53 protein-coding genes and 1 tRNA gene (2 of these 54 cut by a window edge) are annotated in these 57,671 nt (G+C 34.1%); 37 read left to right on the forward strand and 17 right to left on the reverse strand.

The window, feature by feature from the left end; genetic code table 11:
- The 3 genes in view from AC1Q7L_RS14680 to AC1Q7L_RS14690 are tightly spaced (at most 11 nt apart) and all read left to right on the forward strand, a layout consistent with a single transcriptional unit that may run on beyond the window.
- Positions 1 to 455 carry the 3' portion of a DUF1648 domain-containing protein gene (locus AC1Q7L_RS14680; protein ID WP_492306943.1) on the forward strand. It extends 16 nt beyond the left edge of the window, so the window shows 455 of its 471 coding nt (coding positions 17-471); its start codon lies off the left edge, out of view; its stop codon occupies positions 453 to 455.
- Positions 452 to 790, forward strand: coding sequence for a cupin domain-containing protein (locus AC1Q7L_RS14685; protein ID WP_492306942.1), 339 nt, complete (start codon positions 452 to 454; stop codon positions 788 to 790). The genes AC1Q7L_RS14680 and AC1Q7L_RS14685 overlap by 4 nt, the downstream gene beginning before the upstream one ends.
- 11 nt (positions 791 to 801) lie before the next feature.
- Entirely contained in the window at positions 802 to 2,040 is a 1,239-nt protein-coding gene (locus tag AC1Q7L_RS14690; RefSeq protein WP_492306941.1) for a 3-deoxy-D-manno-octulosonic acid transferase, read from the forward strand.
- Here AC1Q7L_RS14690 and AC1Q7L_RS14695 read toward each other — a convergent pair.
- The 3 genes from AC1Q7L_RS14695 to AC1Q7L_RS14705 are packed head-to-tail and all read right to left on the reverse strand — an operon-like array spanning position 2,032 to position 4,442.
- Positions 2,032 to 2,658 carry a deoxyuridine 5'-triphosphate nucleotidohydrolase gene (locus AC1Q7L_RS14695; protein ID WP_492306940.1) on the reverse strand — a complete coding sequence of 209 codons (627 nt, stop codon included), beginning with the start codon at positions 2,656 to 2,658 and terminating at the stop codon, positions 2,032 to 2,034. The genes AC1Q7L_RS14690 and AC1Q7L_RS14695 overlap by 9 nt on opposite strands.
- Positions 2,658 to 3,416, reverse strand: coding sequence for a glycosyltransferase family 2 protein (locus tag AC1Q7L_RS14700; protein WP_492306939.1), 759 nt, complete (start codon positions 3,414 to 3,416; stop codon positions 2,658 to 2,660). The genes AC1Q7L_RS14695 and AC1Q7L_RS14700 overlap by 1 nt, the downstream gene beginning before the upstream one ends.
- A 48-nt stretch (positions 3,417 to 3,464) precedes the next feature.
- A complete protein-coding gene (locus AC1Q7L_RS14705; protein WP_492329387.1) occupies positions 3,465 to 4,442 on the reverse strand; it encodes an acyltransferase family protein in 978 nt (325 codons plus the stop codon).
- 196 nt (positions 4,443 to 4,638) lie between these two features.
- On the opposite strand from AC1Q7L_RS14705, the gene AC1Q7L_RS14710 reads away from it, so the two are divergent.
- The 11 genes from AC1Q7L_RS14710 (at position 4,639) to AC1Q7L_RS14760 (ending at position 15,408) form a co-directional block, all read left to right on the forward strand.
- Positions 4,639 to 5,112: a lipocalin-like domain-containing protein gene (locus AC1Q7L_RS14710; protein WP_410693669.1), complete on the forward strand. Its 474-nt coding sequence runs from the start codon at positions 4,639 to 4,641 to the stop codon at positions 5,110 to 5,112.
- A gap of 187 nt (positions 5,113 to 5,299) precedes the next feature.
- The gene (locus tag AC1Q7L_RS14715; RefSeq protein WP_492306937.1) at positions 5,300 to 8,314 is read left to right on the forward strand and encodes a leucine--tRNA ligase; all 3,015 of its coding nucleotides are present in this window, start codon (positions 5,300 to 5,302) and stop codon (positions 8,312 to 8,314) included.
- Positions 8,315 to 8,554: 240 nt separating this feature from the next.
- Positions 8,555 to 9,418 carry a MotA/TolQ/ExbB proton channel family protein gene (locus AC1Q7L_RS14720; RefSeq protein WP_410693667.1) on the forward strand — a complete coding sequence of 288 codons (864 nt, stop codon included), beginning with the start codon at positions 8,555 to 8,557 and terminating at the stop codon, positions 9,416 to 9,418.
- 68 nt (positions 9,419 to 9,486) lie between these two features.
- Positions 9,487 to 10,089, forward strand: coding sequence for an ExbD/TolR family protein (locus AC1Q7L_RS14725; RefSeq protein WP_123980963.1), 603 nt, complete (start codon positions 9,487 to 9,489; stop codon positions 10,087 to 10,089).
- 12 nt (positions 10,090 to 10,101) lie between these two features.
- Positions 10,102 to 10,674, forward strand: a complete 573-nt coding sequence (locus tag AC1Q7L_RS14730; RefSeq protein WP_066754793.1) for an ExbD/TolR family protein — start codon at positions 10,102 to 10,104, stop codon at positions 10,672 to 10,674.
- Between the two features lie 23 nt (positions 10,675 to 10,697).
- Complete coding sequence (locus AC1Q7L_RS14735; RefSeq protein ID WP_066754795.1) at positions 10,698 to 11,540, forward strand: energy transducer TonB; 843 nt, start codon at positions 10,698 to 10,700, stop codon at positions 11,538 to 11,540.
- A gap of 72 nt (positions 11,541 to 11,612) precedes the next feature.
- Positions 11,613 to 11,810, forward strand: a complete 198-nt coding sequence (locus tag AC1Q7L_RS14740; RefSeq protein WP_185097261.1) for a C4-dicarboxylate ABC transporter — start codon at positions 11,613 to 11,615, stop codon at positions 11,808 to 11,810.
- Complete coding sequence (locus AC1Q7L_RS14745) at positions 11,800 to 12,672, forward strand: PstS family phosphate ABC transporter substrate-binding protein (protein WP_492306936.1); 873 nt, start codon at positions 11,800 to 11,802, stop codon at positions 12,670 to 12,672. The genes AC1Q7L_RS14740 and AC1Q7L_RS14745 overlap by 11 nt, the downstream gene beginning before the upstream one ends.
- 91 nt (positions 12,673 to 12,763) lie before the next feature.
- The gene (locus AC1Q7L_RS14750) at positions 12,764 to 14,416 is read left to right on the forward strand and encodes a tetratricopeptide repeat protein (RefSeq protein WP_492306935.1); all 1,653 of its coding nucleotides are present in this window, start codon (positions 12,764 to 12,766) and stop codon (positions 14,414 to 14,416) included.
- A 161-nt stretch (positions 14,417 to 14,577) separates the two neighbouring features.
- A complete protein-coding gene (bshB1, locus tag AC1Q7L_RS14755) occupies positions 14,578 to 15,297 on the forward strand; it encodes a bacillithiol biosynthesis deacetylase BshB1 (protein ID WP_492306934.1) in 720 nt (239 codons plus the stop codon).
- A gap of 35 nt (positions 15,298 to 15,332) precedes the next feature.
- Positions 15,333 to 15,408: transfer RNA gene (locus AC1Q7L_RS14760), tRNA-His, on the forward strand.
- Positions 15,409 to 15,548: 140 nt separating this feature from the next.
- Here the strand turns inward: AC1Q7L_RS14760 and AC1Q7L_RS14765 are convergent.
- Positions 15,549 to 15,884 carry a DUF3276 family protein gene (locus tag AC1Q7L_RS14765; protein ID WP_034679055.1) on the reverse strand — a complete coding sequence of 112 codons (336 nt, stop codon included), beginning with the start codon at positions 15,882 to 15,884 and terminating at the stop codon, positions 15,549 to 15,551.
- A gap of 99 nt (positions 15,885 to 15,983) precedes the next feature.
- On the reverse strand, positions 15,984 to 17,645 hold the full coding sequence (locus AC1Q7L_RS14770) for an ABC transporter ATP-binding protein (protein ID WP_492306933.1): 1,662 nt from the start codon (positions 17,643 to 17,645) through the stop codon (positions 15,984 to 15,986).
- A 90-nt stretch (positions 17,646 to 17,735) separates the two neighbouring features.
- On the opposite strand from AC1Q7L_RS14770, the gene AC1Q7L_RS14775 reads away from it, so the two are divergent.
- The 5 genes from AC1Q7L_RS14775 (at position 17,736) to AC1Q7L_RS14795 (ending at position 20,995) form a co-directional block, all read left to right on the forward strand.
- Positions 17,736 to 18,641, forward strand: a complete 906-nt coding sequence (locus AC1Q7L_RS14775; protein ID WP_072412614.1) for a transcription antitermination protein NusB — start codon at positions 17,736 to 17,738, stop codon at positions 18,639 to 18,641.
- A gap of 1 nt (position 18,642) precedes the next feature.
- A complete protein-coding gene (locus AC1Q7L_RS14780) occupies positions 18,643 to 19,176 on the forward strand; it encodes a DUF1573 domain-containing protein (protein ID WP_492306932.1) in 534 nt (177 codons plus the stop codon).
- Positions 19,177 to 19,180: 4 nt separating this feature from the next.
- Positions 19,181 to 19,558 carry a preprotein translocase subunit YajC gene (gene yajC, locus AC1Q7L_RS14785; RefSeq protein ID WP_410693660.1) on the forward strand — a complete coding sequence of 126 codons (378 nt, stop codon included), beginning with the start codon at positions 19,181 to 19,183 and terminating at the stop codon, positions 19,556 to 19,558.
- A gap of 240 nt (positions 19,559 to 19,798) precedes the next feature.
- On the forward strand, positions 19,799 to 20,533 hold the full coding sequence (locus AC1Q7L_RS14790; RefSeq protein WP_492306931.1) for an SDR family NAD(P)-dependent oxidoreductase: 735 nt from the start codon (positions 19,799 to 19,801) through the stop codon (positions 20,531 to 20,533).
- A 9-nt stretch (positions 20,534 to 20,542) separates the two neighbouring features.
- Positions 20,543 to 20,995, forward strand: a complete 453-nt coding sequence (locus AC1Q7L_RS14795) for a hypothetical protein (protein WP_492306930.1) — start codon at positions 20,543 to 20,545, stop codon at positions 20,993 to 20,995.
- 85 nt (positions 20,996 to 21,080) lie between these two features.
- Here the strand turns inward: AC1Q7L_RS14795 and ligD are convergent, their stop codons facing one another.
- The 6 genes from ligD to AC1Q7L_RS14825 all read right to left on the reverse strand — a co-directional run bounded on the left by ligD (position 21,081) and on the right by AC1Q7L_RS14825 (position 27,382).
- Positions 21,081 to 22,937, reverse strand: coding sequence for a DNA ligase D (gene ligD / locus AC1Q7L_RS14800; RefSeq protein ID WP_492306929.1), 1,857 nt, complete (start codon positions 22,935 to 22,937; stop codon positions 21,081 to 21,083).
- Positions 22,938 to 23,014: 77 nt separating this feature from the next.
- Positions 23,015 to 23,617 carry a DNA polymerase ligase N-terminal domain-containing protein gene (locus AC1Q7L_RS14805; RefSeq protein WP_410693656.1) on the reverse strand — a complete coding sequence of 201 codons (603 nt, stop codon included), beginning with the start codon at positions 23,615 to 23,617 and terminating at the stop codon, positions 23,015 to 23,017.
- Positions 23,617 to 24,402, reverse strand: coding sequence for a non-homologous end joining protein Ku (ku, locus tag AC1Q7L_RS14810; protein WP_492306928.1), 786 nt, complete (start codon positions 24,400 to 24,402; stop codon positions 23,617 to 23,619). Before ku ends, AC1Q7L_RS14805 begins: the two co-directional genes overlap by 1 nt.
- A gap of 60 nt (positions 24,403 to 24,462) precedes the next feature.
- On the reverse strand, positions 24,463 to 25,005 hold the full coding sequence (locus AC1Q7L_RS14815; protein ID WP_492306927.1) for a hypothetical protein: 543 nt from the start codon (positions 25,003 to 25,005) through the stop codon (positions 24,463 to 24,465).
- A gap of 46 nt (positions 25,006 to 25,051) precedes the next feature.
- Positions 25,052 to 26,806: an aspartate--tRNA ligase gene (gene aspS / locus AC1Q7L_RS14820; RefSeq protein WP_492306926.1), complete on the reverse strand. Its 1,755-nt coding sequence runs from the start codon at positions 26,804 to 26,806 to the stop codon at positions 25,052 to 25,054.
- A 138-nt stretch (positions 26,807 to 26,944) separates the two neighbouring features.
- Positions 26,945 to 27,382, reverse strand: coding sequence for an ankyrin repeat domain-containing protein (locus AC1Q7L_RS14825; protein ID WP_066754822.1), 438 nt, complete (start codon positions 27,380 to 27,382; stop codon positions 26,945 to 26,947).
- Positions 27,383 to 27,676: 294 nt separating this feature from the next.
- On the opposite strand from AC1Q7L_RS14825, the gene AC1Q7L_RS14830 reads away from it, so the two are divergent.
- The 6 genes from AC1Q7L_RS14830 to AC1Q7L_RS14855 all read left to right on the forward strand — a co-directional run bounded on the left by AC1Q7L_RS14830 (position 27,677) and on the right by AC1Q7L_RS14855 (position 31,851).
- A complete protein-coding gene (locus tag AC1Q7L_RS14830) occupies positions 27,677 to 28,267 on the forward strand; it encodes a sigma-70 family RNA polymerase sigma factor (protein ID WP_410693652.1) in 591 nt (196 codons plus the stop codon).
- Complete coding sequence (locus AC1Q7L_RS14835; RefSeq protein WP_492306925.1) at positions 28,264 to 28,530, forward strand: hypothetical protein; 267 nt, start codon at positions 28,264 to 28,266, stop codon at positions 28,528 to 28,530. Before AC1Q7L_RS14830 ends, AC1Q7L_RS14835 begins: the two co-directional genes overlap by 4 nt.
- Before the next feature lie 54 nt (positions 28,531 to 28,584).
- The gene (locus AC1Q7L_RS14840) at positions 28,585 to 29,028 is read left to right on the forward strand and encodes a YHS domain-containing (seleno)protein (RefSeq protein ID WP_492306924.1); all 444 of its coding nucleotides are present in this window, start codon (positions 28,585 to 28,587) and stop codon (positions 29,026 to 29,028) included.
- A 5-nt stretch (positions 29,029 to 29,033) separates the two neighbouring features.
- Positions 29,034 to 30,080, forward strand: coding sequence for an ATP-grasp domain-containing protein (locus tag AC1Q7L_RS14845; protein ID WP_492306923.1), 1,047 nt, complete (start codon positions 29,034 to 29,036; stop codon positions 30,078 to 30,080).
- Between the two features lie 76 nt (positions 30,081 to 30,156).
- Positions 30,157 to 31,551, forward strand: a complete 1,395-nt coding sequence (locus AC1Q7L_RS14850; RefSeq protein WP_492306922.1) for an MATE family efflux transporter — start codon at positions 30,157 to 30,159, stop codon at positions 31,549 to 31,551.
- 183 nt (positions 31,552 to 31,734) lie between these two features.
- Positions 31,735 to 31,851, forward strand: a complete 117-nt coding sequence (locus AC1Q7L_RS14855; RefSeq protein ID WP_410693647.1) for a 30S ribosomal protein THX — start codon at positions 31,735 to 31,737, stop codon at positions 31,849 to 31,851.
- Positions 31,852 to 31,925: 74 nt separating this feature from the next.
- Here AC1Q7L_RS14855 and AC1Q7L_RS14860 read toward each other — a convergent pair whose 3' ends face one another.
- Both AC1Q7L_RS14860 and AC1Q7L_RS14865 read right to left on the reverse strand, forming a co-directional pair.
- Entirely contained in the window at positions 31,926 to 32,585 is a 660-nt protein-coding gene (locus AC1Q7L_RS14860) for a DUF937 domain-containing protein (protein WP_410693646.1), read from the reverse strand.
- Between the two features lie 152 nt (positions 32,586 to 32,737).
- Positions 32,738 to 33,247, reverse strand: coding sequence for a DUF2480 family protein (locus tag AC1Q7L_RS14865; RefSeq protein WP_492306921.1), 510 nt, complete (start codon positions 33,245 to 33,247; stop codon positions 32,738 to 32,740).
- A gap of 159 nt (positions 33,248 to 33,406) precedes the next feature.
- Here AC1Q7L_RS14865 and lpxB point away from each other — a divergent pair, with 159 nt between their 5' ends.
- From lpxB to AC1Q7L_RS14925, 12 genes are all read left to right on the forward strand, one after another.
- On the forward strand, positions 33,407 to 34,510 hold the full coding sequence (lpxB, locus tag AC1Q7L_RS14870) for a lipid-A-disaccharide synthase (RefSeq protein WP_492307020.1): 1,104 nt from the start codon (positions 33,407 to 33,409) through the stop codon (positions 34,508 to 34,510).
- Positions 34,511 to 34,657: 147 nt separating this feature from the next.
- Positions 34,658 to 36,427 carry a ComEC/Rec2 family competence protein gene (locus AC1Q7L_RS14875; protein WP_492306920.1) on the forward strand — a complete coding sequence of 590 codons (1,770 nt, stop codon included), beginning with the start codon at positions 34,658 to 34,660 and terminating at the stop codon, positions 36,425 to 36,427.
- 144 nt (positions 36,428 to 36,571) lie between these two features.
- A complete protein-coding gene (locus tag AC1Q7L_RS14880) occupies positions 36,572 to 37,234 on the forward strand; it encodes a succinate dehydrogenase cytochrome b subunit (RefSeq protein ID WP_410693643.1) in 663 nt (220 codons plus the stop codon).
- A gap of 15 nt (positions 37,235 to 37,249) precedes the next feature.
- Entirely contained in the window at positions 37,250 to 39,262 is a 2,013-nt protein-coding gene (locus tag AC1Q7L_RS14885; protein ID WP_410693642.1) for a fumarate reductase/succinate dehydrogenase flavoprotein subunit, read from the forward strand.
- 24 nt (positions 39,263 to 39,286) lie between these two features.
- A complete protein-coding gene (locus AC1Q7L_RS14890) occupies positions 39,287 to 40,054 on the forward strand; it encodes a succinate dehydrogenase/fumarate reductase iron-sulfur subunit (RefSeq protein ID WP_066754845.1) in 768 nt (255 codons plus the stop codon).
- Between the two features lie 136 nt (positions 40,055 to 40,190).
- Entirely contained in the window at positions 40,191 to 41,729 is a 1,539-nt protein-coding gene (locus AC1Q7L_RS14895) for a TlpA family protein disulfide reductase (RefSeq protein ID WP_492306919.1), read from the forward strand.
- A 118-nt stretch (positions 41,730 to 41,847) separates the two neighbouring features.
- Complete coding sequence (gene rlmD, locus AC1Q7L_RS14900) at positions 41,848 to 43,254, forward strand: 23S rRNA (uracil(1939)-C(5))-methyltransferase RlmD (protein ID WP_410693640.1); 1,407 nt, start codon at positions 41,848 to 41,850, stop codon at positions 43,252 to 43,254.
- A gap of 73 nt (positions 43,255 to 43,327) precedes the next feature.
- A complete protein-coding gene (locus tag AC1Q7L_RS14905; RefSeq protein WP_410693639.1) occupies positions 43,328 to 43,765 on the forward strand; it encodes a DUF6452 family protein in 438 nt (145 codons plus the stop codon).
- On the forward strand, positions 43,731 to 44,390 hold the full coding sequence (locus AC1Q7L_RS14910; protein WP_492306918.1) for a DUF6048 family protein: 660 nt from the start codon (positions 43,731 to 43,733) through the stop codon (positions 44,388 to 44,390). The genes AC1Q7L_RS14905 and AC1Q7L_RS14910 overlap by 35 nt, the downstream gene beginning before the upstream one ends.
- A 351-nt stretch (positions 44,391 to 44,741) precedes the next feature.
- Positions 44,742 to 47,702 (forward strand): reprolysin-like metallopeptidase, encoded by a 2,961-nt coding sequence (locus AC1Q7L_RS14915; RefSeq protein ID WP_492306917.1) that lies wholly within the window; start codon positions 44,742 to 44,744, stop codon positions 47,700 to 47,702.
- Between the two features lie 177 nt (positions 47,703 to 47,879).
- Positions 47,880 to 50,861 (forward strand): reprolysin-like metallopeptidase, encoded by a 2,982-nt coding sequence (locus AC1Q7L_RS14920; protein ID WP_492306916.1) that lies wholly within the window; start codon positions 47,880 to 47,882, stop codon positions 50,859 to 50,861.
- Positions 50,862 to 51,259: 398 nt separating this feature from the next.
- Positions 51,260 to 54,823, forward strand: a complete 3,564-nt coding sequence (locus AC1Q7L_RS14925) for a GEVED domain-containing protein (protein ID WP_492306915.1) — start codon at positions 51,260 to 51,262, stop codon at positions 54,821 to 54,823.
- A gap of 108 nt (positions 54,824 to 54,931) precedes the next feature.
- On the opposite strand, the gene coaE is transcribed toward AC1Q7L_RS14925, so the two are convergent.
- From coaE to ruvB, 4 genes are all read right to left on the reverse strand, one after another.
- Positions 54,932 to 55,558, reverse strand: a complete 627-nt coding sequence (gene coaE, locus AC1Q7L_RS14930; RefSeq protein WP_492306914.1) for a dephospho-CoA kinase — start codon at positions 55,556 to 55,558, stop codon at positions 54,932 to 54,934.
- A 9-nt stretch (positions 55,559 to 55,567) separates the two neighbouring features.
- A complete protein-coding gene (locus AC1Q7L_RS14935) occupies positions 55,568 to 56,434 on the reverse strand; it encodes an MBL fold metallo-hydrolase (protein WP_492306913.1) in 867 nt (288 codons plus the stop codon).
- Positions 56,435 to 56,469: 35 nt separating this feature from the next.
- Positions 56,470 to 57,078 carry an FMN-binding negative transcriptional regulator gene (locus AC1Q7L_RS14940; protein WP_492306912.1) on the reverse strand — a complete coding sequence of 203 codons (609 nt, stop codon included), beginning with the start codon at positions 57,076 to 57,078 and terminating at the stop codon, positions 56,470 to 56,472.
- 287 nt (positions 57,079 to 57,365) lie between these two features.
- On the reverse strand, positions 57,366 to 57,671 hold the end of the coding sequence (gene ruvB / locus AC1Q7L_RS14945) for a Holliday junction branch migration DNA helicase RuvB (RefSeq protein ID WP_072412642.1). Its footprint extends 717 nt past the window's final position; the window shows 306 of its 1,023 coding nt (coding positions 718-1,023); its start codon lies off the right edge, out of view; its stop codon occupies positions 57,366 to 57,368.

Consider the following 57,671-nt stretch of genomic DNA (forward strand, 5'->3'; position numbering starts at 1 on the left):
TTTTTACAAGTTTTGATATTCTCAATTTTGTATTGATTGCTTTTTTGTGGTGGTTTACGGTAAAGAATTATAAAACGCTGCCAAAGAAAATTCCTGTTCATTTTGATGTTGAAGGGAAGGCTGATAATTTTGGAAATAAGGCTTTTACTTTTTTTACACCTGTTTTAGCTTTGATGTTTTACGTTTTGTTTATTTTTATATCTAAACATCCTGAAACTGCAAATTTTCCTGTAGAAATCACAGACACAAATAAAAATGTACAGTTTTTCATCATGAATTTTTTTCTGAGATGGCTGCTTATGTTGATCGTATTGATTTTTTTAAACAGTCAGGATTACACATTCAGATATTCGTCCGATGAAAAAGCTAAACCGAAAGTTCCGATGGCTACAGCTATTTTTTCTGTTATTGGAAGTTTAATTGCTGTTTTCATTTTTACATCGATATTCAAATGATACAATCAAAAGATAATTCCGAACATTATATTTGGGGAAACAACTGTGATAGTTGGGTGTTGAGAAACTCTCAAAACCTATCTGTTAAGCAAGAAAAAATGCCGGCGAATACTTCCGAGAAACTCCACTTTCATGAGAATGCCGAGCAATTTTTTTACATATTAAAAGGGGAAGCTGTATTCTATGTTAATAATGAAAAATTTTCGGTGAAATCGGGAGAAAGTATCTCCATTTTACCAAAATCAAAACATTATATTTCAAATGAATTTCAGGAAGATCTGGAATTTTTGGTGATTTCTAATCCAACAGCAAATAACGATAGAATTGAAATTTAAAAATAATTATGATGGCTTTTCTATATAACTTATTCATCAATCTTCTCATTTTCGGAATGAAGGTTTTCTCGTTGTTTAATGATAAAACTAAAAAAGGCGTTGAAGGAAGAAAACAATCGTTACATATCATCAAATCCAAGCTGTCACAATCAGATAAGGTAATCTGGATGCATGCTGCAAGCTTAGGCGAATATGAGCAGGGTTTGCCGGTTTTAGAAAAGCTGAAAGAACAGTTTCCGACACATAAAATTCTCGTGACTTTTTTCTCTCCATCAGGGTATGAAAATGTTATTAAAAAGAAACATATTGCTGATGTAATTTGCTATTTACCTTTCGATAAAAAATCTATGGTAAAAGAATTTGTTTCTCAATTTCAGGCTGAACTATTTTTTACGGTGAAATATGATTATTGGTATAATCTTTTGGCTGAATTAAAAGCTCAAGGTGCAAAAACTTATGTTATTTCTGCTTTATTCTATGAAAATCAATCTTTCTTTACATCGTATGGAAAGTGGTTTGTAAAGCAATTACAAAACAATATCGACTGGTTTTTTCATCAGACAGAAATGTCTTTCGCTCTTGCTAAAAGCGTGGGCTTAATTAACTCTTCAATTGCCGGAGATACAAGATTTGATCGCGTAAAACAATTGCGAGAAAGAGATAATCATGTAAAATTTATCAATGAATTTATTGATAACAAAAAAGCAATAGTTTTTGGGAGTTCTTGGAGGGTTGAAGAAATAATTTTATCTCAAATTTTTAGAGCGAATCCATATTGGAAATTTATTATTGCACCTCATGATCTGAAAAGGGTAGAATCTTTAAAAGATGGGTTTCCCGATGCCCTTTTATATAGCGAAATAAAAAATCCGGATGTTCCTGTTGCTGATTATCAGGTTTTAATTATAGATAGCATCGGTTTATTGTCAAAACTCTATTCTTACGCTGATATTGCGGTTGTAGGGGGAGGTTTTCATGATGCTGGGTTACATAATATTTTAGAAGCAGCAACTTTCGGTGTTCCTGTGATTTTTGGAAATCATTACAGAAAAAATCCTGAAGCAGATGATTTGATCAAAGCTAATGGTGGGAAATCTTTTGAAGAAGAAAATGTAGCGGCAGATTTCGTCTTATTTCTTATGAACAGTGATAATGAGGAAGTATTAAATGAAATGTCTGCAAATGCAAAAAAATTCGTTGATGAAAAACCTAATTCAACAGAAATTATTCTAAAGAAAATTCTATCTTAAAAATCCCTGACTTTTTATTTCTTTCATGATCTGATCCAAATTGTCGGGAATATTCTCACATTTCAGCCAATTAAGGTCTAAGCTATTATTGATACAAAGTTTTTGGAGATACGTATTACTGTTTATTTTTTTATGTAGATCAGCTAGAAGTTCATCGAATTCCATCCAGTAATCTTCATCTAATTTTTTTACTAAAATTAATGCTCTGAAAATTTTATTGATGATGTAAAGATATAGTTTGTAAACATTGTCAAACCTTTGTCTGCCAAGATCTTCGTTGTTTTCTAAAATTTCATTGATCAATAATATGTGAAGAGAAACTTCTCCGAATTTATCAGTGGTAATTTTAATATGTTCCGTTATTTCCGCACTTATTTTTCGGATAATGGTCTGGAAATATTTTTGATTTCCGATGTATTTTGAAGCCAAAAGAACTTTTTCCTTTACATTTTCTTCCATTGCATCTCGCTTATCGTCGGTAGTTTCCGTGTCGATTAATTCGAAATACAGTTTTTTAGATAAAAGTTTATCCTTTTTCAATAATCTGAAAATAAGACGGTCTTTTTCTACAGGAGAGAAATTGCTTAATGCGGCTTTAAATTCTTTTGAATACTCCATTAATTAAAGATTTTAGAATACTTTAAAAATCCGTTCAATGCCCAGTTTGCCGTGTAATACAACGATTTTACAGTAGAAAATCCCATGAAATCTTTATATACCAAATATTGATCTTTAATAATGTTTTGTTTCTTTCTGGAAACGCTGTTTTCGCGCATTCTGTATTTTGCCAACGTCTTTTTTACGGGATAACCTTTTGGGATTTCTTTTAATAAATTCAGCCACATTACATGATCTTCACGTTTGCTTTTTATTGGGAAGAAAAATTTTCCGACTCTTTTTGTATCGTAAATTGTGGAAACCGGAGCCAATCTGCAAGTTTTAAGTAAGTTTGAAAAAGTTACGATCTTATCAGCAAGAAAATCCTTTAAAATAGGCTCCATTGTATGCTCATCACACCTTGAATAGTTGCAGTAAACGAGTTCTACTTTATTTTCCTGCATATAATTGGTCATTGTTTCTAAGTATTCGGGATACCACAAATCATCAGAGTCTAGAAAGGCGATATATCTTCCTTGAGCCCTTTCAAGACTATTGTTTCGGGCATTTCCAGCACCACCATTTTTTTCTAAAGCTACCAGTTTTATTCTCGGATCATTGTATTTTCTGATGATTTCAACGGTGTTGTCTTTAGAAAGATCGTCCGTGATCAGCCATTCCCAGTTTTCATAGGTTTGGTTGAGGACAGATTGTATCGTTTCTTCTATAAATTCTGCAGAATTATAGCAGGGAGTGATGATGGAAACAAGGTCTTTCATTTGTGCAAATATAAATAGATTTAAAGTTTTGTGAGGGAATATTAATAATTATAAAAATCGTTTTTCATACAAATGCCACGAGCTTACGCCGACACCTACTACAACCAACATACAAATAAACGCCATGAAATAAGGATTATAATTCGCAAATAAACCTAAAGTAGCAAATACTCGGATGATAGGGAAGTGGAAGATGTAAATTCCATACGTGAAATCTCCATATTTTCCGAAGTTATTTAAAAACTTAAAAGAATAGGCAATGTATAGAACGATGATGCTTATCATAATGGGTGAGAATAATTTAATTTTAAAAATCAAATCAATCCAAACCGTTAGAATCGCGATGATGAAAAGGATATTTTTATGTTTAATGAATTTATCAAAATTAAAATAAACCAGCATTCCGCCAATGAAATAACATAATGCTCCAGGAATCTGTCTTGAAATTTCTACTTTTCCTATCATCTCAAAATAATTAAGATAGATCAATGAGAGAAAATAAAATACGATTAAACTGATGTTTCTATATTTATTATCCTTTCCAAAAAACAAAAAAAGAACCGGAACTAAAAAGTAAAAACACATTTCAATTTTTAAGGTCCAAAGTGCTCCGTTTACCGCTCCGTTCCCGAAAACTCCGGGAAGATTGGGCGCCATGAAATTCATAAATACAGAATTCCAAAGAAGATATTTAAGTGTTTGTGAACTGCTGAAATATTCCGAAAAAGAAAAAGTACTTACCAAACTTAATAATATAGTGCATAAAACGACAACCAATAAATAGGCCGGAACAATTCTGTTCAATCTCTTTTTGACGTATTTTTTTAAGGTACTTGTTCTTTCATAGCTTCGCGCGATCAAAAAACCACTGACGATAAAAAATGCGAAAACACCAACTTCTACAGGGCTGTGCTTTAGAAATTCAAGGGTAGGGGATGCACTTAGATAGCCTAAATGCCCAATGAAAACAATAAAAGCGAGGAGAACACGGATGAAGTCAAAATTATTTTTCGCGATGTCTTGCATTTGTTTTTTTTGCAAAAATAACTTTTTTAATAAATATATGGGAGTCTTGGATAGTTCAATATTTGTTAAATAGTGGTAATATTGCAGCTATAAGCCGTAATAATTTTAGAAATATAGGTTTTTGAAATAATTTTTCACAAAAAACTATTAAATAATTCAAAAAAATTATAATTTTAGCGCTTGAAAAATTTGATACATGAAGAAATTAGCATTACTATTTGCAGGTTTATCATTATTCGTAGCTACGGGATGTAATAATGATGACGATACTCCGGTTGAAGCTCCTCTTGTGGGTGTTTGGCAGCCATTAAAAGAAGTCATCACTACTATAGAAACGGGAGAACAGCCTATTTCAGATCTTATTACGTATACCGACTGTCAGAAAGAATCCAGATGGAGGTTTAATACTGAGGTAGTAGGTAAAAGAACTGAATGGAATGATACTGCTACACCAGGGCAGTGTGCTATTTCATCAGATCGTAATTTCAATTATACGTACGACAAAAGCGAAAAAACGATCCAGATAAAATATCAGGGAACAGTAGAACCGTCTAACGGGAAAGTAATTACCCTTAATGAAACTACGCTGAACCTCTCAATAAGAGAAGAAACTTCAGATCCTACCGTTTATAAGACCAGAACCTATACTTTTAAGAGAATTCCTCAATAATTAAAGTAATAATATAAATAATAAAAAGGTCTCATCTTCGGGTGAGATCTTTTTGTTTTGATATGAATTATAATTAATCGAAAATTAAAGTTCCATTTCTATTAAAATCATTATTTTTGTGAAATACTAGAATTGGAATTATAATAAATCTAACATCTAGAGTCTAACATCTAATATCAATAACAACGTGTTTTACGATCATCAGCAGATAGAAAAAAAGTGGCAGAAATACTGGGAAGACAATCAAACGTACAAAACTTCCAATAACACAGACAAACCAAAATTTTATGTTCTCGATATGTTTCCGTATCCATCGGGGGCGGGACTTCATGTAGGTCACCCGCTGGGATATATTGCATCAGATATCTATGCGAGATATAAAAGACATCAGGGTTTCAATGTTCTCCACCCGGTTGGTTACGATAGTTTCGGACTGCCTGCTGAGCAATATGCAATTCAGACAGGGCAACACCCTGCGATCACTACAGAGAAAAATATCAACAGATACGAAGAGCAGTTAAGAAAAATTGGTTTTTCATTCGACTGGAGCAGGGAAGTAAGAACTTCTGACGCTTCATATTATAAATGGACGCAATGGATTTTCATTGAATTGTTCCATTCTTGGTATAATAAAAATACAGACAAGGCAGAATCTATCGAAACGTTGATCAAACATTTTGAAGAAAAAGGATCATTAGATTTAAATGCCAATCAAAACGACGAATTAAATTTCACTGCAGAAGAATGGAAAGAAGCTTCTGAAATTGATAAAGAAGATATTTTATTAAATTACCGTTTGTCTTTCAGAGCAGAAACTACTGTAAACTGGTGTCCTGCTTTAGGAACAGTGTTGGCAAACGATGAGGTAAAAGACGGAAAATCCGAAAGAGGAGGTTTCCCAGTTTTCCAAAAGAAAATGATGCAGTGGAGCATGAGAATTTCTGCATATTCTGAAAGATTGTTACAAGGTCTTAAAACTTTAGACTGGCCTCAACCTTTAAAAGATGCCCAAGAATATTGGATCGGAAAATCTCAAGGCGCTCAGGTTAAATTTAATATTGATTCTCACGACGAAATCGTTGAGGTTTTTACAACAAGACCTGACACAATTTTCGGGGCAACATTTATGGTGTTGGCACCGGAAAATCCTTTAGTTGAAACCATTACTACAGCAGAACAAAAAGCTGAGGTAGATACTTATATTGAAGAAACTTCCAAGAAAACTGAAAGAGACAGAATGTCTGACGTGAAAAACGTTTCAGGTGCTTTCACGGGAAGTTATGCGATCAATCCTTTCAGCAATGAAAAGATGCCGATCTATATTTCAGATTACGTATTGATGGGTTACGGAACGGGAGCTGTAATGGCTGTTCCTGCACATGACGAGCGTGATCACAGATTTGCAAAGAAATTTAATTTAGAAATTAAAAAAGTTGTAGAAACTGAAGAAGACGTTCAGGAGAAATCTTTTGATTCTAAAACGAGCGTTTGTGTAAATTCAGATTTCTTGAATGGTTTAAGCTATGACGAAGCAAAAGCATTAATTATAGATGCTGTTGAGAAAAAAGGAATTGGTCATGGAACGACTAATTACAGACAGCGTGATGCAATTTTCTCAAGACAGCGTTATTGGGGCGAACCAGTTCCTATCTATTATAAAGATGGAATGCCTTACACGTTACCAACTTCTGCGTTGCCTTTAGCACTTCCTGAAGTTGAAAAATATTTACCAACAGAAGATGGAGATCCGCCATTAGGAAATTCAAAAACTTTTGCTTGGGACGAAGCTAACCAGAAAGTGGTTGCTACAGATTTAATTGATGACAAAACGATATTTCCATTAGAATTATCTACAATGCCGGGTTGGGCAGGAAGCTCATGGTATTTCCTTAGATATATGGATCCTAATAATGATGAGGTTTTTGCTAACAAAGAATTAACCGATTATTGGGGACAAGTAGATTTATATATCGGAGGTAGCGAACATGCTACCGGTCACTTATTATATTCTCGTTTCTGGAATATGTTCTTAAAAGACAGAGGATATATTAATAATGATGAGCCTTTCCAAAAATTGATCAACCAAGGGATGATTTTAGGGATGAGTGCTTTTGTGTATAGAGTTAGTTTAAGAGCTTTTTTAAGTGTAAGAAGCAAAGTTGATGGTTTAAGAAAGAATGTTGCTGATTATTCTGAATTAAATAATCAATACATATATATATCGAGTAATGTTGCTAAAGACTTTCAAAATGATTCAAATCAGTTGGAATCGTTTGTGAAAGTTCAAATTGAAGAATTTGTTGAAAACTTGAAGCAAAAACATAACTTGGACGAGAGTTTTGAAATAAATAACGAAGATATTAGAACTAATCTTCAAAAAATACACGTAGATATATCTTTACTAAAAGGGACATCTGATGAATTGGATACAGATGCATTTCAAACTTGGAGGCCTGAATTTAAAGATGCTAAATTTATTCCTGATAATAGTGGGAAGTTTATTACAGAACGTGAAGTAGAAAAAATGTCTAAGTCTAAATACAACGTTGTAAATCCTGATGATATTTGTAATGAATACGGAGCAGACGGTTTAAGATTGTATGAAATGTTCTTAGGACCATTAGAACAATCCAAGCCTTGGAATACACAAGGTCTAAGTGGAGTATATGGTTTCCTGAAAAAATTCTGGAATTTATATTTTAACGAAGATAATTTTGAAGTTTCTGATGAAGAGCCTACAAAAGCAGAATATAAAGTATTACATACATTAATAAAGAAAGTGGTTTACGATATCGAAAACTTCTCTTTCAACACTTCTGTATCTTCATTTATGATTGCTGTAAATGAATTACAAAAAATAAAATGTAACAAACGCAATATTCTTGAGCCTTTAGCCGTTATCATCTCGCCGTATGCCCCTCACATCTGTGAAGAGCTATGGTGCTTGCTGGGACATGATACTTCTATTGAATTCGAGAAATTCCCGGAATTGAACGAAACCTACTTAGTAGAAGACGAAATTGAATATCCGGTGAGCGTAAATGGTAAAATGAAATTTAAATTACCTCTACCTGCACAATTATCAGCTAAAGAAGTTGAGGATTTGGTGATGCAGGATGAGAAAATACAGCAAATTCTGGATGGTAAAGCACCGAAAAAAATCATTGTAGTGCATCACAGAATTGTGAATATTGTAATTTAAAAGAAATTTAACATTGGTAATTTAAAAAAAATGAGGGGTTAATTTTTTTAATATTTTAACATAAACGTTAAAATTGAGGAAAATAACTAAAAATTTGAAAAAAAATTATAATATCGAAATCGTATTAAAATTTCTTTATCAAAAAAAACAAAAATGTTTATTTAAGACTCTTGCATTTTAATTAATTTTGCCTTTAATTTACAAACTGTAAAATTTTAAAACAATATAATTTAGTTAAATATGGAAATGAATGTTTCAAAAAATGATGAGCAATTAGTTGCTAGAAAAGCAGGAGGTTTAAACCCAGCTGTTATTATTCCTATTTTATTCGTTATAGGAGTTTGTATTTATTTATTCGTTCTTGGTAACCCAGGGAATTTTAAAGACGCAGACAAACTAGGTGGTGGTTCTGTAGCTTTCTCAAGTGTTGAAGGAAAAGACATTCACCCAGAGTCGTTTTTAGGTATTATCTACAAAGGAGGGGTTATCGTACCAATCTTGATTACTTTCATGATCACTGTAATCGTTTTCTCTTTTGAAAGATATTTCGTACTTGGTAAGGCTTCTGGAAAAGGAAACTTAGACAACTTCGTAGTACAAGTAAGAAGCTTACTTAATCAAAACAAAATTGATGAAGCTTTAGAAGAGTGTGACAGACAACAAGGATCTGTAGGTAACGTAGTGAAAGAAGGTCTTACTACTTACAAAGCACTTTCTCATGACACTACATTAAACAAGGAGCAGAAAATGATCGCTCTTAACAAAGCAATCGAAGAGGCTACTACTCTTGAGATGCCAATGTTAGAGAAAAACATGATGATTCTTTCTACTCTAGGTACTGTTGCAACTTTGATCGCACTATTAGGAACGGTAATCGGGATGATTAAAGCATTCTTTGCATTAGGTTCTGGTGGTGGTACTCCAGATGCAGCTGCACTTTCTACAGGTATCTCTGAAGCATTGATCAACACGGCTTTAGGTATTGGTACTTCAGCTATCGCTATTATTCTTTACAATTATTTTACATCTAGAATTGACGGATTAACTTACAAGATCGACGAGATCGCAATGAGTATCCAGCAGTCTTTCGCTGAGTTCAACTAAGAATTGAATCTTTAGCAAGGAATTTGCATTAGCAATAACAGAAGTTTAATTAAAAATAATTCAAAACAATGGCGAGAGTCAAACCAAAAAGACATGGAGTAGTTACGGATATGACGGCAATGTGTGACGTTGCATTCCTACTGCTTACATTCTTTATATTGACCACTCAGTTTAAAAAACCTGACGTGGAGCAGATTAAACCGCCATCTTCAATATCAGAGAAGTTACTTCCTGATGCGAGTTTGATGACCATCAACGCTACTCCGGACGGGAAATTTTATTTCCAACCGGTAGAAAACGCATCAGAGAGACTACAGCTTTTAGATAAAATGGGTCAAAAGTATGGAATTGCATTTGACAACAACGAAAAAGCTGCATTTCAAAAAGTACAAGCGATTGGGGTTCCTATGAACCAACTTAAAAGCTATCTTGATTTGTCAGATGAGGAGCAGAAGAGTTTCAAGAGTCCTACTGGGATTCCTATGGACAGTACAAATAAGCAGTTAGTAGACTGGGTACAACAAAGTTTAAGCGTAAATCCTGATTACAAATTAGCAATCAAAGGAGACGTTACAACTGAGTATCCTAAAGTTAAAAGCCTATTTGAAGGTTTAAGAGATATTGATTTTCTTAAATTTTGGTTGATTACATCACAAGAAGGTAAACAATAATAATCATTAGAAATGGCAGAAGTACAAGTACAGGAAAAAGGCGGCAAAGGCGGCAAGGTACGTTCCAAGAAGCAGAATACCAGGGTAGATATGACTCCTATGGTGGACTTGGGTTTTCTATTGATCACCTTCTTTATGTTCACAACCACATTCTCTAAACCGAATGTAATGGATTTGGGTCTTCCGGCAAAACCGAAAGAAAATACACCAAAACCACCCCCAACAGAAATTAAACTTTCTAACTCAATTTCTTTATTATTGGGTAAAGGCAATAAGATTTTTTGGCATCAGCAAGATAATACATCTTTAACTGATCAAAATCTTAATGAGACTACTTTTGATAGAGAAGGGATTAGAAAAGTAATTGAGCAAGCAAAAGCAAATGCGGCAGATAAGACAAAATTTACTGTTATTATCAAGCCTACTGACGATGCTGTATATAAAAACTTTGTAGATATTCTTGACGAGATGGCTATTACCAAAAGCGAGCAGTACGGTGTTACCGATGTGAAACCTTGGGAACAGGCTATTTATGACAGAAAAGTTGGAAATAAAGGAGCTGCGGCTGCACCAGCTACAAAGTAATTTAACCATAAAATTGTAAATCTATGGCAGATGAAAATGTATACAGTCAGAATCTTACTTTAGACGAGATTGTATTTGAAAATAGAAACAAGGCGTATGGTGCCTATGATCTTAGACATCAGTATCCAAGACTTCTAACAAAATCTTTTATTGTTGGAACGGCATTATTCCTAGTTGCGGCTTTGTCTCCGTTTATTTATCTTACAATTAAGAGACTTACTGAACCACCTAAACAAGAAGTGAAGGCAGATTTGGTTGAGATTCTTCAGGAAGATAAAATTATAGAGCAGCCAAAAGAAGAAGAACCACCTCCACCACCTCCTCCAAAAGAAGAGGAAAAGATTGAGGTTATTCAGAACGTTGTACCAGAACCGGTAAGAGCTCCAAAAATTGAAACTCCACCGCCACCAATTTCTAAGCAATTAGAAACGACAACTGGTCTAAACAATCAGGAAGGTGTAAAAGCTCCGGCTTATACTCCACCTCCGCCACCACCATCTACAGGTACAAGAACTTCAACAGCTGAAGTGAAGCCTCAGGTGAGCGATACTCAAGTATATACTGAGGTAGAGCAAACTGCTGAATTCCCAGGAGGTATCAACTCTTTCAGAAAGAAAGTAGGGGATAGCTTTGATGGTTCTGCGATGAACGGTGATGAAGGTACAGTAAAAACTGAAATTACTTTCGTAGTAGAAAGAGATGGAAGTATTACTGACGTAAAGGCTAATGGAGGAAATTCAGACTTCAATTCTGAAGCTGTAAGAACGATTAAGTCTATTAAGAATAAATGGAGTCCTGCAAAAATTAATGGTCAATCTGTACGTTACAGATTCAGATTACCTTTAACAATGAATTTTGAAGGATAATTTATCTTTAAATAATAATTAAAAAAGAGAAGCAATAGCTTCTCTTTTTATTTTTTTTGGTATTTTTGTTTTATGATGTTCAATTGGTTATCCCTGATTACAGGATTATTTTATATAGTGCTAGGAGGTGTAGTTATTTACTACAAATTCTTTTTCACAACTTTGGAGCCGGCGGTTGCTTATGCAATGGGTGGGCTTCTTATCCTTTACGGGATATTCAGAATATATAGAGCTGTTTCAAAAATTAAAGATTCTGGAAATGAAGAATAGTATTAAACTTATAATGCTATTTGTTTTTAGTATTATCATTGTAAACTGTAAAAAAGAAGATAAATCTCCGTCTTATCACAAAGGAGAGCTTACAATCCTTACGGACGAATCCTTTAAAAGCGTTACCGAAGCTTTAGCTGACGGATATATGATCAACTATCCCGAAACAAAAATTAAAGTGGTTACAAGAAAAGAAGATTTAGGTTTTCTTGATTTGTTACAAGGTAAAGCAAGAATCGCTGTGATGTCTAAAGAACTTTCTCCTGAAGAAGTTAAGGCTTTTGAGGAGCAAGTTGATATGAAGATCTTACCTGCAAAATTTGCCGCTGATGCTGTCGTTTTTGTTGTTCCTATAAATTCTCCAAAGACGAGTATTTCTATGGATGAAATTAAAAACGGGCTTCAATCTGATAATAAAGACTTTATTTTTGATGGAACAAATTCAAGTAATTTGAATTTTGTAGCTCAGAAGCTTAAAAAACAACCAAAAGATTTAAAATTCTCTGTAATTCCTGGAAGTCAGAATATTATTGAAGAATTAAATAAATACCCGAATAAAATAGGAGTTATCGGTCTAAATACTTTCAGTAGACCGTATGATAAAACCTCCGAAAAACTAAGAGAATTGGTAAAAGTTCTTCCTGTTGAAAATAATGGAAAATTGTATACCGCAGATTCTGATGGATTACGCGAAATGAAATATCCTTTTACAAGAGTTTTATACTTTTTAACAAACGAAGGAAACTTTAACATAGCCAATGGGTTCATAAGATATTCTTGTACTCAACTTGGCCAGATGATCGTAGAAAAGGAAGGATTACAACCCTATAATATTTATAAGAGAGAGGTTCAAATGCGTTAAAAAATATTAAATTAACGTTTCCCTTAAAATAATTACACTATTTTGGTCTGAAAATTGTGTAATGAATTAACTCAGTTTAGAATATATTAAAATGAAAGATATAATGATTATGAATGTAAAGAAGATTGCTTTTGGGGCAGCCGTGGTATTTTTTGCCAACTTTGCCTCTGCGCAAACAGTACAAGATGGTATTAACAGTATTGACAGTGATAAATTTGCTCAAGCAAAAACTAATTTCACTGACATGATTGCTAAAGCACCTACTGCTGAAAATTATTTCTACTTAGGAAATACATTTTTAAGACAAGGTGAACCGGATTTTGCAAAAGCAACAGAAAGCTTCAACAAAGGTCTTGCACTAGATGCTAAAAGTTATTTAAATAAAATAGGTTTGGCTGCTGTAAAACTAGGCAAAGGCGATAAAGGTGCAATTGCTGAGATCCAGAAAATTGTAACTGATTCTAGAGAAAAAGACGCAGAAGTAATGTTCAGAGCTGCTGAAGCTTTAACATTATTCGAAAAAAATAACTCTCCGGATCTTGCTATTCAGTTTTTGAATAAAGCAATTGAAAGAGCTGCTAAAAAAGAAGTTCCTGCACATTATTACTATACATTGGGAGATGCTTACAGATTGAAGAAAATCCCTGGTGATGCAATGTCAGCTTACGATAAAGCTTTGCCATTAGCGAAAAATAAAGCATCCGTTTATACAAGAATCGGAACTTTATGGATGGCAGCACAACAATGGAAACAAGCGAAAGAAAGTATAGATAAAGCAATTGCTACAGATGCTACTTACGCACCTGCTTACAAAGCTTTAGCTGCTTATGATATTAAATATCAGGAGAATGCGAAAGCAACTCAGGATTTGATCAACTATACAAAATATGCTGATGAAGATCCGTATACTCAGTTAGAAATTGCTAAACTTTATTTCACTAATGAAGATTATGCAAACTCTAAAATGATCTTAGACAAGATTTTTGACAAAGTTGATGATCCAATTAAATTTAAATTAAGAGCATATCAATTATATGCTGACGGAAAATATGCTGAAGCCAAGCAAAGCATGGATAGTTTCGTTTCTCAGGCTGAAAAGTCTAGAGTACAGCCTGCTGACCAAGGTTTATTAGGTCTAATTGCTGCTGGTTTAGCTAAAGATGAAAAAGATGCTGCTAAGAAAACAGCTTTAATGACTGAAGCTCAACAAAAAGTAGCAATTGCAAAAGGAGCAAAAGACGAAACATTGAAGTGGGATATGGAGCTTGCTAAAATCGCTGGAGGTGGTGCTGTATCACAAGGTTCTGCTGATACTGGACCTACAAACCCAACGATCGAAGGATTAAAGCAAAAAGTTGCTGCTAACGCTCAGGATACAGATTCATTATTTAAGTTGGCAACAGCTTACCAAGATGCTAAAAACTGGAACGGAGCAATCCTTACATGGCAGAAAATGAGTACGCTTCTTCCTGACTGGGCACCTGCTTACTACAGCCAAGGATATTCTTATCAGCAAGCTGGAAATAATGATGCTGCAAAAATTGCTTACGAGAAATTTATCTCAACAGTAAAACCTGCAGATATGGAAGCTAACAAACAGACTTTAGCATATGCTTACTTCGCAGTAGCTTATATGAATAAAGATTCTGATCTTGCGAAAGCAAAAGATTATGTTGCAAAATCTTTACAATTAGATCCAACATACCAAGATGCTGTAAAGCTGAACGGAGAGATCAACAAGTAATTTAAAATTTAAATTATAGATATTAAAACTTCCCATTCGTAATGTTTGGGAAGTTTTTATTTTAAATCTTATATTTGAAAATATGAAATGCCTGTGGTTAAATTCAAAATATGAAAATAATTCTTAGGCGTTCCATCTTACAAATTAAAAATAAAAGAATAGTGAAAATAGATATACTTGCTTTTGGAGCACATCCGGATGATGTTGAATTAGGATGCGGCGGAACAATAGCCAAATTAATTTCAGAAGGAAAAACATGCGTTATCGTTGATTTAACGAAAGGCGAAATGGGAACAAGAGGAACGGATGAAACAAGAAGAGTTGAAGCTGGAAATTCTGCAAAGATCTTGGGAGTTTCTGCCAGAGAAAATTTAGGAATGAAAGATGGGTTTCTTGTGAATTCTGAAGAATATCAATTAATGATCGTAAAAATGGTTCGCAAATACCAGCCAGAAATCGTTTTAGCGAATGCGATTGATGATAGACATCCAGATCATGCAAAAGGAGCGAAATTAGTATCGGATGCGTGCTTTTTATCTGGCTTAAGAAAAATTGAAACTTCAGAAGACGGACAAAATCAAGACGTGTGGAGACCGAAGCATATTTTCAATTATATTCAGTGGAAAAACATCAAACCGGAATTTGTAATTGATATATCTGAGCATCTTGATAAGAAGATTGAAGCCTGTATGGCTTTCAAAACTCAGTTTTATGACCCAAATTCTAAAGAACCGGAGACTCCGATTACATCAAAGGACTTCTATGAGAGTTTAACGTACCGTGCACAGGATTTAGGTAGGTTATCGGGAGTTGCTTATGCTGAGGGATTTACGACTGAGAAGCTGATTGCGTTGAAAAATTTTGAAGGAATTATTTTGTAATTAAAAAATCTTTCTTATATTTGCACCACCAAAACGGTGATTGTAGCTCAGTTGGTTAGAGCGCCGGATTGTGGTTCCGGAGGTCGGGGGTTCGAGACCCCTCATTCACCCACATTTAAACACATTTTCTTCATTGAGAATGTGTTTTTTTTATGCAATAACATCAAGAAAATCAATAAGATTTATCAAAATATAAACATAAAAAAAGCATCTTTTTTCAGATGCTTGTGTTTTTAAGATATTGTTTTGGCTTAAACCTCGTCGTCAGAATCTATTGTGTAAGATTTGCTTTTGAAGTCTTTGTCATGCTTTTCTGATATTACATCCTCACCTTTTTCGTTAATGATGAAATCTGTGGATTCATTAAACATCTCCTGAAAACTTTTAAAATCCTCTTTGTAAAGATAAATTTTGTGTTTCTCGAATGTAGCCTCTCCATTCTCTCCGAAGTTCTTTTTACTTTCGGTAATCGTAAGATAATAATCTCCTGCTTTCGTCTCGCGCACATCAAAGAAATAAGTTCTTCTTCCTGCTTTTAACACCTTCGTGAAAATTTCATTTTCATGGCGTTCCTTGTATTCACTCATTGTTAGATATTTTTTAATCTTGTTAAGAACAAATATAAAAGTTTTCTTTTAATCACAAAATTTTTTTTATGATTTATTTAACAATTCCGAATGAAATGGCTAAGCGGTTAAAGAATTGGTAATTTCGGTAAGATTAATAATTTTATCTGCTCTCTGAGCGCTAGACTCTCTGTGTGTGATAATTATGGACGTAGCATTGTGAATTTTTGAATCTATATTTTCAAGGATATTCTGCTCGGTTTCAGTGTCCAAAGCAGACAGTGAATCATCAAAAATAATGATGTTTGGGTCTTTAATTAAGGCTCTTGCGATGCAAATTCTCTGCTTCTGACCTCCCGAAAGCATGACGCCACGCTCACCAACCAGTGTTTTATATTGATCTTTGAAATCAATAATGTTTTTATCAACGTCTGCGATCTTGGCATATTCAACAACTTTTTCGTGGGATGGGTTGTCTACTGCAAAGCCAATATTAGTCTCGATAGAATCTGAAAATAAGTAACTTTCCTGTGGAATGTAACCTATAAAATTTCTGTAATTTTCAAGGTTGTGATCTTTAAGGTTTTTACCGTCAATTAAAATTTCACCTTCTGTAGGATCAATTAATCGACAAAGAAGCAAAGCGATTGTAGATTTTCCACTTCCTGTTTTACCCATGATTGCGAGAGATTGTCCGGCATCAATTTTAAAACTTAAACTATCTAAAGCCTTAATTCCTGTATTTGGATAGACGTAAGAAACATTTCTGAACTCAATATCTCCTTTAATAGGATAGTTTTCGAAGTTTGTATTAATAACTTCTGATTTTTTATCTAAAAATTCATTAATTCTCTGCATGGAAGCTTCCGCTCTTTGGTTTACGGAAGTCACCCATCCAACCATTGAGAAAGGAAATATCAATGTGTTGATATACATGAAGAAATCGGCGATTTTACCGATGCTTAATTGTCCGTCAATATATTTTTGCCCGCCAATTAAAATAATGGCAACATTTAATAAACCAATTACAAATAAAATAATAGTAAAGAAATATGCTTCAGTTTTGGCTAAATCTAAAGCCTTATCCTGATAATCAGTAACTTTTACGCTGTAATTTTTCTTGATATAATTTTCTTTCGCAAAAAACTTCACCACACGAATTCCAGAAAAGCTATCCTGAACAAAAGTTGAAATCGCAGACTGACTTTTCTGCATAATCTTCGACTTTTTATTAATAATAGAACTTACCTTGAAAATAGCAAATGATAAAATTGGAAGAGGTAACAATGTCCATAAAGTCATTGATACATCGGTTTTCAGCATATAAATACTTGTGATAATTAATAGAATAATTAAGTTCACAACGTACATCACGCCAGGTCCAAGATACATTCTTACAGCTACAACATCTTCACTTAATCGGTTCATTAAATCTCCGATCGTCGTTTGTTTGTAATCCGTTAAAGATAATTCCTGATAATGTCTGTAGATTTTATTTTTCAACTCATATTCAATCCTTCTGGATGCTACAATAATGGTTTGTCTCATCATAAAGGTAAAAAATCCGGTAAGAAGCGAGCATCCAACAATAATGGCAACATAAATTAATATCTGCTTATTGAAGCCGAAATTTCCGTTTTTTGTAAGTTCATCCACCGATTTTCCTACAAACTGTACTTTGTATATGTTGAAAAAATTACTGGTGATGATAAATAGCGACCCCCAAAACAATAATATTTTATGTTTCCAAAAATAAGGGTTTAGAGTTTTTAAAGCTTTCATAAAGTTTTGCAAAATTACAAAAATAGAAGCAGACTACGAATTTCATAAATTTTAAATTTCGTATCTTTGCACCCATAAAAAGCTCTTTGAATGTTAGGACGACGACAAATCCGTGAAAAAGTAGTAGAAAGTGTGTATTCTTACTACCAAAATCCAATAAAATTTGATGTTTTAGAGAAAAACATGTTCTCTGGAATAGAAAAAATCTATTATCTGTATATCTATGAACTAAACTTTTTGGTGGCGTTGAAAGATCTTGCAGAACATCAGATCGAAATCGGTAAGAATAAGTACATCAAAACCGATGCTAATACCAATCCTAATCAAAAATTCATCAGCAACCAAGTATTAATTAAGATTGAAGAAAATCCTGAGAGATTATTTTTTACTGGTCAGCATAAACAATTGAAGTGGGACCTTCATGATGATTTATTGGTAAGAACTTTCCAAAGAATTACTGCAGGAAAGCGTTATCAGGATTTCATGAAAGAAGATGGGTATTCTTTTGAGGAAGATCAAAAATTTATTGGAAAACTATTTTTAAGATACATCGCTGAAAATGAAGATTTTCATGAATATCTTGGGGATAAAGAATTAACTTGGTATGATGACATTCATATTGCTAATTCAATGGTTCAAAAAACGATTGGTTTTCTAAAAGAAGATGAAGACAGCAGAACTTTGATCAAAATGGTGAAAGATGATGAAGACAGGGATTTCGCAGGTAAATTGTTGAGAGACACACTGAACAACTGGGAAAGCAATGAGAAAAAGTTAGGCGAAAGATTGGATAACTGGGATTTGGATAGAGTTTCTTTAATGGACAAAGTTATTTTAACAACAGCAATTTCTGAGCTTGATAATTTTGCCTTCACCCCTTCAAGAGTAATTATTAATGAATATATTGAGATCGCTAAAGTATTTGCTACAGACAGATCAAATATCTTCATCAACGGAATTTTAGATAAATATTGTAAAGATCAAAATAGAATTTAACATGAAAAAGACGTTATCAATTATCGCTTTGTCTATTATAGGCTTTGGTTTAGTTTCTTGTAAAAAAGAAAGCAAAGAAGTTCAGGGATCAGATGCTGTAGCAGTAGATTCTAGTGCTGCAAACAATTTGCCACCAACTGATTCTTCAGCAGCTCCCGTACAGGAAGGTGCAGCAACGGCTGCTCCGGCAGTAGCAGGAACTCCGGCTCCATCTAACCAGCCATTAACAACAATTGCTCTTTCTGAAAACAGCTTCGATTTTGGGAAAATCAAAAAAGGAGATAAAGTAGAGCATGTATATGAAGTTACAAACACTGGAACTAATCCTTTGGTAATTTCTGAAGTAAAGCCAGGATGTGGATGTACAGTTCCTGATTTCACAAAAGAACCAATTATGCCTGGTAAAAAAGGAAAAATCACGTTGCATTTTGACTCTTCAAGCTTTGACGGAAACGTAAGTAAGTATGCAGATGTTTTTGCTAACGTAGATAAAGCTCCAATTAAATTAACATTTACTGCTAATATTCAACCATAATATAATGAATACGTTAACAATCTTTTTACAAGCAGCTCCAGCAGGAGGTTCGTCTCCAATGATGTTGATCATGATGGGGGTGATGTTTGTAGGTTTTTATTTCTTAATGATAAGGCCACAACAAGCAAAACAAAAGAAAGAAAAAACTTTTCAGGAAAATCTAAAAGTTGGAACTAGAGTAGTTCTTACTTCTGGTCTTCACGGAAGAATTGCTCAGGTTCAGGATGATGGTTTCGTTATTGAAACGTTATCTGGAAAATTGAAATTCGAAAAAGCAGCAGTTTCTAGAGAATTTACAGAAACTCGTTTTGGAGATAAAGCAGTAAAAACAACTGATAAACCAGTTGAGAAAAAAGAAATCGAAACTACTGAAAATAAATAAATTTTAGTTTTTAAAATATTACGTTTCGGCGCGGTGAGCAAAGCTCACCGCGCCGATTCTTTTTTAGATAACCATATTCTACACACACTGTCATTTAGAACGAAGCAAAGCGGAGTGAAGAATCTATTGCATACTTTTAAAGATAGATTTCTCCTTCGTCGAAATGACAAAAAATTGTGTTATTAGTGAAAACATTTGTGAAATTTGTGTTTAAATTTTAAAATAAAATATCTTTGCCCCATGAATCAAAACACAAACAAAACCATTCTAATTCTAGGTGCCAACTCCGATGTTGCGAAACAATGTATCATTCAATATCTTGAAAAAGGATTTTCTATCATTGCAGCTTCCCGAAATACTCAATCGCTTGAAGATTTTATTAGCACAAATAATTTAAATTCAGCAAAAATTACGGTTTTATATTTTGATGCAGCAGATTTTGATTCACATCAGAAATTCTATAATGAACTTCCAGTAAAGCCGCATATTGCAGTTTACGCCGCAGGCTTTTTAGTTGATAATGAAAAGGCTCTGAGAGATTTCAAAGGAACTCAACAAATGATGATTACAAATTATATGGGAGCAGTTTCCATTCTGAATATTATTGCGATGGATGAAAGTAATAAAAATTTAGAAAGAATCATTGGATTGTCTTCACTTTCCGGAGTAAGAGGAAGAAAAAGTAATTTTGTTTATGGAAGTACAAAGGCAGCTTTTACAACTTATTTGGCTGGACTACGACAGGAATTAGTTTCAAGAAATATTAAAGTGAATGCTTTGGTGATCGGTTATATTAGGACAAAAATTAATGAAGGATTACAATTAAATGAATCTCTAATTATGGAGCCCAATTATGTGGCAAAACATATCGTCAATGCCGGAAATTCTTTCACCATTGTCCCGAATTTTAAATGGAAGATTATTTATTTAATTTTGAAAGTGTTGCCGGAGAGTTTGGTGGCGAAATTACCTTAATATTTGCTTATGAAAGATAAGTTTTTAGAAATCAAAAATTATATTGATGAAATTAAATTAGATGAAAATGGAGATCATTTTGAGTATGATCACTTTCCTTTTATTCAGCAAATTTTAGATAATTTTACAGCAAAAAGGCAAGATGATTTTATAGAAAATGTTTTTATTTGGTCTGATTTTCAAATGTATATAATTTCTTATTTTTTTGATTTTACAAGCTTTAAGTTGAAAGGAAAATATAATTCTGGATATGTTTTTTGTGAATGTTTTTCAAAGATTAATAATGTTGAATACTTGAAATATCTCGCCGAGAGTCTAGAGCTTCAATTAATCCTCTGTCAAAACAAAAATGAATTATCTATTGAAGGTATAATTAATAATCTTTATTTAGTTATTAATAATATACAGAATAAGGGTTGGGCTATTAGTTATTTAAAAATAATCGAAGATTTAAATAAGTAATCTTCTTTGCTGAGTGAAACGCTTTTGCGAACTTAAAAACATATAGCTTGCCAAAAAACTTTGTGTTCTTTGCGTTAAAAAAACATCACTCAAGATCCTGCAGCAATTCCAACGCCTTCATCATATCAATTCCCTTACCCAAAACAGGTTTAAACAAATCGCCTTTTTCTTTAATTCTCTCCAACGCATTATGAATATTAAAATCAGTTGGTTTTAAACCGGGCTTCAATTCCTCCCATTCCAAAGGCATAGAGACAGAAGCACCTTCTTTTGGTCTTAAACTATAGGCGCTTGCCAACGTTTGTCCGGTTCTGTTTTGCAAATAATCCAGATAAATTTTCTTGTCGTCTCTTTTTTGCAAACTTCTTTCTAAAGTTGTGATTTTCGGAAGCTTTTCATTGACTTGTTTCATCAAAATATGGGCAAAATCTTTCACTTGATCAAAATCATATTTCCCTCCCATTGGAATGTAAATGTGAATTCCTGTGCTTCCTGAAGTTTTGCAATACCCTTTAACTTTAATTGAATTTAGAACCTCATTCACCTGTAAAGCGGTTTCAATCACATCATCAAAACTATTTTTCTTTGAAGGATCAAGATCTAAAACCATAAAATCAGGATGCTCCAAATCAGGAATCGAAGAGTTCCAGGGATTCAGATCAATACAACCTAAATTATTCAGATACGCCAAGGTCGCCTTGTCATTACAGTAAATATAATCGATATATTTATCATTAGATTCCGAATAAACTTGCGTCGTCTTTATCCAATCCGGAATATTGTCACTCGCATCTTTTTGATAAAAACTTTGCTCTTCAATTCCATTGGGAAAGCGGTTTAATGACAACGGACGGTTTTTCAAATGAGGCAAAATATAATTGGCGACAGATTGATAATATTCAATCACATCACCTTTTGTAATATCATCTTTCGGAAAATAAATTTTATCCTGATTGGTCAGTTTTACTTTGTGTTTATCTAAAGTGATTTCCTTTTCTTTTTCGGAAAGTGAAGTCTTTTTTGCTGGTGTTTTGGCTTTCATTTCTTTAGGTTTTTCATTAATGTCTTCAGGATTTTTATCTTCACGGATAGCAACAAAAACGGGATGTCGGAAAATTCCGTCTTTGGTAATTTCGGAGTATTTTATTTCGCAGACCAATTCAGGTTTTGTCCATGTTACAGGCATATTTGTTTTAGGAACGCTTTCAAACGGCGAAGTCTTTGTAACTAATTTTTTCAGTCTTTCATGAAGCAGATTCAATGATTCTTTATTAAAACCTGTTCCCGTGTGTCCGGAATAAATCAACTTTCCGTCAATATATTTTCCTAAAATCAATGCTCCGAAACCTTCTCTCGAACCGCGTGGTTCTGTAAATCCACAAATTATAGCTTCTTCTGTATTGGTAAATTTTATTTTCAGCCAATCTGAACTTCTGTGATTTTCAATATAAAGACTGTCTGATTTTTTGGCGATCATTCCCTCCAACTGCATTTTTTTCATTTGGTTAAAAAAAGCGACGCCTTTTTCAGGAATATGGTCGCAATATTTGATAATATCAGTTTCAATCAAAGCCTCTTTTAAAAGCTCTTTCCGCTGAATTAATGGAAGTTCTTCCGTAGAATGACCATTGAGCCAAAGCAGATCAAAAACCTGATAAACTAAAGCTAAATTAGGATTATCTCCAATTTGTTGTAATAATTGAAAATTAGGTCTTCCGTTTTCATCGTAGGCTACAATTTCACCATCGAGAATCATTTTATGCTTCTGTTGGTCAAAATCAAGTGAAACCTTGTCAAATTTTGATAAAAAAGAAATTCCGTTTCGGGAGTAGAAGAGAGGTTTTTCATTGCTGAGATCGGCAACCGCACGATAACCGTCCCATTTTATTTCAAAAATCCAGTCTTCATCATCAAATGCTTTTTCAAAAGATTTGGCAAGCATTGGTTTAATGAAATTCTCTAATTTTTTTTCGTCGACTAAAGAATTGAATCGTTGAAATTTAGGTTTTGTTTCAGAAGTTATGACTTCTTTTTGCTGCTTTTTAGGCTTTTTTTTTCCTCTAAAAATTTTGTTACTAAAGATTTCGGTGAAGTATTTTCTTCAGCATCATATTTTTCTTCCGCAAAATCGTCTTTATGTTTGATCAATAACCAAGCGTTATTTTCTGCATTTTTCATTTTAACTAAAGCAAATTCACCTTTAAGCTTTTTGCCATGTAAAATGAATTTTAATGAACCGGCTTTTAATTCTTTCAACAATTCTTTTTCGTTTGAAAGTTTGCTGGTTTCATCCAAAGGTTCGTAAGTTCCGCTGTCCCAGACTTCCACTTGTCCGGCTCCGTAATTTCCTTCGGGAATATTTCCTTCAAAATCTTTATAATCGTAAGGGTGATCTTCAACCATCATCGCCAGACGTTTGTCTTTCGGATCCAGTGACGGACCTTTCGGAACTGCCCAACTTTTCAGAACGCCTTCCATTTCTAACCTAAAATCATAGTGAAGACGCGACGCAGCGTGCCTTTGAATCACAAAAATAAGTTTGTCTTTACTCTTTTTTGCTTTGCCTTTGGGTTCGGTGGTTTCGTCGAACTTACGTTTTTCGTTATAATCTTTGAGAGCCATTACGATGCGTTTTTAGATTTTGGGCTTTGTAAACTTGCCTTTAATTGAGCCATTAAGTCGATCACTTTGCCTTCTTTTGCAGGTTCGGCTTTTTTCGCTTTTACGCCTTTGCCTTTCGCTTTTTGTTTGATGATTTTCAACAATGCTTCGGCATAAGTATCTTTATACATTTCCGGATCAAATTCTTGAGAAAGTTGTTCGATAAGACTTACCGCCATTTTAAGTTCGGCAGGTTTTGGGGCTTTTTTTTCAGGAATTTTTAAATCTTTGTAATCTCTGATTTCCTGAGCAAATCTCAATCGATTTAACACTAAAACCTCATCATTATAAGGTCGAATCATACCAATTGCTTCACTTTCACGAAGGACAAAAGTTCCGACACCGACCATTTTTGTTTCTGATAAAGCTTTTAGTAAAAGTCTGTAAGCGCTTTCTCCATTTTTCTGAGGTTCGAGGAAATAAGGATTTTCAAAATAAACGGAATCAACCTCAACTTCTTTTACAAATTGATCAATAGAAAGAATTTTGCTTTTTTCGGGACTTGCGGCTTCGTAATCTTCTTCATCGAGAATGATGTATTTGTCGTCCATGAGATAACCTTTCACAATGTTTTCCCATTTTACTTCTTTGCCTGTTTTTTCGTTGACTCTTTTGAATTTGATATTCGAAAAATCGGATTTGTCAAGCATATCCAAATCCAATTTACTGGTTTCTGTCGCAGAATAAATCTTCACAGGAATATTGACTAAACCAAAGCCAATGGCACCGTTCCAAATTGCTTTCATTGTCTTACGTTTTGGGTAAGAGTGTGCAATGATTGTGCCGTTGAAAATTAAAATTATTAATTAAATTGCCTTGAAATATGATTTGTTATTAAGGTAATCGATGGTTTTATTGAGGTTTTCTTCATCGATATTGGTTTTGTCTAAAATGAAATTTATGTATGGAGAAGCTGTAATATATAAATATTGATCGTCTAAAAGACAATAGGTAATAGTTTCCCAACTAAATTTAAAATCTGATTTATAGTTTTTGAACCTGAAATAGGTAGGAGTAAATTCCCAAATCACGTCTTTTGAATTTGTTGCAAGATCTTTAGTTTCTTTATCAAGCAAAGCATTTAATTTTTCTTTATGCTTTCTATATATTGAGCGATAATTAATAAATATTGAAATATACATTAAACCTAATCCCGCAAAAAAATAGCCGAAATATTCCTTATAAAACAACATAAAAGCCGCTAACAGAAGAAAAAAAGCTGCCCAAAAAATGTTTTTATTGTTTTTTTTCAAATTGTTTTTCCAAATTCTTTTGAATTCGTACTGATTGATTTCCCTTAAAATTTGTTCTGAATTTGGAGTGTTGTAAGTCAGAATTTCTTCGTTCATGGTTATTTTAGTTAAAAAAAGCGGAGAAAAAATCTCCGCTTTAAATTTATGCTTTTAAATTTAATTTCAATTCCAATTCATCGAGCTGTTCATCAGCAATCGCTGCCGGAGCATCGATCATCACGTCACGCCCTGAATTATTCTTAGGGAAAGCGATGTAATCTCTGATCACCTCATTTCCATCAAGAATGGCTACTAAACGGTCAAACCCAAAAGCCAAACCACCGTGAGGAGGTGCTCCGTATTTAAACGCGTTCATTAAGAATCCGAACTGAGCTTCTGCTTCTTCTTTCGAGAATCCTAATAAATCAAACATTCTTGACTGTAAATCTTTATCAAAAATTCTGATAGAACCACCGCCGATCTCGTTTCCATTAAGAACCATATCGTATGCGTTGGCTCTTGCTTTTCCTGGATCAGTTTCTAGTAAATGAATATCTTCCGGTTTTGGAGAGGTGAAAGGGTGGTGCATCGCGTGGTAACGTCCGCTTTCTTCGTCAAACTCCAATAATGGGAAGTCAACAACCCAAAGTGGTGCAAAAACGTCTCCTTTTCTTAATCCTAAACGATTTCCAAGCTCCATTCTCAAAGCAGAAAGCTGAGTTCTTACTTTGTGCTCGTTTCCTGAAAGAATTAACATTAAATCGCCTTCTTTTGCGCCGAATTTCTCGATGATTTTCGCTAAATCTTCCTCGTTGTAGAATTTATTCACAGAAGAAGTTTTTACACCATCATTCTGGAATTTAGCCCAAACCATTCCTGATGCTCCGATTTGTGGTCTTTTTACCCAATCAACAAGCTCGTCGATTTGCTTTCTTGTATAATCTGCACATCCTTCAACATTGATTCCGACAACCAATTCTGCGTCATCAAATATTTTGAAATCTTTTCCTTTTACCAATTCGTTCAACTCAACGAATTCCATTCCGAAACGGATATCTGGTTTGTCGTTTCCGTATTTCTGCATCGCATCGGCAAACGTCATTCTTGGGAAATTTCCGAATTCCTGACCTGTAATATCTTTGATCAAGGTTTTCGTCATTCCTTCAAAAACATTCATGACATCTTCCTGCTCTACGAAAGCCATTTCGCAGTCGATTTGTGTAAATTCAGGCTGTCTGTCAGCTCTCAAATCTTCGTCACGGAAACATTTAACGATCTGGAAATATTTATCCATTCCACCAACCATTAATAATTGTTTAAAAGTCTGTGGAGATTGTGGCAATGCGTAAAATTGTCCCGGATTCATTCTGCTCGGTACAACAAAGTCTCTCGCTCCTTCCGGAGTAGATTTGATTAAAACCGGAGTTTCAACCTCGATAAATCCTTCGTCTGAAAGATAATTTCTCACTTTCTGCGCCATTTTGTGACGGAAGATCAATTTATCTCTTACCGGAGCTCTTCTGATATCCAGATAACGGTATTTCATTCTTAATTCTTCACCTCCGTCTGTTTCATCTTCAATCGTGAAAGGCGGAAGTTGAGATTCATTAAGAACTTCTAATTTTTCAACTAAAATTTCAATTTCTCCTGTTGGAATATTGGGGTTTTTGCTTACTCTTTCGATTACTTTTCCTGTAACCTGAATCACGAATTCACGTCCCAATTTTTTTGCATTTTCCATCAATTCTACTGAAGAGCGATCCTGATCGAAAACCAACTGAGTAATTCCGTAACGATCTCGAAGATCTATCCAAATCATAAATCCTTTATCACGAATGGTTTGTACCCATCCTGACAGTGTAACTTCTTCATTAAGATTTTTCAGAGATAATTCTCCGTTTGTGTGCGATCGAAACATAATTATTTGTTTAAAGTTCAGTGTTTAAGACCCAAAGTTTTGAGCCTTTAATTTTCGTTTGCAAAGATAAGATTTTTGCAGGTTTTAAAAACAAAAAAACTCCCTTTCGGAAGTTTTTACATTGTATTTTGAATATTTCTATTTTAAAATTTCTGTAAGAGCAGGCTGTTTGTATTCTACAGAATAATCTTTAGCCGTTTGTCCTTTGTCGTTTTTTAAAGTTTTTGTTGCTCCTTTTTTCAGCAATGCTTTTGCAAGATCTGCTCTTCCGTATTTTGCAGCGATCATCAATGGTGTTTGATTATCACACGCTTTATTAACGTCTACATTGTTGGAAAGTAAATAATTAAAAACATTTTTCTTGTCATGTTTTACACTAAAAGAAAGCAGATTGTATGATGTTTCTTTAGCTCCGAAACACTTGTTGTAATCTTCTTTGGCGAAGCTTTTTTTCAGTGTTTCTATATTGTCAGTCTGAAAAGCAACCTTTTGTTCCCTTGAAATCTGTTGTGCAAATAATAGGTTGGCAAATATCGAGATTCCGAATACTAATAAAGTAGAGATTATTTTTTTCATGAAACTTTTATTTTTTATGAATATACAAAGCTAATTCATTTTTTGATAAAAATATTTATTATCGCGCCTAAAAAAGTATGTTTTTTTCAAAATATCTCTTTTAATGATATCGGGAGTAATGTTTTACTTAGAATTGTTTTACATGAAAATGAATAATTAACATAAAAAATAATACATATCGTTTTAATAAGTTTAAAATGTTCCGAATTCTAATTAAAGCCCTGATAGAATGAGTTTTCAACGGCAATATTGATTAAATTTATAGAACCAAATAACACAAATAAAATTAATACGATGGAAAAAAACGATTGCCTAAACCCGGAGCAATGGGTAGATGAATTTTCAGATTTTTTGTTTGCTTTTGCTGTTAAAAGGGTAAACTCCAGAGAAGATGCCGAAGATATTATACAGGAAACTTTTCTTTCAGCATATAAAGGTCTTAAACAATTTGAGGGCAAGGCTTCTGTGAAAACTTGGCTCACAAGTATTTTAAAAAACAAAATCATAGATTATTACAGACAAAAAAGTAATTCTAAAGGCTATGATGATTATTTTTCTGAAACTGAAGAATCTTTTGGAAATGCTTTTTTCAATGAAAATAATTATGGAAGATGGAAACCGAAAATCAATAAAAATTACATTTCAGAAAATGCAGACCAACGTATTTTAAGCAAAGAATTTCATGAGATTTTAGAATACTGTCTGCAAAAATTACCTCCAAAATTAAAACCTGTTTTTATAGCAAAATATATGATGGATGATGATGCTAAAAAAATTTGTAAGGAATTGAATATTACATCGTCAAATTACTGGGTTCTTCTTTTTAGGTCTAAAACTCTTTTAAGAAGCTGCCTTGAGAAAAAAGAAATAAAACCTTATGTATGAAATTTTTTAATCGACTTCTCAATAATTGTGAAGAAACGTCCCTCAATATTATTAAATCTGAAGAAACAACTTTGTCTTTTTCTGCCTGGCTGAAAATGAAATTTCATATTTTGTTTTGCAAATGTTGTAAAAATTTTAAAAAACAGACAAAAGTTATAGATGAAGCTCTTTATAAACATTTTGATTCGGAAATGAATGAGAATGAAGAACATGTATCTCAGGAATTAAAAGATAAAATAAAAGAAAGTTTCAAAAAAGAATAAGTTTTTTGTAAGGAACAGTATTTTTTTACGTCTAAAATTTTAAAAGTTATAAAGATGAAATTTTTAATGCTCATTTTTTTCTTTTTAGGAAGTTTGACAGTTGCTCAAACCGGGAAAAATATTAACCACAAAAAGAATGTAGCCAATTCGGGATATGATGTGGTGAGTTATTTTACAGGAAAACCTCAAAAAGGATCTGTAGATTTTTCTGTACAATATCAAGGCGTAAGCTATCATTTTATAAACAAAATAAACAAAACTGTATTTCAGCAAAATCCGAACAAATATTTTCCTCAGTATGGCGGCTATTGTGCTTATGCAATGGGTAATGATGGTGAAAAAGTAAATGTAGATCCCGAAACATTTAAAATCGTCAACGGAAAACGATACCTCTTTTATAATAATTTTTTTAAAAATACACTAACCAATTGGAATAAAGACGAAGAGATTCTTAATAAGAAAGCGGATAAAAACTGGCAAAATACAGTTCAAAAATAAGAGGATTGGAAAATGAAGTTTTATTTAAATTTCGGTACAGATGGTACAGAGTAACGCATTGGGAATTTTGGCCGATGTGGACGGTATATCTGCCTTGCATTTTTTATTATATCTGGATTAGTATTAAATGCAGGTCGGTTGGCTTTTTCAAAGCTGTAAATCCATCAATGATACATGGTGGGATAACGTTGGAAGATAAAAATTATGTGAATAAACTTATTCCTCAAAAGTTTAGAGCGAAATCTTTTTTCGTTAAAGAAAATATTGAAGCGGAAAACGTTTTAGATATTATTAAACAAAATCATTTGAGTTATCCGGTTGTTTTAAAACCAAATAATGGCTGTAGAGGTCGAAATGTTGAGGTAATTAGAAGTGAAGCACATCTTAAAAGTTATTTGAAAAATTTTGGGAATGAAGATCTTTTACTGGAAGAATATGTTGATTTACGAAAAGAAATAGGAGTGTTTTATATTAGATTTCCAAATTCTGAAAAAGGCTTCATCAGTGGAGTTGTTGAGAAAAAAGGAATAGAAGTGGTAGGCGATGGCAAACAGACTTTAGCTGAGTTGATCAAATATAATTTCAGATACCATAAATTTTATCCACAGGTTTTTCAGAATACAACTTTTAATGAAAATTATATTCCGGAGAAAGATGAAAGAGTACTTCTCAGCAGTATCGGAAATCATGCAAGAGGAGCAACTTTTTATGATAGTTCATATAAAATTTCAGCTAAGTTGGAGGATTTGTTTAATGAAATATGCTCAACCATGGACGGATTTTACTACGGTCGATTTGATGTTAAGTTCAATTCCTGGAGAGACCTTGAAAACGGTGAAAATTTTAAGATAATTGAATTAAACGGCGCTGCTTCAGAGCCTACTTTTATTTACGATCCCGAAAATTTTTATCTTTTTGCAATCACAGAAATTATGAGACATTGGGATTATATGTATCAAATTGCGAAGATGAATAAAGAAAAAGGACATCGTTTTACAGATAGAGAAGAATGTTGGAGTCTTTTTAAAGAATATAATCCGTTTTCGATTTAAGTTTTTTGAAAAACTTTCCATATGCTAATTATTTATCATTTCTGAATCTATACTTTTGACGTAGATTTTTACAGCTATGACAAAATATATAGATTTCATCAAAAAAGCATTCAGTAGCGAGAGTGTAGATTATACCAAAATCAGTATTAGAAGCGCGGTTCTTCTTTTGGCGATTCCGATGATGCTGGAAATGGCAATGGAATCTGTTTTTGCCTTGGTGGATCTGTATTTTGTAGGTCATCTTAAAGAAAGCGGATTTGCAATACAAACCGTTGGACTTACAGAATCTGTACTTTCGATCATGTATTCTATAGCGATCGGGATGAGTATGGCTGCAACAGCTTTGGTTGCAAGAAGAATTGGTGAGAAAAACCCTGAAAAAGCTTCTCAAAGTGCTGCGCAGGTGATTTTGGTGTCATTTGTCATTACTTTTATTTTAAGTTTAGTTGGAGTTATTTATGCGGAAGAAATTTTAATTCTGATGGGTTCAAAGCCTGAAGCAGCGGCTTACGGTAAAGATTTTACAAGAATTATGATGGGAAGCAGTGTAATCATCATGCTTTTGTTTTTAATCAACGGAATTTTCCGAGGTGCAGGAAATGCCGCAATTGCGATGAAAAGTCTTTGGATCGCTAACATTGCGAATATTATTCTTTGTCCGGTTTTAATTAAAGGTTTTGGGCCGATTCCGACGATGGGTTTAACTGGTGCTGCTCTTGCAACAACGATTGGAAGAAGCATTGGTGTTATTTATCAACTATATCACCTTTTGGTAGCTGATACGGAGATTAGGATTAAATTAAATTATTTTAAACCTGATTTTAAACTAATAAAATCAACCGTAAAAATTGCAACTCCGGGAATTTTTCAATTCGTCATTGCATCTTGCAGTTGGATCTTTTTGGCAAAATTAGTGGCAACGACCGGCGAAGAAAACGCTTCGGCAGGTTATCAGACGGCACTAAGATTAATGATGTTTTTCATGCTTCCTGCTTGGGGATTGAGCAATGCTGCATCCACTTTGGTCGGTCAAAATATGGGAGCCAATGAAATGTTAAGAGCAGAACAATCTGTCATGAAAACCGTGAAATATAATGTTATTTTCATGGTTATTGTGAGTTTGCTTTTCTTCTTGTTAGGGGATTTTTTGGTAGGATTTTTCACGAAAGAAATAGAAATTAAAAATTACGCAACAAACGCTTTACACATTATGAGTGTAGGGTTTATTTTCTACGGAATCGGGATGGTGATGATCAATGCTTTTAATGGGGCGGGAGATACGTGGACGCCGACCTGGGTTAATTTTTTTGGATTTTGGATGTTCCAGATTCCGTTGGCATATTTTCTTTCAGAACATTTGGGAATGGGGCCGAAAGGAGTTTTTATTTCTATTCCAACAGCAGAAACGCTAATAACAATCGTAGCTTTTATTTTGTTTAAAAAAGGAAAATGGAAGACAGTGAAAGTTTGATGGTATAAGCTGGAAGTCTGATGCTGGAAGCTGGAAGTTATAATTGGGATGTCATCAACTTCTGACTTCCCACTTCTTTCTTCCAACCTCTAACTCAAACATTATAAAATTTTTAACAAGTTAATTGGCTGACTTTTAAATGCGAATGCCTAAATTCGTAGTAATCAACAAAACAATTTACTTATGGGAAAAGGAGACAAAAAATCAAGAAGAGGAAAAATCAATAACGGAAGTTATGGGAAAAGAAGACTGAGAAAGGCTTCAAAGCAGATTACATCTTCAGAAGAAAAATCTAAATAACAGTAATTTTTCTTAAAAATAAAAAAGACCAAAGATTTCTCTTCGGTCTTTTTTTTGTATTCAAATTAAATTATTTATTTTCCGAAAAGGCCGCCAAGGATATCTCCTAATCCGCCGCCACCTTGTTGTTTCTGTTGGTTTCCGCCACCTCCAAGAACGCTTCCTAAAATATCATTTAAAGGATTTCCTGAAGATTGAGATTGTCCGCCACCAAGAACACTTCCTAAAATATCATTCAATGGATTTGAACCTTGAGCCTGAGCCTGATTAGAAGCATTTCCTAAAATACCTCCCAAAAGATCTCCCAAACCTCCTGCGCCAACATTGCTCTGTTGTTTTTCTTTTCCGATGTAACCCATGATAACAGGAGCCAACATGGCTAGAATAGGTCCGATTTTATCAATCGAAATTCCTGTGTTCTGCGATAATTGGTTCTCTACATTTTGCTTGTCACCTCCGAAAATATGACTTAGAATTGAACCGCCTTCTGCCTGTCTTGCTTCAAGCTGTGAAGAATCATTAAGAATACTTCCGTCGTGATCTTTGTCTAAAGCATTATTCAATGCTTCTGCTTCTTTAGCATCTTGAGATTTGTTTCTAAGATACGAAATAACCAACGGTGCTGCTACAGCCAATAAAGCGATAATTTGGTTCTTGCTGATGCCAAATTTATTCTCAGCTTGTTGTGCAACTTCGTTGCCCGTGTTACCTGTAAGTAGGTCGATTAAACTCATGTTTGTGTTTGTTTTTATTATTGTAAACCAAAGTTATCAAAAAATATTCCTCAATATTTTTTTTTAATCTAAAATTAATGTTAAAGTTTATGAATTTCTTTAAGTTGTTGATTTTTAGGTTAAAAATTTACAATGATTTAGCTTAAAACTTTTTAATTTTTTAAAATAGGAACATTCGAACAGGCTTCTCCAAACATCAAAGATTTTACAATTGGCTGTAGCTGTTCTACTAATTCTATATAAGCATTTTCAGGTATTTCTTTATCGGAACAACCTTTTACCAAGACTCTTTTTCCTCTCATTTCTTCAAAGTCGTAAGTCTGAACAGCATTGTGCATTAAAATAACTTCAAGATCCTCACGGTTTCCAAAAACAATCTTCTTTGCAACACCTGTAAGCTTAGCTGTCAATACAAAATAAGCCCAAAGCGGAACAATCGCATCAGCTGAATTATAAATGTAAATATAAGTGTCCTGATATTCTTCTGTATTGATTAATGCTACTTTTTCGCGGAAATCTTTTTCTTTCAATATCATTTCCATAAAAAGAAAATCTTTAAGATCAATGCCTTTTCTTACACCTTTCGGAACAAGGGTAGCAAGATCAAAATTTATAAGACCACTCTCTGCAACTTTATTTCTGATTTCAAATTCTTCTGACATTTTTTATCATTATCTTTGAAACAAATTTACAAATTAAGATTGTACAAAGCCTTAATTTGTTCTCTATCCTTATTATAGAAACCTCCCATGATGACAAATCATTCAATTAAAAGGAGGTTCTTGATGGCAAAAAAAATAAATAAAAAGGTTTCAGCAAAAATGAAATATTATATCATCGCAGGAGAGGCGTCTGGAGATTTACACGGAAGTAATTTAATGAAGTCTTTAAAAAAGAAAGATCCCAACGCAGAATTTCGTTTCTGGGGAGGCGATTTGATGAAAGAGCAGGGTGGAACATTAGTAAAGCATTACCGTGATCTTGCATTCATGGGCTTTTTGGAGGTTGCAATGAATCTGAGAACGATCCTGAATAATATTAAAATTTGTAAAGAAGATATTAAAGCTAATCGCCCTGATGTTTTAATTTTGGTTGATTATCCGGGTTTTAATTTAAGAATCGCAAAATTTGCAAAAGAACTCGGAATCAAAGTTATTTATTATATTTCTCCCCAACTTTGGGCTTGGAAAGAGGGTAGAGTAGAGATCATCAAAAAATATGTTGATGAAATGATGGTGATTCTTCCGTTCGAGGAAGATTTTTACAAAAAACATGGAGTTCATTCTCATTTTGTGGGACATCCGTTGCTGGATGCTATTTCAAGTTTAAAAGAAATTAAGATTGATGATTTCAAAAAAGAGCATGGCTTAAATGAAAAAGAAATCATCGCACTTTTACCCGGTTCCAGAAAACAGGAAGTTGAGAAAATGCTTGAAATAATGCTTTCCGTTCGACCTCATTTTAAAAATTATCAATTTGTAATTGCGGGCGCACCGAGTCTTCCGAAAGAATTTTATCAAAAATATGTTGATGATAACGTTCATTTCGTTTCCAATAAAACTTACGATTTATTAAGATGCTCAAAAGCAGCATTGGTAACGTCCGGAACAGCAACTTTAGAAACGGCTTTGTTGAATGTTCCTGAAGTTGTTTGTTATCGTGGAAGTAAAATTTCTTACGCTATTGCCAAAAGATTGGTTAAAAATATTAAGTATATTTCTTTGGTTAATTTAATTATGGATCGTGAAGTTGTAAAAGAGTTAATTCAAAATGATCTGAACACAAAAAGTCTTGTTGAAGAATTAAATAAAGTTTTAGAAGGTGAGAAAAGAACCCAACTTCTAAAAGATTACGAATTATTAAGAGAAAAGCTTGGCGGAAGCGGAGCAAGTGATCACGCGGCAGATGTGATTTTAAAACTTTAAAATATTGAATTATTCATATAAATCGTAGAAATTTTTTCTGCGATTTTTCTTTTATAAAGCGAATGTTGACTCGTTTTGCAAATTTTCAACTATTGACGTGTTATTTTTATTTCGAATAAATATTTTTGAGCAACACAAATTTTTTGATTGAATAAACAGCCTCTTTTGATTCTGGTCATCTGTTTCGTTTTTGGGATTTTTCTCCAAGATCGACTTCCGTTGGATGAAACCTCCGTTTTTTTAACGATAGGTATTTGCTTACTTGTTTTAATTTCTACCTTTTTTAAATCTTATTTTTTATTTAAGCTAAAGCCTTACGTATTAGGTTTGATGTTTTTTGGAGTAGGAATTTCTCTTCATTTTTTCAATGGATTTTCTTCTAAGAAAATCATTGATTCTCAAAATGAAACCATCGTTTTTAAAATTTCTAAAAAACTAAATTCTACTGAAAAATATAAAAAATATGAAGTTGTTGCTCAATCTGGAAAAGAGTATTTTAATTCAATTTTATTTATTCCAAAAATTAATCAAGAACTTGATTTTAAGCATTATTACAAAGCTAAAGTATATGTAACGCAACCGAAATCTCCTCAATACAATTTTCAGTTTGACTACGCTAAATATTTAAAACGAAAAAATATTGACCGTCAATGTTATCTATCTGATGAATTTTCTTCTGCTGTAAGAAATGATTTAAGTTGGAATGAAAAGATCCTGCAGAAAAGACTTGAAGTTCTCCAAAATATTGATCAATCTAAAATGTCACCGCAAAGCCGGGAGTTTTTAAAAGGGATTATTTTAGCAGACCGAACTGAAATTGATTCGGAAGTTGCTCATGATTTTAATAAATCAGGATTAGTGCATTTTCTGGCTATTTCAGGAACTCATATTGTTGTAATTTTCGGATTATTCTACTTTTTATGTATGTATTTTCTCCCTTTGAAATTGAGGAAATATGTAATTATTTCAAGTTTAATATTTATCTGGTTGTTTGCCGCTTTCATCGGATTTGGAAATTCCGTTTTGCGTTCCTGTATTATGTTGACTGTATATTTTATCTATATTTTGCTTCAAAGAAAACCGGATTTATTGCATTCATTGGCGTTGTCGGCTTTTATTATTTTGATTTTAGATACTCAACAGATTTTTGATGTAGGATTTCAGTTAAGTTTCATGGCTGTTCTTGGAATTTTCTGGTTGAATCAGCCTATTTTAAAATATTTTCCAAAACAGGATAATTATTTGAAAAAAATACTTTTCAACACGATCTCAATTTCTGTTTCAGCGCAATTGGCAACGCTTCCTTTAGTGCTGCATTATTTTCATCAGTTTTCGTTTATTTCAATTTTAGCGAACTTTATTATTGTTCCTTTTTCTGAGGTTATTATAGTCTTTTCATTTTTAATGACAGCTTTGATCGCATTTAAAATTGATTTTAATCTGATCAATATTCTATATGATTTTACCATTAAAATTTTGTTGAAAAGTATTCATTGGTTCGCTGATTTTGATTCATTATTTTTTGAAAATATTCCAATGAATTTAGTTGAGGTTTTCTCACTCTTTGTGATTGTCTACTTGCTGAGGTTTGCCATTTTAAAATTTAATTATAAAAATTCAGGAAGATTGATAATGGCAGTTTTTACATTTTTAATGATACGAATAAGCTACAATACAATTGAATATCAAAAAGAAGAAATTTTGCTTCATGATTTTTATAAACATAAAGTGTTTTCTGTGAAAAAGGGAAACAGAGTTTGTTTTTGGGTTGAAAATAATTCAAATGTTGACAAGATTACTAAATATATCATCAATCCATACAAATCTTCAAGGAGATTACGCGTTACTGAAGTGAAATTTTTTCCAACTTTAACACAAAAGGTGGTGTACAAGGGTAAAGTTTACAATATAAATTAATTGTTACCTTTTTTCGTTTTTCCTTTATTTATAATGCTTTATGAGCTTATTTAGAAAGATTACAAACTGACTAATAGTGAGATTTCTCACTTTTGAGTATAGTTAACATTTCTTAATTTTGTAGAAATTCAAATTTAAACTTATATGGCAGGTTTAACGAGTTCTACAATAGGTAGAAAATATGCTATGGCATTATCAGCTATGTTTTTGCTGATTTTTCTTATACTGCATTTAACGACAAACTTATTATCCGTTATCAATCGCGATGCTTTCAATACGGCATCAGATTTTATGGGGTATAATCCTTTTGTTCAGTTCCTCATGCAACCTGTTCTGGGTTTTGCAGTTCTTTTCCATTTTATTCTGGGATTTGTATTAGAGGTTAAGAATAACAAAGCGCGTCCTGTAAAATACGCTGCAAACAACGCTTCTGTGAATTCTTCATGGATGTCTAGAAATATGATTATTTCTGGGGCTGTTGTTTTGGCATTTTTAGGATTGCACTTCTATGATTTCTGGTTACATGAAATTAATTACAAGTATGTTGAAGGATTAGCTCCTGATGCAGAACGTTTTTGGCCGGAATTGCATGAAAAGTTTGCTGATTTATGGAGAGTGGCAATCTATGTAATTGCTTTTGTTTTATTGGGATTACACTTAGCTCACGGTTTTCAGTCTTCTTTCCAATCAATTGGTGCAAGACATCCGAAATACACTCCGGTAATTAAAGCTTTAGGGAAATGGTATTCAATCCTTATTCCTGCAGGATTTATTTTTATTGCGATTTTTCATTTTATAACTCAATAATATCAATATACTAATATGAGTAAATTAGATTCAAGAATTCCAGCTGGTCCTCTAAAGGATAAATGGAAAAATCATAAAGACCATATGAACCTTGTTGCACCAAACAACAGAGATAAGATTGATATTATTGTTGTAGGTACAGGTTTGGCAGGAGGTTCTGCAGCTGCTACTTTGGCAGAGCAGGGATATAATGTAAAAGCATTTTGTTATCAGGATTCTCCAAGAAGAGCGCACTCTATTGCTGCTCAAGGGGGGATCAACGCTGCTAAAAATTATCAAGGTGATGGTGACTCTACTTATAGACTATTCTACGATACAATCAAAGGAGGTGACTATAGAGCAAGAGAAGCAAACGTATACAGATTAGCTGAAGTTTCTGCAAATATTATTGACCAGTGTGTTTCCCAAGGGGTTCCTTTTGGAAGAGATTACGGCGGACAATTAGATAACCGTTCATTTGGTGGAGTTCAGGTTAAAAGAACTTTCTACGCAAAAGGACAAACAGGTCAGCAGTTATTATTAGGTGCTTATTCTTCTTTAAGCCGTCAAATCGGTAAGGGTAGAGTAAAAATGTATAACCGTCACGAAATGCTGGATCTAGTAATTGTAGACGGAAAAGCAAGAGGAATTATCGCAAGAAACCTGGTAACTGGTGAAGTTGAAAGACATTCTGCTCACGCTGTAGTTATTGCTTCTGGAGGATACGGAAACGTATATTTCCTTTCTACAAACGCAATGGGTTCAAACGTTTCTGCAGCTTGGAAAATTCACAAGAAAGGAGCATATTTTGCAAACCCTTGTTATGTACAGATTCACCCGACTTGTATTCCGGTTCATGGAACACAGCAGTCTAAACTGACGTTGATGTCTGAATCATTAAGAAACTCAGGAAGAATCTGGGTTCCTAAAAAGATTGAAGATTCAGTAGCGATCAGAGAAGGGAAATTAAGACCTGAAAATATTAAAGAAGAAGATAGAGATTATTATTTAGAAAGAAGATATCCTGCATTCGGAAACTTAGTTCCTCGTGACGTTGCGTCTAGAGCGGGTAAAGAAAGATGTGATGCCGGTTACGGAATCGAAAATAATGATACTAAAGAAGGTGTTTACTTAGATTTCTCTACAGAAATTATCAAAAAAGGTAAAGAAGCTGCTATTGAAAAGCATATTCATAACCCTAGTGATCAGCAGATTTACGACCTTGGAAAAGCTTGGATTGAAGAAAAATACGGTAACTTATTCGTAATGTACGAAAAGATTACTGCAGATGATCCTTACAAAACTCCAATGAAGATTTATCCTGCAGTTCACTACACAATGGGTGGTGTTTGGGTTGATTATAACCTTCAGTCTACAATCCCTGGATGTTTCGTAATTGGTGAAGCTAACTTCTCAGACCACGGAGCAAACAGACTTGGGGCTTCTGCATTGATGCAGGGTCTTGCAGACGGATATTTCGTACTTCCTTATACAATTGCAGATTATCTTTCTGCAGATATTAGAACAGGAACTATTCCTACAGATTCAGCTGATTTTGTTGAAGCTGAAAAAGGAATTAAAGATAAAATAGATTTCTTCTTAAATAATAAAGGAACTCATTCTGTAGACCACTTCCATAAGCAATTAGGAAATATTATGTGGAATAAAGTAGGAATGGGAAGAACGCCTGAAGGATTAAGAGAAGCGATCAGAGAAATTGAAGAAGTGAAAAACGATTTCTGGAAAAATGTAAAAGTTCCGGGAGACGTTGAAGGTATGAACACTGAGCTTGAAAAAGCATTCAGAGTAGCAGACTTTATTGAGCTTGGACAATTAATGGCTATTGATGCATTACACAGAAACGAATCTTGTGGTGGACATTTCAGAGAAGATCATGCGACTCCGGAAGGGGAAGCAGAAAGAGATGACGTCAACTTCAAATATGTAGGAGCTTGGGAATATCAGGGTGATGATATCAAGCAGGAAGTTCTGCACAAAGAAGATCTTATCTATGACAATATTGAAGTTAAAGCGAGAAGTTACAAATAATCTCCAACCTATAAATATAAAATTATGAGTGCAAAAAAAGGCCTTCATCTTACGCTGAAAATTTGGAGACAAAAAAATAGTAAAACTAAAGGTCAGTTTGAGACCTATAAAATATCGGATGTTTCTACAGATTCTTCATTCTTAGAAATGTTAGACATCCTTAATGAAAATATTATTAACGAGGGAAAAGAGCCTATCGCTTTCGATCACGACTGTCGTGAAGGAATTTGCGGAATGTGTTCTCTTTACATCAATGGTAGAGCCCACGGTCCGGATACGGGTATCACAACTTGTCAGTTGCACATGAGAATGTTCAAAGACGGTGAAACCATCGTTATCGAGCCTTGGAGAAGTGCTGCTTTCCCGGTTATTAAAGACTTAATGGTAGACAGAAGTGCATTCGACAGAGTAATGGCTGCGGGTGGATTCATTTCTGTGAATACCTCAGGAAATACATTAGATGCTAATGCTATTCCGGTTCCTAAAGAAGATGCAGACAAAGCAATGGATGCTGCGGCTTGTATTGGATGTGGAGCTTGTGTGGCTACTTGTAAAAACGGATCTGCTATGTTATTTGTTGGAGCTAAAGTTTCTCAGTTTGCTTTATTACCGCAAGGTAGAGTAGAAGCTAAACGTAGAGTTCTTAACATGGTTCAGGCAATGGATGAAGAAGGATTCGGTAACTGTTCAAACACCGGAGCGTGTGAAGTAGAGTGTCCTAAAGGAATTTCTCTTGAAAACATCGCTAGAATGAACAGAGAATACATGGCTGCTCTGGTAGACCAAGGATAGAATTGATTTAAATACATAAAAAAGATCGTCTCCTTAGTGGTAGACGATCTTTTTAGTTAAATCTTTCATAAAAAATGCTTTAAAATTGTATTAAGTATATTGAAAAACTTATTTTTGTTAAATTATAAAATTCAAAATGAAAAAATATCTTTTATTGTTTATCATCGCAGTGTTTGTGATGTCTTGCTCTAAAAAAGTTGAAGTAAAAGGGAAAATCACTGGAGGATCTCCATTAGAAAGAATAGAATTTATCGAAGCTTCTGGTGTTGCAACATTACCGTTGGCAAACATCGGAGTGAAGAATGACGGTACTTTCGAAGGGAATTTTGAAGCTCCTAAAAGCGGAATGTACGTGATTTCTTATGGAGGTAAGCAAAACTTGGTTTATCTAAAAGCTGGTCAGGCTCTTAATATTTCTGGAAACGGACAAACTTTCCCTTCAGAATATGTGATTACTGGTGATGCTAAAAAGAACAATGATTTCTTTACTGCAGCTCAAAAATATCTTACGAATTATGCTCAGACAGTTAACATGAACGAGCTAATGACTAAAGATGAGCCAACTTTCATCAAAGGAATTCAAAAAGTTGAAGCAGATATTAACAAAAATATCGACGAAAACGTTAAAAAATTCAATCCGGATAATGAAGTTGTGAACTGGAAGAAGAACGATATCGCAAGTACTTTGCTTTCTATTATGTCTCAGTATGACCTAAGCCATAAGCAAATGGGTAATCCTTCTTTTAAAGTATCTAAAGCTTTCACGGATTATGAAAATAAGCTTCAGGCTAATAAGGATGAAATGGTAAAAGACAATCCTGCTTACAGAAGCTACCTTTTATCTAAAATGAGTCCTGATTTCCAGAAATATGCTGAAGCAAAAAGCAAAGGAAAAACTGATGTTACAACTTCAGAATTATTCAACCAATTCTTGAAAGATAAAAAAGATGTTTCACAAATTACTAAAGATTATCTTTTGGCATTTGTAATGGCTCAGTCTGATATTCACCCGAATACTCCTGAGAAAACATCTGAAAAAATCAAAAAAATCATCGACGAAGATATTAAAGATGCTACAATCAAAGCAGATTTAAAGAAAATTCAGTTTGCAATCAACGGATTCAAAATTGGTGATGTTGCTCCGGAAGGTGCATTGGCAAAACAAGACGGTAAAGCTTACAAACTTTCTGAAAATAAAGGAAAACCATACATGTTAGCATTCTATGCTTCTTGGAATCCTTACATCGGAGAAGCTACTGTTCCTGTATTGAAAGAAGTTGCCAACTTCTACAAATCTAAAATGAATTTCGTATTCGTGAATGTAGATGATACTAAAGATCAGTTTGTAAAAACAAGCAATTCTTTATTGAAAGGAATTACAGGAGTAAATGTTTATGCTGACGGAGGATTAAATTCTGATATCGCTAAAAAATACGGAGTTTACGGATTCAAATTACCTTGCTTCATCATCATCGATAAAGATGGAAAAATCGCTAGCAAACCATTCTTCAATCTTGGTGATCCGGAATTGGTAACAGTTTTAGATAAGCAAACAGGGCTTTCAGCTCCGAAAGTAGATCCAAACATACAGTTGCAACAAGGTATGGGTGTAGATCCTTCTGCTCAACAGCAGGCTCCACAACCAGCAAATCCGCAGCCGGTTCCTACAAAATAATAAAACTTTAACATAGATAAAAACCTTGTCCTTCGGATAAGGTTTTTTTTATTGTATTTTTGCAAATTGAAATCGCAAGGTTTCATTTCAATATATTAGAAAAAATAGAAAATAGGGAATGAGAAAGAAGAAAGACGTTATTCTTGAAAATATTAAATTGTTTGGCGCAGGAGCCAAAGGTATAGCAATCGGAAAAACAGAAGAAGGAAAAACAGTATTGGTTTCTGGAGGTGTTCCTGGAGATACTGTTAATGCAAGAGTTAAGAAATCAAAATCAAAATATTTTGAGGCTGAAACTGTTCAGGTAATAGCAAAATCTCCGTTTAGAGTAGAACCAAAATGTATTCATTTCGGAACTTGTGGAGGCTGCAAATGGCAGAATATGAGCTATGAAAAACAGCTTGATTTTAAACAGGAAGAAGTATACAATAATATAAAAAGAATTGGCGGAATTGATGATTTTGAAACCGTTCCAATTTTAGGTGCTGAAGAACAATATTTCTACAGAAATAAAATGGAGTTTTCTTTCTCTAATGCGAAATGGCTTACTCAGTATGAGATAAGTTCTGAAGAGAATTTCGGAAACAGAGATGCGCTTGGTTTCCATATTCCGGGAATGTGGAGCAAGATTTTAGATCTTAAAGAATGTTTCCTTCAGGAAGATCCTTCAAATGCTATTCGTTTGGCAGTGAAAAATTTCAGTGTTGAAAATGGGTTAGATTTCTTTGATGTTAGAAATCAGGAAGGTTTTTTAAGAACGTTAATGATGAGACAAAACTCTAAAGGCGAATGGATGGTTTTATTCCAGCTTTATAGAGAAGAGAAAGCGAACAGAGAGGCACTTTTCCAATATTTATTAGAAAAATTCCCGCAGATAAAGACGTTGGTTTATGCTATTAATCCAAAACAAAACGATTCTATTTATGATTTAAATGTAAATGTTTATTTCGGAGAAGGATTTTTAATGGAGGAAATGGATGGGTTGAAGTTCAAAATTGGTCCAAAATCATTCTTTCAAACCAATTACAAACAAGCTTTAGAACTTTACAGAAAAACATTAGAATTTGCTGATTTAAAAGGTGATGAAGTTGTTTACGACTTATATACAGGAACAGGAACAATCGCTCAATATGTTGCCAGAAATGCAAAACATGTGATCGGAATTGAATCTGTTCAGGAAGCAATCGATGCAGCCATCGAACACGCTGAATTAAACGGTCTTACCAACACAACATTCTATTGTGGGGATATGAAAAATGTCTTCAACGATGAATTCTTGGAAAATCATCCAAAGGCAGACGTATTAATTACAGATCCACCAAGAGACGGAATGCACCAAAAAGTGGTTGAGCAGATCTTGAAATTGGCTCCGGAGAAAATAGTTTATGTAAGCTGTAACTCTGCAACTCAGGCAAGAGATTTAGCTTTAATGAAAGATCATTATACTTTGGTTAAAATTTTACCGGTAGATATGTTCCCACAAACACACCATGTGGAGAATATTGCATTGCTGATTAAAAAATAATTTATTTACATTTGAAGATCAAAATATTAATATGAAGTATTTTAAATTACTCATACTGACCTGTTTTTTAGGCATGCTTTTCTCGTGTGGAGGCGATGATGATATCTGCGAGAGCGGAGAAGGTACTCCAAGAATGAAAATTGGTTTTAAAAGTTTTGAAACCGGTAAGCCCGGAAGTATAGATACACTATATGTAGCAGTGGATTATGGCTCTGGTACTAAGGTTGAATTAGGGAAAACTGCAGCTGTAGCATCTAGATTAATACCTCTGCGTGTTGATGATGCTCCTTACACAGATATCTATGTCAAAACAAGGCTAAACGGTACCGAATCTAAAATTAGGATAAACTATACAACGAAAGCTACATATGTTTCTCCAGGTTGTGGTATTAAAAAAACGTACGAAAATTTAACGACAGAATTAATTACTCCTACAGTTGTAAAGAAAGTAGAAGTAGACTTAAATCAAATAGAGAATGAAGACAAAACTAATATTTTCCTTCTTTTTTAGTATACTAAGTTTGTTGAGCTTTGCTCAGGAAAATAAAGAGGTGAAAAAAGAAAAATGGACGTATAAACCCAATTTTATGGTTGGTTTTGATCTTCTAAATACAGGAAGTTCTTTCTTTTCAGATAGAAAAATGTATCAGGGATTTATATCATCTAAAATTAAAAATGACCTGCATGCAGTTATTGATGCCGGTTTTGATTCTAATATCTATCAGAAAAACGGCTATGATGTAAAAGCAAATGGCCCGTTTGTGAAACTTGGGGTTTTCTACATGTTGGCTAAAGATGCAGAAAATGAATTCAACGGATTTTATGTAGGTGGTAAGGCAGCCGGATCATTTTATACGCAAGAATATATGGCAATTCCTGTCCGCGGATTTGGAGGAAGTACATCTTCTGTTGCTTTTCCATCTTCTACACAATCTTCTTATTGGCTGGAAGGCATGATTGGTGGAAGAGTTCAGTTATTTGAATCTAATTTTTATATAGACGTAAATCTACAGCCAAAATATATGATATTTACAACAAAACAGGACGAAATCCAACCAATGATCGTTCCCGGTTTTGGAAAAAGCTCATCTAAATTTGCAATGGGATTTGCTTGGAATATTGCGTATAAATTTTAAAAATATAGGAGAGTTGAGTATTTAAGTAAAATAAATCTTTTTATTTAATCTCTTTACTGTGAAAAAAATACATATTAGTTTATGTATTTTTTTGTTTTTATAATTTTTATCAGAGTAAATGTTAAAAATTATAAATAAATAGATAAAGTTGATTTTAATTATTCGTTTTTGTCTTTTCTTTATTAAAATTATACTTTAAATAAGTTAAGATAATTTAATTTGTAAATGATATTTGTTAATAGTTAATGTTTTGATAATTAAATATTTAATAGTTCAGCAAAATATACTTAAATCTAAATTGTTTGAAAAAATGTTTAAATTTATTACCATTATAAACATAAATGTTTTTTTATGAGAAAAAGAATTATTGCTGCCTTATTATGTAGTTTAATAGGAGGTTCTGCTTTAGCACAATGGACTCCAACTACATTTGAGAGAAAATCAACGGAAAAATTTTCTGTTATTAAAAATTATTACAAGCTAGATCTTAATAAAATTAGAACACAGCTTAAAGATGCCCAGGAAACAGGTAGAAATGCAAAACCTGTAGAAATTTCGTTACCAACTTTAGGAGGAAAAATTGAAAAATTTGCTGTATATAGTTTTCCTGTAATTGTTAAAGAGTTAGCAGATCAATACCAATTGGGATCGTATGTAGGAGTAGGGATAGATGATCCTTCAAAGTACTTAAGATTTTCTGTTGCACCTAATGATTTCCAATCAATGATTATTAAAGATGGAAGTTATGAATTCATAGAACCTCAGGATGCTAATAAAACAGTCTATGGAGTACATCCAAAAACCAGTCCTACAGGCGGTAAAAGCTTTGTCTGCAGCACAAATGAAGGACCAAAAGCTGTTGATGAAATGAATAAAATGTTTGCCGCAGGAAAAGCATTTACTAATCAGCCGACTGACTTCTCTAAGAATTCTGATAAAAAATACAGAACCATGAGGCTGGCAATGTCTGTAACGGGTGAATATACTCAGTTTTTCGGAGGAACAGTTGCGGGAGCTCTTACTGGAATTAATGCAACAATGACCAGAGTAAATGGTGTTTACGAAAAAGATCTTGCACTGCATTTAAATGTGCAGAACTTTCCAAATGTAATTTATACTAACGCTAGTACTGATCCATATTCTGTAGCTGCTACAGGAGCAGGTGGTGCCTGGAATTTAGAATTACAGCAAACATTAACTGCCAATGTCGGAAATGCTAATTATGATATCGGTCACTTATTCGGAGCTTCAGGAGGAGGAGGTAATGCAGGTTGTATCGGCTGTGTGTGTACAGACCCATCAACAGCTGAACCAGAAGGTAAAGGTTCAGGGTTTACTTCGCCAGTTGATGCGATTCCACAAGGTGATAATTTTGATATCGATTTTGTAGCTCACGAAATGGGACATCAACTAGGAGGTAATCATACATTTTCTCACGCTCTGGAACCTTATAACGTAAACCAAGAACCTGCTTCGGGTTCAACAATTATGGGATATGCGGGGGTTGCTAATAACGGAGCTGCCGCATCAAATGTTCAGCCTCATTCTGATGCATATTTTCATATTGCAAGCATCAAGCAGATTCAAACGAATTTAATTAGTACAACTTGTGATGTAGAAACTGCAATCACAAACACCCCTCCTGTAATTGCCGCTTTACCTACTTACAATATTCCGAAAGGAACAGCGTTTGTTTTAACGGCTTCAGCAACTGATGCTGAGAATAATCCAATGACATATACTTGGGAGGAAGTAGATAATGCAAGTGTAACTACAAATGCAAACAACTTAGGAACAACCACTAGTGGAGCTTCATTCAGATCTTTTACTCCAACAACTAGTCCTACAAGATATTTTCCTAAGTTTTCTTCAGTAATGGCTGGAGTTCTAAATAATTCAAATAATGGCTGGGAGTCTGTTTCAATGGTTCCGAGAACAACTAAGTTTGCAGTTACTGTAAGAGATAATAATCCAGCTGCTAATCAACAACAAACTCAATCTGCTGAACAAACTATTGTTGTAGGGAATGAAGGTCCGTTTAAAATTAATACACAGTATGCTGCTCATACGGTATCTACTCCAATTGATTGGGATATTGCAGGAACAAATACTGCTCCATACAATGTTCCCAATGTAAAAATTGACTATACAACAGATAACGGAACAACTTGGACTGTTCTTGCAGTTTCAACAGCAAATGACGGAACGGAAAACTTTACATTTCCATCGTCATTAAATGGACAGACTATTAAACTAAGAATTTCCGCGATAGGAAACATATTCTATGCTGTGAAATCTATCAGCGTAACTACTTTTGCAGCTTGTGATGGTACTGCTCCAAATGGAATAGCTGTGAGTGGTATTACTCAGAATGGGGCAACTGTAAACTGGGCACCGATTTCTGGAGCTACTTACATTGTTCGTTATAAAAAAATAACAGACACAACTTGGCAGCAAACAACATCCGCATCACCTTCTGTAACATTATCAGGTTTAACTGATGGAACAGCTTATGAAGTACAAGTAGCAGCGGTTTGCTCAGGAACTCCTGGAACTTATTCGGCTTCAACCAACTTTACGACATCGGGGCTTACTTATTGTGCTGCTGCTTCTGGTGATGCAACTGATGATTATATCGCTAATGTTACGGTAGCAAATATAAATAATTCATCATCTGCGAGCACTTATACCAGTTATGTTGCAAACTCTGCATTACAAATCAATTTGGTTAAAGGAACGTCTTACACATTAACTGTTACAAAAGGATGGTTAAGCGGAACAGGACCTTACCCTGAAGCGATATCAGCCTGGATAGATTTTAATAGAAACGGAACATTTGAAGATGCTGAAAGAATCCTTACGTCACCGGTTGCTACTGCGTCTCCAACTCCAGTTACTACAAGCTTTACTGTTCCTTCAACTGCTGTTACGGGCTTAGGTCTTAGAATGCGTGTAGGTATGCTATATTCGGACCAAACTGGTGCTGCTATTATAAATCCTTGTGGCACTTATGATACTTATGGAGAGTTTGAGGATTATAATGTAGTGGTAACAGATGTGTTATCTACAAACGATGTTGCTAATACTAAAGATGACATTCAGATTTACCCTAATCCTGTAAGTGATGTTTTAAATATTACTAATGTTTCAGATAAAGCTACTTTCAAAATTTACAGTGCTGCTGGTCAGCTTGTACAAAGTGGAAATATTAATAACAAACAGGTTAATGTGAGTTCTTTAATAAAAGGTGCTTATGTTATTGCAATAGAAGATAAAAATATTTCTAAAAATAATAAGTTCATAAAGAAGTAGTAAAATACTTAAAAATATAGTTTTTCGTGTGTAAAACAGACTCCAACAATGCTTGGAGTTTGTTTTTTTTATAAGTACCTGAGATGTTTGATTGTATTTTTATTATATTATTCTTTTATTTTTAAGAATAATAAACGGAAAATAGCTATATTTGGCGGAAAATATAATTAAAAATTTATGAAAAAACTACTTACTATTTTATTTTGTAGTTTGGTTGGTGGCTCTGCCTTTGCGCAATGGACGCCGACTACATACAAGAGAGGTACAGAAATTAAGTACGCTCTTGTTAACTACTATAAGTTAGATATTAATGCAATTAAGGAAAAGCTGAAAAATGCTCAGGAGTCAGGTCCTAATGCAAAGGCTGTAGAAATTTCTATACCAACTTTAAATGGTAAAATTGAAAAATTTGCAGTATATAGCTCTCCAGTTGTTGTAAAATCTCTTGCAGATAAATATCAACTAGGATCTTATGTTGGGGTTGGAATTGACGATCCGTCTAAATACCTAAGATTCTCTTTATCAGGTAATGATTTCCAATCTATGGTAATGAATGATGGAAATTATGAATTCATTGAGCCGCAAAATGCAGATAAAACTGTATATGCTGTTCACCCTAAAACTAAAAAAACAGAAGGGACAGGAAAAGGTTTCTTTTGTAGTACTACAGAAAACCCTGCTGAGGTAGCTCAGATTAATCAGATGTTGGAGCAAGGTAAATCATTTGCCAACCAACCAACTGATTTCTCAAAAATGTCTGATAAAAAATTCAGAACGATGAGATTGGTAATGTCTGTTACTGGTGAGTATACTCAGAAATTTGGAGGTACTGTTGCTGGTGCTTTGACGCAGATTAATGCGACAATGACAAGAGTAAACGGTGTTTTCGAAAAAGATTTCGCTTTACGTCTTATTTTACAGGATTTTCCAAATGTAATTTATACGAACAGCTCAACAGATCCATATTCAATTCCTTCAGTTGGTACAGCTTCAGCTAATGCAAGTAATGCTAATGGTTGGAATGTTCAGCTTCAGCAAACACTTAGTGTAAATGTTGGAAGTGCTAACTACGACATCGGACACCTTCTAGGTGATACTGGTGGTGGTGGAAATGCAGGATGTATCGGTTGTGTTTGTATTGATCCTACAGGAACTCCTGCTACTTCTCTTTCTAAGCAAAAAGGTTCTGGATTTACTTCTCCTGGAGATGGTATTCCTCAAGGTGATAACTTTGATATTGACTATGTAGCTCACGAAATGGGTCACCAGTTAGGAGGTAACCACACATTCTCTCACGGTCTTGAAACAGGAACTGGAGTAAACGTAGAACCAGGTTCTGGATCTACAATTATGGGATATGCTGGTATTACAGGTGCTACTACTGACGTTCAGGCGCATTCTGATGCTTATTTCCATAAAGCAAGTATTTCTCAGATTCAAGCTAACTTGATCAGCAAAACTTGTGATATTGAGACTTCTATCTCAAACAATGCACCAGTAATTACTCCTTTAACTGCTTACAGTATTCCAAAAGGAACTGCATTCGTATTAACGGCTGCTGCTACTGATGCAGAAAACAACCCATTAACTTATACATGGGAAGAGGTTGATAATGCAAGTGTTGTAATTAATAAAACTAATTTAGGTACTACTACAACAGGTGCTTCATTTAGATCATTTACACCTACTTCAAGCCCAACAAGATATTTCCCTAAATTATCTTCTGTATTGGCAGGAGTTTTAGATAACTCAAATAACGGATGGGAGTCTGTTTCTATGGTTGCAAGAACAAGTAATTTTGCTGTAACGGTAAGAGATAATAACCCTGATCCAGCTCAACAACAGAGTCAGTTTGCGCAGCAGACAATTACTGTAGGTAATGATGGACCATTTAAAGTTAATACTCAATATGCTAACGTAAACGTTGCAACTCCAATCGAGTGGGATGTAGCAAATACTACTGCTGCACCTTACAGTGTTGCTAACGTTAAAATTGACTATACAACAGACAACGGAACAACTTGGACTGTACTTTCTGCTTCAACAGCTAATGATGGAACAGAGAACTTTACTTTCCCTACTTCATTGAACGGACAAGTAATTAAACTTAGAGTTTCTTCAATCGGAAACGTATTTTATGCTGTGAAATCAGTAACTGTAGTAGCTTTCGCTCCATGTGACGGTACTGCTCCAGTGGGAATAACTACAAGTAACATTACTGCTTATGGAGCTACTGTAAGCTGGACGCCAATTTCAGGTGCTACTTATATGATTCGTTACAGAAAAGTAGGTCAAACTGCTTGGATAGCAACAACATCTACTTCTCCTACTGTAACGTTGGCTGGTCTTACAGATGCTACATCTTATGAAATTCAGATAGCAGCTGTTTGTTCTGGAACTCCTGGTGCTTATTCAGCTTCAGTAAATTTCACAACTTCATCAATATCTTATTGTGCTGCTGCATCAGTTACTGCTGCGAATCTATTTATTTCAAATGTAACGGTTGCGAATCTTAATAATACTTCAACTGGAGCTATTTATACAAACTTTACAACAAACCCTGCTCTTCAGGTTAACCTTACAAAAGGAGTTAGTAATACGATGACTATTACGGCAAACCAGGCTGCTTATAATCTAGCGATGGTGTTTATCGATTATAACAGAGATGGTACTTTTGATGCTTCTGAAAGAGTAATGAACTTCCCTGTAACTAACGTTGCTTCATTCACTGGATCATTTACAGTTCCAAGTACTGCTATCGAAGGACAGACATTAAGAATGAGAGTTCTTTTTGGTTTTGCCGGATCTGCTAACGCTGGATTAAACGGACCTGCAACTTGGGTTTGTGGAACTAATTTCAATGATGGTGAAGTTGAAGATTACAACGTTGTTGTAGCTACTACATTAGGAACAAGCGATGTTGCTAATCCTAAAGACGGTATTCAGATTTATCCTAACCCGGTAAGTGATATCTTAAACGTAACTAAAGTTTCTGACAAAGCTGCTTTCAAAATTTACAGTGCTGCTGGTCAGTTAGTAAATAGCGGAAATATCAACTCAGGAAAAATCAACGTTTCTGAATTAGTAAAAGGAGGATATGTAATTACAATTGAAGAAAAAGGAAAAGATTTATTCAAATCCAAATTCATTAAAAAGTAATAGAACTTTCATAACAATAATAAATCCTCAGGTTTTGCCTGAGGATTTTTTTATTATTAATATATAAGTTGTGATATTGTGAGGTTTCCGTAAAAAAAATATTTCAATTGGCAAATTAATAACAAAAAATCATTAGATTTGTTTAATTAATATAATATAAAGAACATATGGAGAAAACCTTTACTTTTTTAATTCTTTTTCTGGCTCTGATCAATATAGGCTTTGCAACGCAATCCTATAAGCAGGCAATGACATTGCCTTACGATCAACCAAACATTAGTAATACCATTACAAATAATCACCCCTGTTGAAAGTGGATATTGAATTCTTAATTATTAAGAATATAAAAGTTAGAAATGAATGTATTATGAATTTATTTTTTTAAAACTATTTGACTTATGAGAAAATTTTATCTTTTATTTTTATTTTTTCTGTCATTTGTGGGATTGAAGGCTCAGTACTGTACTCCAACGGGAGGTGCGTCAAGTACGACCTATTACTTAAAAACAATCTCCTTATCTGATCAGAATAGTATTAATTATACAGCTACAGCATACCAAGCTTATGTTAATAATTCAGCCCAGGCAGTAAATTCATCTCCGGGTGGAACTATACTGCTAAATCTGGCTACCAGTTCAAGTACTGCAAAATATTATGTGTACATAGACTGGAATAATGATCTTGACTTTAACGACGCAGGTGAAAATCCTATTGCTACTACAACGTATGCAGCTACTTATACCGGAAATATAACTGTTCCGGCTGCACAGGCTTATGGCTCTTACAGAGTAAGAATAGAAAATGGCTTCATAACACCTGCCACTCCTATTACTGCATGTGGACCTAGTGCCTGGGGAAACTTTGTAGATTTTACAATTCAGGTAGGAGCTCCTCCAACTTGTATTGTTCCAACAGCATTAACATCATCAAATATTTTAGCTAATGCTGCAACCCTATCTTGGACGGCTTCGGTAACGACTCCGGCAAATGGTTACGAATATTATATGAATACGACGGGTGTTCCTCCTACTGGTGCAACTGCGGGAACAGCAGTTCCTACAGGAACTTCAGTTACGGTGGGTAGCCTTGCAGCTAATACTACTTATTATTGGTGGGTTAGAGCAATTTGTTCTTCTACAGATAAGAGTTTCTGGGCTTCGGGAACACCTTTTAAAACACTTTGTACAGCAATTACAACCCTTCCTTGGACTGAGAATTTTGATACTCTGACTCCTATAGGATCTGGTATTGTACCAAGTTGTTGGAAACAGATAACAGGTACTTATGCCTGGAACTCTGCAAATACAGGGACTACAACGTTTAATGCGCCAAAATCTACACCGAATTATATGAGTATTCAATACGGTAATACCACTGCTAGTCAACTTTGGACTCCGGGCTTTGCCTTGACGGCAGGTACAGCGTATGAATATTCTTTCTATTATAATACGGGAGGTACATCAAGTTCTTATATAGGATTTACAGGTAATGCATTAGTGAATACTTCACAGTCTGCTACAGGAGCAACAACTTTAGGAGCATTCATTACAGCAACACAAGGAACAAATGGATATGTATTGTATAAAGTATATTATACGCCTACAGTTTCAGGAACATATAATTTCGGAGTAAGCGTTAGTGCTACAAGTGCTCCTTGGTATTTAGGTTTGGATGATTTCAAAGTAAGAGTTGCACCAACATGTTTGGACCCACAAGGTTTAACGGTCGTGAATACTACAACTTCAAGTACTACAATACAATGGACAGTACCAACTCCGGCTCCTGCAGGTGGTTATGATGTTTATTATACTACAAGTGCTGCAATTCCTGCTCCAACTGTTACTCCTCAATACACTGGAGTTACAGGGCCAACTCAATTAATAACAGGATTAGCTGCAAGTACAACTTACTACATTTGGGTAAGAGCAAGATGTAGTTCTACTGATATTGGTGATTGGACGGGGCCTCTTTCGGTTTACACTAATTATTGTGTTCCTACAGGGGGTTCATCTTCAACAACATATTATTTGAAGAATATTACAACTACAGGAGGATTTACCAATCTTGCTTATACTGCTTCTACTTATAGTGCATATGTAAACAATTCTGCAACAAGTTTCTCTGCACTGCCGGGAACTACTGTGAATGTTAGCATGAATTCTGGAACAAGTTCATACTTTTATTATTTATGGATAGACTGGAATAACGATATGGTATTTGATCCTTTAACGGAAGCGGTTTATGCTACTACTGCTTATACTCAGACTGGAACAACTACAATTAACACGGCAGGTCGTCCTGCAGGTTCTTACAGAGCGAGATTTGCTACATCATTTAGTGGTGCAATCAATCCTTGTGGATCGGCTCCTTATGGTAATTATGTAGATTATACTTTTGTCATTAAGCCTTGTTCTACTACAGCACCTACAAATGTTTATGTAGACGCAATCAGCCATATTTCTGCAACAGTACATTGGACTCAATCTACTGATAATCTTAACTATAAAGTATATTGGAGAGAAGTTGGAACTGCTGGATGGCCAAATTCATCTGCATTATTAGCACCACCTACAAACAGTTTTGTTATTCCATCAGGTTTACAGCCTGCTAAAAATTACGAAGCAATAGTAGTTGCTGTTTGTAATACGACTGAAGGAACTGCTACTCCTGTGGCATTTGCAACAAAATGTGATCCTACACCTCCGAATGTTACGGTAAGTAATATCACAACAACATCTGCATTGATAACATGGGCTCCTTTAGCTGCAAGTTCTACTTATGTAATGAGATACAGAATCGTAGGAAGCGGCCCTACAGGATGGAGCGCTAATATACCTTTACCGGTAGCTCCAGCGAATACTTATACTCTTGCTAATTTAAATGTATATACTTCGTATGAAGTTCAGATAGCAAATATTTGTAATGGTACTACACTTGTAAATCCATGGTCTAATCCTAAAGTATTTACCACTGAAAGAACTTGCGTATTGCCTCCTCCGGGATTAACGATTACAAATCTTACTCCTACTTCAGCAGTTGTGGTTTGGGATCCATTCCCGGGAGCAACTTATATCTTAAGATATAGAAAAGTGGGTATTCCGAGCTGGACAAATGTACCGGTTTCTGTAAATACTCTTACATTAACAGGATTATTAGAATTAACTAAATATGAAATGCAGGTTGTAAATGTATGTTCAGGTACGCCGGGGACTTACACTCAACCATACTTCTTTACGACACCTACGGTAACTTATTGCCCAATGTCTTCAGGAAGTGCTGCTAATGAATTTATTTCAAAAGTAACTGTGAAGCCAAACGGTAAACCAGTAATGGAAAATACTTCAGTAGGATCTACTTATACAGATTATACAGGTGTTCCTGCTAAATTCATAGAATTGATTCAAGGTTCTACAGGAAACCAAATTACGATTGAAAAATCTTGGTTAGGTACTAATAATGAAGAAGGTGTTGCTGTTTGGATCGATTTCGACAGAAACGGATACTTCGATATTAACGAAAGAATCATTGCTTCACCTCCTAGTACAACAACTCCTGTTACAGGAACGTTTAATGTACCTGCAGATGCATTCATCAGCTTAACAGATTACAAATATGTAGTGATGAGAGTAGCATTGCAAAAAGACGGTATCCCTGTGAACTGTACAAGTTTTGCAAACGGGGAAGTTGAAGATTACACAGTGAGAATTTCTAAAACTCCTGTTCCTAATGCAACGAACCAGACTGAAATAATGATTTACCCTAACCCGGTAAAAACTACATTGAATGTGAAGAACACAAGCCCTAGATCTAATTACAAGATCTACAATGCAGCAGGACAAGTAGTATCAGCGGGAATTATCTTAAACAACAAGATCAATGTTAGTAATTTGATCAACGGAGTTTATGTAATAGATATCGATGATGTTAAGGGTACTGCCCAAAAGAAATTCATCAAAGAATAATAGTAAATTATCTTTAAAATAGAATAAGCTCTCAGAAATGGGAGCTTATTTTTTTAATTAAAATCAGGTCAATAAAAAACTCGCTAGATTTTTCTAACGAGTTTTGCTTTATTCTATTTCGAAAATAATCCGTTCGGTTTGTTCCTTGAGATCTTCGAGATTGGTATTGTTGTAAATGATGCAGTCTGCGAGTTTTATCTTGTCTTTTTCAGACATTTGTTTCTCCATTATAGCTTCTATTTCACGATAGGTTTTTCCATCCCTGTCCATTACTCTTTTGGTTCTTATGTTGTCTTCTGCAGTTACCAACAGAGATTTGTAGCATTGTTTATTAAGTTTTAATTCAAATAATAATGCAGTCTCTTTAAAAACTAGATATTTGGTTTGCTTTTCCAGCCACTCTTCAAAATCAATTCGAACAGCAGGATGAATGATTTCATTTAATTGATGAAGAAGATCTTTATCATTAAAAACTTTTTCTGCAACAAATTTCCTGTCGTAAAGTCCGTTTTCATCGTAAGATTCTTCGCCTAGAAGTTCTTTAATTTTAACCTTTAATGCATCACTATCATTAACGATCGTTTTTGCCCTGTCATCCGAGTAATAAACGGGAAACCCGCACTCTTCAATAAAATGGGCAACAGTAGTCTTTCCTGAACCTATTCCACCAGTTAAACCAATGACTTTGGATGATGGTGGTTCTGCTTTTTTTGTTTCTGAATGTAATTCTTCCATAATTAAAAATTAATATCCAAAAACATCATTAAAACTAAAGGTTTCATCAAGTCTTACTCCTTTTTCGGTCATTTTAAGACTTGCTAATTCGTTGTGAGCATCGTGTTCAAAGAACAGTAAATATTCGTTATCTACACATTGCTTCAGGAATTTTGATTTTTCCTCCATTGTCAATAAAGGTCTTGTATCATAACCCATCACGTAAACAGGGTTGATATGTCCCGCAGTCGGAATAAGATCCGCCGCAAAAACAACCGTTTTTTCCTGATATTGGATAACCGGAAGCATTTGCTTTTCTGTATGTCCGTCAACAAAAATAACGTCCATTTTCAAATCTGGAGCAAAACCATAATTTCCGTTTGCTGGAAGTGGTAAAAAGCTCAGTTGCCCGCTTTCCTGCATAGGAAGAATGTTTTCCTTTAAAAAGCTCGCTTTTTCTCTTGGATTAGGCTCAGTTGCCCACTGCCAATGGTTTTCATTCGTCCAGAACTGTGCATTTTTGAATGCAGGTCTGTAGCCGGTTTTGTCGTCATTCCATTCAATTGCTCCACCGCAGTGGTCGAAGTGAAGGTGAGTTAAGAAAACATCGGTGATATCTTCCTTTACAAAACCATATTTTTTTAAGTTTTTATCTAAATTATCGTCTCCCCAAAGAGAATAGTGACCGAAGAATTTATCATCCTGCTTGTTTCCAAGACCGCAGTCTACCAAGATTAATTTTTTTCCGTCTTCAATTAATAAAGAGCGGGTTCCCAATTCAATTAAGTTTTTTTCGTCTGCTGGGTTAGTATTCTCCCACAGACTCTTTGGGACGACTCCAAACATTGCGCCGCCGTCCAGCTTAAATTTTCCACATTGTATAGGATATAACTTCATATATATTTTTGATTAGTTTATTTTACTTGATAAAATTATTTAATATTTTTCATTCTTTCAGCAATCTTTTTTCCATTTTCGTCTGTATTTTCAAGATTGGAAATAATGTTCTGAAAGTCCGCTTCTTTTCTGTTTTGAGACAGTTTTTGTTGAATAAATATCTCAGTCGGAATTATTTTTAACCCAAAAGCTCCTTTCATTTCCTTTTCCACAAATTCCCGTCCCATTTTCTCTACAAACATCGGGCATTTCTGAAAATTCTCATACTTGGCAGTTAATTTTTCAAGATGATTGTAAAGTTCTTCCTGATTCATTAATTCTACTTTTCCGTAGATCTGAACTGCTTCATAATTCCATGTTGAAACATTCACATGATCGTACCAACTGCTGGAAATATAAGTATGAGCACCCAGAAAATCACATAAAACTTCGTCGCCGTTCTTCAATGTTTTCGCCTGAGGATTTGCTCTGGAAATATGGGATTCAATATAAATATTTTCAGGATCATCTTCATTAAGCATCATCATCGAATGAGTTGCTCTGATCTTGTCGACCGAAGAAATAAGTAAAGCAAAAGCATTTTCTTTGATGATTTGTTTCATCAAATTATAGTCTTCACTTCGGTATATTTTAGGTATGAACATTTTTATTTAAATATTGAAAAATAAATATATTAATAACACGCTGAAAGTTATAATTATAAAATTTAGAATTAAGGAAAATTTATTTCTTTCAGTAAAAATAAGTTGAATACTGAAATCTATTACTAATAAAGTCACTATTAAGCTAAAAGAAAGAATAAGCATAAAAAGCCACCCGCCTTCAAAATCTAAATTGATAGTATACTTCAAAATAGAAATGATAAATATTAATATGCAAAAAATATTTAATGGAGTGAATTTTAAATTTGTTAATAATGACTTCATATTAATTAAAATAATTCTCCCGGATTTCTAGGAATGGCAATATTCAAATGTTTATATGCTTTGTCAGTAACTTCTCTACCTCTTGGCGTACGAATAATAAACCCTTCCTGAATCAAAAATGGTTCATAAACCTCCTCCAAAGTTTCAGGGTTTTCGGCAATGGATGTCGCCAAAGCTGAAATTCCGACAGGCTTACCTTTGAAATTTTCAATCATGACACGCATAATTTTGTTATCCATTTCATCCAGTCCGAATTCGTCTACATTTAAAGAATTCAGGGCGTATTTTGTGATATTAATTTCAATTTCGCC

The organism is Chryseobacterium sp. GW823-FHT05E08 (assembly GCF_058795655.1).

Excerpts from the sequence above, each read along its gene's own strand:
- AC1Q7L_RS14685 (WP_492306942.1), top strand. The coding sequence starts at position 452 with ATGATACAATCAAAAGATAATTCCGAACATTATATTTGGGGAAACAAC.
- AC1Q7L_RS14690 (WP_492306941.1), top strand. The coding sequence starts at position 802 with ATGGCTTTTCTATATAACTTATTCATCAATCTTCTCATTTTCGGAATG.
- AC1Q7L_RS14695 (WP_492306940.1), bottom strand. The coding sequence starts at position 2,658 with ATGGAGTATTCAAAAGAATTTAAAGCCGCATTAAGCAATTTCTCTCCT.
- AC1Q7L_RS14700 (WP_492306939.1), bottom strand. The coding sequence starts at position 3,416 with ATGAAAGACCTTGTTTCCATCATCACTCCCTGCTATAATTCTGCAGAA.
- AC1Q7L_RS14705 (WP_492329387.1), bottom strand. The coding sequence starts at position 4,442 with ATGCAAGACATCGCGAAAAATAATTTTGACTTCATCCGTGTTCTCCTC.
- AC1Q7L_RS14710 (WP_410693669.1), top strand. The coding sequence starts at position 4,639 with ATGAAGAAATTAGCATTACTATTTGCAGGTTTATCATTATTCGTAGCT.
- AC1Q7L_RS14720 (WP_410693667.1), top strand. The coding sequence starts at position 8,555 with ATGGAAATGAATGTTTCAAAAAATGATGAGCAATTAGTTGCTAGAAAA.
- AC1Q7L_RS14725 (WP_123980963.1), top strand. The coding sequence starts at position 9,487 with ATGGCGAGAGTCAAACCAAAAAGACATGGAGTAGTTACGGATATGACG.
- AC1Q7L_RS14730 (WP_066754793.1), top strand. The coding sequence starts at position 10,102 with ATGGCAGAAGTACAAGTACAGGAAAAAGGCGGCAAAGGCGGCAAGGTA.
- AC1Q7L_RS14735 (WP_066754795.1), top strand. The coding sequence starts at position 10,698 with ATGGCAGATGAAAATGTATACAGTCAGAATCTTACTTTAGACGAGATT.
- AC1Q7L_RS14740 (WP_185097261.1), top strand. The coding sequence starts at position 11,613 with ATGATGTTCAATTGGTTATCCCTGATTACAGGATTATTTTATATAGTG.
- AC1Q7L_RS14745 (WP_492306936.1), top strand. The coding sequence starts at position 11,800 with ATGAAGAATAGTATTAAACTTATAATGCTATTTGTTTTTAGTATTATC.
- AC1Q7L_RS14750 (WP_492306935.1), top strand. The coding sequence starts at position 12,764 with ATGAAAGATATAATGATTATGAATGTAAAGAAGATTGCTTTTGGGGCA.
- AC1Q7L_RS14765 (WP_034679055.1), bottom strand. The coding sequence starts at position 15,884 with ATGAGTGAATACAAGGAACGCCATGAAAATGAAATTTTCACGAAGGTG.
- AC1Q7L_RS14770 (WP_492306933.1), bottom strand. The coding sequence starts at position 17,645 with ATGAAAGCTTTAAAAACTCTAAACCCTTATTTTTGGAAACATAAAATA.
- AC1Q7L_RS14775 (WP_072412614.1), top strand. The coding sequence starts at position 17,736 with ATGTTAGGACGACGACAAATCCGTGAAAAAGTAGTAGAAAGTGTGTAT.
- AC1Q7L_RS14780 (WP_492306932.1), top strand. The coding sequence starts at position 18,643 with ATGAAAAAGACGTTATCAATTATCGCTTTGTCTATTATAGGCTTTGGT.
- yajC (WP_410693660.1), top strand. The coding sequence starts at position 19,181 with ATGAATACGTTAACAATCTTTTTACAAGCAGCTCCAGCAGGAGGTTCG.
- AC1Q7L_RS14790 (WP_492306931.1), top strand. The coding sequence starts at position 19,799 with ATGAATCAAAACACAAACAAAACCATTCTAATTCTAGGTGCCAACTCC.
- AC1Q7L_RS14795 (WP_492306930.1), top strand. The coding sequence starts at position 20,543 with ATGAAAGATAAGTTTTTAGAAATCAAAAATTATATTGATGAAATTAAA.
- ligD (WP_492306929.1), bottom strand. The coding sequence starts at position 22,937 with ATGCTTGCCAAATCTTTTGAAAAAGCATTTGATGATGAAGACTGGATT.
- AC1Q7L_RS14805 (WP_410693656.1), bottom strand. The coding sequence starts at position 23,617 with ATGGCTCTCAAAGATTATAACGAAAAACGTAAGTTCGACGAAACCACC.
- ku (WP_492306928.1), bottom strand. The coding sequence starts at position 24,402 with ATGAAAGCAATTTGGAACGGTGCCATTGGCTTTGGTTTAGTCAATATT.
- AC1Q7L_RS14815 (WP_492306927.1), bottom strand. The coding sequence starts at position 25,005 with ATGAACGAAGAAATTCTGACTTACAACACTCCAAATTCAGAACAAATT.
- aspS (WP_492306926.1), bottom strand. The coding sequence starts at position 26,806 with ATGTTTCGATCGCACACAAACGGAGAATTATCTCTGAAAAATCTTAAT.
- AC1Q7L_RS14825 (WP_066754822.1), bottom strand. The coding sequence starts at position 27,382 with ATGAAAAAAATAATCTCTACTTTATTAGTATTCGGAATCTCGATATTT.
- AC1Q7L_RS14830 (WP_410693652.1), top strand. The coding sequence starts at position 27,677 with ATGGAAAAAAACGATTGCCTAAACCCGGAGCAATGGGTAGATGAATTT.
- AC1Q7L_RS14835 (WP_492306925.1), top strand. The coding sequence starts at position 28,264 with ATGAAATTTTTTAATCGACTTCTCAATAATTGTGAAGAAACGTCCCTC.
- AC1Q7L_RS14840 (WP_492306924.1), top strand. The coding sequence starts at position 28,585 with ATGAAATTTTTAATGCTCATTTTTTTCTTTTTAGGAAGTTTGACAGTT.
- AC1Q7L_RS14850 (WP_492306922.1), top strand. The coding sequence starts at position 30,157 with ATGACAAAATATATAGATTTCATCAAAAAAGCATTCAGTAGCGAGAGT.
- AC1Q7L_RS14855 (WP_410693647.1), top strand. The coding sequence starts at position 31,735 with ATGGGAAAAGGAGACAAAAAATCAAGAAGAGGAAAAATCAATAACGGA.
- AC1Q7L_RS14860 (WP_410693646.1), bottom strand. The coding sequence starts at position 32,585 with ATGAGTTTAATCGACCTACTTACAGGTAACACGGGCAACGAAGTTGCA.
- AC1Q7L_RS14865 (WP_492306921.1), bottom strand. The coding sequence starts at position 33,247 with ATGTCAGAAGAATTTGAAATCAGAAATAAAGTTGCAGAGAGTGGTCTT.
- lpxB (WP_492307020.1), top strand. The coding sequence starts at position 33,407 with ATGAAATATTATATCATCGCAGGAGAGGCGTCTGGAGATTTACACGGA.
- AC1Q7L_RS14880 (WP_410693643.1), top strand. The coding sequence starts at position 36,572 with ATGGCAGGTTTAACGAGTTCTACAATAGGTAGAAAATATGCTATGGCA.
- AC1Q7L_RS14885 (WP_410693642.1), top strand. The coding sequence starts at position 37,250 with ATGAGTAAATTAGATTCAAGAATTCCAGCTGGTCCTCTAAAGGATAAA.
- AC1Q7L_RS14890 (WP_066754845.1), top strand. The coding sequence starts at position 39,287 with ATGAGTGCAAAAAAAGGCCTTCATCTTACGCTGAAAATTTGGAGACAA.
- AC1Q7L_RS14895 (WP_492306919.1), top strand. The coding sequence starts at position 40,191 with ATGAAAAAATATCTTTTATTGTTTATCATCGCAGTGTTTGTGATGTCT.
- rlmD (WP_410693640.1), top strand. The coding sequence starts at position 41,848 with ATGAGAAAGAAGAAAGACGTTATTCTTGAAAATATTAAATTGTTTGGC.
- AC1Q7L_RS14905 (WP_410693639.1), top strand. The coding sequence starts at position 43,328 with ATGCTTTTCTCGTGTGGAGGCGATGATGATATCTGCGAGAGCGGAGAA.
- AC1Q7L_RS14910 (WP_492306918.1), top strand. The coding sequence starts at position 43,731 with ATGAAGACAAAACTAATATTTTCCTTCTTTTTTAGTATACTAAGTTTG.
- AC1Q7L_RS14915 (WP_492306917.1), top strand. The coding sequence starts at position 44,742 with ATGAGAAAAAGAATTATTGCTGCCTTATTATGTAGTTTAATAGGAGGT.
- AC1Q7L_RS14920 (WP_492306916.1), top strand. The coding sequence starts at position 47,880 with ATGAAAAAACTACTTACTATTTTATTTTGTAGTTTGGTTGGTGGCTCT.
- AC1Q7L_RS14925 (WP_492306915.1), top strand. The coding sequence starts at position 51,260 with ATGAGAAAATTTTATCTTTTATTTTTATTTTTTCTGTCATTTGTGGGA.
- coaE (WP_492306914.1), bottom strand. The coding sequence starts at position 55,558 with ATGGAAGAATTACATTCAGAAACAAAAAAAGCAGAACCACCATCATCC.
- AC1Q7L_RS14935 (WP_492306913.1), bottom strand. The coding sequence starts at position 56,434 with ATGAAGTTATATCCTATACAATGTGGAAAATTTAAGCTGGACGGCGGC.
- AC1Q7L_RS14940 (WP_492306912.1), bottom strand. The coding sequence starts at position 57,078 with ATGTTCATACCTAAAATATACCGAAGTGAAGACTATAATTTGATGAAA.